The organism is Aquimarina sp. I32.4 (assembly GCF_002924285.1).
Taxonomy (GTDB): domain Bacteria; phylum Bacteroidota; class Bacteroidia; order Flavobacteriales; family Flavobacteriaceae; genus Aquimarina.
This window is the reverse complement of the sequence record NZ_PGUB01000030.1, coordinates 1-48,028: the sequence shown is the minus strand read 5'-3', so window position 1 is coordinate 48,028 and position 48,028 is coordinate 1. Positions and strand designations below refer to the sequence as shown.

Here is a 48,028-nt window from a genome sequence, read left to right as displayed (position 1 = left end):
TCTAGGTAATTCCCTGTTTCCTTTGCCAGATTCAAGAAAGAAAATATCATCACTCTCTACAATACCTTCAAAACCATTAGGAACAGCCCCTTCAAAGGCACTTAATATCTTATGACGCCAGTTAAATGAAGTTTGAATACAGATACCTGTCTGTTCAGCACATTTCTTTATCGAATTGCCTGATAGCATATGGTACAAATAAACGCTAAGCAAGTTCCTCTTTTTTAAACCAAAAGTAACTTTACCTGTAGTTTCCCTAAAATACTTCTTGCACGATTTACAAAAGTAGCGTTGTACACCATTAGCCTTGCCATTTGCACGGATATCGATGCCTTGACAATTAGGGCAATGTAGTGACTGGCTTTGTTGTACCTCGGAATGAACAGTATACAAGTCAGGCTCTGAAGGATCGACCATAGACAATAGCTCCTTAATTACGGTCTCACGACCCGATTCATCTAGGCTTTTGAAAAATTGTGTGAAAGATTCTGGCACCATTTGTATTTGTTTTTAAACAAAGATAACTAATTAAGTCGTATTATAGAATATAGCCAATATTTTTGACGAGTCATTTGACAAATGGTAATTTCAAAAAATCATATTAGTTTTTGTCGACTTAGATTTTTGAAATATTAGGCTAATCGAATTTCGGTTAGCCTTTTTTTTATTTGCATAAATACTAAAAAAAGCACTTTAATATAATTATTATAAAACATTTAGTTAACATTAAGTTAATATTAATACAAGTTATTTGCACCTGACAAAAACTAGTATTGATAATGAAATTAAAGGTTATAATTACGGCATTAGTATTATCTATATCTTATGGTATAAATGCTCAAGAAATCACTGAAACTAAATTTGGTAAAGGCATTCTAAATGTGGTTGCCAAAGATAGCTCTTGGAGTATGAAGTTTGCAGCCAGAATGCAATTTCTCTCTACTACAGGATGGGATATCAATGATGATGATTTTAGCAGTCCAGAAACTAATTTCTTGGTTAGAAGAGCTAGATTAAAATTTGGTGGTTTTGCCTATAGCCCAAAACTACAATACAAAATAGAATTAGGATTATCTAATCGTGATCTATCAGGTGGATCAGAATTTACAAGCAATACCCCAAGATATATTCTTGACGCAGTTATAAAATGGAACTTCTATAAAAACTTTACCTTATGGGCAGGACAGACAAAATTGCCTGGTAATGTAGAGCGTGTTATTTCTTCTGCCAATATGCAACTGGTAGATCGGTCAAGATTAAACAGTAGATTTAATATCGATCGTGATCTTGGTGTACAATTACGACATCATTTTAACCTTTCTAATAAGTTTCTTGTACGAGAAATAGTTGCTGTTTCTCAAGGAGAAGGGCGAAATATAACTACTGGAAACTTAGGTGGACATCAATATACAGGAAGGCTTGAATTATTACCTTTTGGTACGTTTAAAAGTAAAGGAGAATATAAAGGTGCTGACCTAAAAAGAGAGCAGACACCCAAATTAATGCTTGCCGCTACCTATGATTTTAATGCTAATGCAGTTAAAAACAGAAGTAACCAAGGAGACTATATGATAACAAATACAGGGTTTTATGAAACCAATATTACTACCCTATTTGTTGATGCGGTATTAAAATACAAAGGATTTTCCTTTATGGGTGAATTTGCAGACAGAGATGCTGGTGATGCAATTGCTGTTGAAGAAGATGGTACCCCAACAGGAGCTATTGTTCAAGTAGGTAACGCACTCAATCTACAAGCTGGATATTTGTTTAAAAACAATTGGGAGGTTGCAGGAAGATATACAAACCTTAACTATGATGCTGTTGTTGGAAAAGCCCTCGAAGAGCAATATACCTTAGGAATCTCAAAATATGTTGCTGGACACAATCTAAAAGTACAATCAGATATAAGCTATACTACAGAAAATGGTAATGGTAGTGGGTTAATGTACAGACTACAATTTGACATACATTTATAACCAACAAGACAATACATAACAATTTCTTAACATTGGGCTGGGAATTGATTATAATATTTGCACTTTAAATAAAAAAGAATGGATAACATTTACTTATTGATGGTTGTGGCACTTGCAATTCTTGCAATTGCAGACCTTATTGTAGGAGTTAGTAATGACGCAGTCAACTTCCTAAACTCGGCTATAGGCTCTAAAGCAGTATCTTTTAGAACAATTATGATTGTTGCCAGTGTGGGTATTGCCGCAGGAGCTATTTTTTCTAGTGGACTTATGGAGGTTGCTCGAAAAGGAATATTCAACCCTGGAGAATTCTATTTTGATGAGATCATGATCATCTTTATGGCAGTTATGATTACCGATATACTCCTGCTCGACTTTTTCAATACCCTAGGAATGCCTACCTCAACCACAGTTTCTATTGTGTTTAACCTTTTAGGAGCAGCGGTATGTGTAGCCTTAATCAAAATTGCAGATCAAGGTCAAAGCTTTGCTGATTTAGATAATTATATCAATACAAAAACAGCAACCAAAATTATAAAAGGTATTTTACAATCTGTTGTCATTGCCTTTTCTGTTGGTGCCCTAGTTCAATTTATTACACGTTTATTACTTTCTTACAATTTTGAAAAGAAAGCAAAATGGGTAGGTGCTCTCTTTGGTGGAGTTGCCCTTACTGCATTATTGTATTTCATTTTTATGAAAGGGATCAAAGGAACAGCCTATGCAAAAGCAGTAGTAGATATTGTATATAATGGTGGAACCGAAGGGTTATTAGATTGGGCCAATAATTATTTTGGAAGCACCTATGAAAGCATCAAAGAACTTGCAAAAGCAAAAAAAGATTTATTTAAAATAGATGCTGGAGCAGGTACTATCAAAATGACCTTACGAGGACTCTTGGAAACTTTTGTTTTACAAATTGTAGCCATCGGTTTTGTCTTCTGGTCTATATTATCATTTATTCTTATTAAATTCTTTAAGATAAATATTTATAAGCTTATCATCATTGTTGGTACATTTGGATTGGCACTTGCTTTCTCTGGTAATGATCTAGTAAACTTTATTGGTGTGCCTATCGCAGGTTGGGAAGGATACCAATTATGGCTACAATCTGACAAATCAGCAGATGAATTCTTGATGACAGGACTGGCAAGTAAACAAGAAACAGAATTTTTCCTTTTGCTTGCAGCAGGGCTAATTATGGTACTCACGCTATGGTTCTCTAAAAAGGCACGATACGTTGCAGAAACAGAAATCAACCTTTCTAGAGAAGGAGAATCTAAAGAACGTTTTAAACCTAACTTCTTATCCAGAGGTATTGTAAGAACTACTGTATTAATTTCTCAAGGTTTAACTGCAATAACACCAAAACCTGCCAAAGATTTTATAGAAAAACAACTTGCAAAACCCGTTATTGATTTACCAAAAGACAAGACGTATCAATTACCTGCTTTTGATATGGTAAGAGCAGCTGTAAACCTTGTTGTAGCTGGAGTTTTGATTTCTATTGCAACTTCTATGGGATTACCTCTTTCTACCACTTATGTAACATTTATGGTAGCTATGGGAACCTCTTTATCAGATAGAGCATGGGGAACAGAGAGTGCTGTATATCGTGTAGCTGGAGTGCTAAATGTAATAGGAGGATGGTTTTTTACTGCCATAAGCGCATTTATTGCTGCTGCCATAGTAGCATTTCTTATTAACCTTGGTGGTTCTGTAATGATTGCTGTACTTCTACTTGTAGCCGTATTATTGCTCGCAAGAAACACTATCAATTACAGAAAAAGAGTAAAAGCAGAAAAAGCAGAAGACAGCCTTAAAAGCTCAGAAAGTAGTTCTGTACAAGGAGTAATAGAAGAAAGTGCTGATAACATCAAATCCTTTGTAAATAGAGGTAATAAGATCTACATGAGCACAATCGATAGCCTTGTAAAATATGATCTAATTGCCCTAAAGAAAAGTAAAAAAGGAATTGCTAAATTAGATGAAGAAGTCGAAGAGCTAAGAGATAATATTTTCTATTTTATCAAAAATTTAGATGAATCTAGTGTAGGAGCCAGTAATTTTTACATCAATATTCTAGGATACTTACAAGATATGTCTCAATCTTTGGAGTATATCACCAAAGCAAGTCATAAACATGTAAATAATAACCACAAAAAACTGAGATTTAATCAGATCAAAGATCTAAAAGAAATCGAAGAACAATTGAAAGAGTTTTTTGGGCAAATAAAAAAAGCATTTAGCGATAGAGAATTTGAGAGCATTGATAAAATTATTAACGAAAAACAAGAGCTTTTTAATAAGGTAAATAAAAAAATTGACAAACAGGTTGCCAGAACCAGAACTGAAGAAAGCAGTCCTAAAAACACAACCTTATACTTTGGATTATTATTAGAGACCAAAGACCTTATTACAGCTACAATGAATCTATTAGAAACCTATAGAGATCATAAATAATAATTTAGCCCAACAATAGGTAATAAAAAAGCTAAATAGTGAAGTACTATTTAGCTTTTTTATTTTTGAAGTGGTTTACACTTTTTTACTCCCAATATCATTTCAAATACACACACTCCAAGTAAAAAAACACACCTATTTAACTTTGAAATTGTTGCTACATTAAGAAAATGTTATCTACTCACTATTCGAATGTTAGCTTATTGTTACCAAGCATATATAAATATGCATACTATATATTAAGTAGTATATTTATCCTATGTAATGTCATATAATAATGAATAAAAAAGAAATTACGATACTATTAGTAGATGATGAGCCTGATATTTTAGAAATAGTCGGGTACAACCTTAATGCAGAAGGTTATAGTGTGATTACTGCAGAAAACGGGATCGAAGCTGTAAAACTTGCCAAAAAGAAAAAACCACATTTGATTATTCTGGATGTTATGATGCCAGAGATGGATGGTATAGAAGCTTGTGAGCATATTCGTAAAATTCCTGATTTAAAAAATACAATCATTACATTTCTTACCGCTCGCGGGGAAGACTATTCTCAAGTTGCTGGTTTTGATGCTGGTGCTGATGATTATATCACAAAACCTATTCGCCCCAAAGTTCTGGTAAGCAAAGTAAAAGCATTACTACGACGACTCAAAGAAGAAGAAAACTCTGACAATGTTGTCAAAATAGGTGATTTGGTAATCAATCGTGATGAATACAAGATCATCAAAGACAAAAAAGAGATTGTATTACCAAGAAAAGAGTTTGAATTATTATCTTTATTGGCATCCAAACCAGGCAAAGTATTTAAACGAGAAGATATTCTTGATAAAGTTTGGGGTAATGAAGTCATCGTAGGAGGCAGAACTATAGATGTACATATTAGAAAACTGAGAGAAAAAATTGGTGATGATAGTTTCAAAACCATCAAAGGAGTAGGATATAAGTTTGTTGTTTAATGGCAGAAAATTTCAAAAAGTCATATAAGTTCGCATACCTTTCGTCCTTATATATAACCATATTATTAACGCTCGTACTGAGCGTTTTTTTTTATACCCAATCACTATTCAATCCATTCATTATAACAGGACTTATAATCGCCTGCTATCTGATTTCCTTTTTTGTTATTCAATATAGGGTCGAAAAATTTATCTATCGTAGAGTGCGCAAAATATATGATGATATAGAAATGCTTGAAGCAGATGCTATAGAAGATAGCCCTGTTACTACAGATATGAAAACCCTAATCAAAGAGGTTGAAAAATTTGCCAAGCAACGAAAAACAGAAATCGAAAGCTTAAAAATCAAAGAAGCTTATCGTAAAGAGTTTATGGGTAATGTTTCTCATGAGCTAAAAACCCCTCTATTTACGGTACAAGGATATGTTCTTACCTTACTAGACGGCGCAATGAATGACCCTGTCATTCTTGATAAATACTTAAACCGTGCCAACAAAGGAGTAGAACGCTTAATCTATATTGTAAATGATCTGGATATGATCACCAAATTAGAAGTTGGTGATCTTAATCTCAATTATAGTAATTTTGACATTGTAGAATTGGTACAAAGTGTATTTGACTTGTATGAAATGAAAGCTTCAAAAAAGAACATTGCGCTTACCTTTGATATGAATTATGAAGAACCTATCCTAGTACATGCTGATAAAGAACGAATACAACAAGTTATATCTAATCTTATTGTAAATTCTATTAAATACGGTAAAGAAGATGGTACAACAGAAGTGAGTATCGAAGATTTGATCCGTAATAAAACAATCATAAGAATAACTGATAACGGAGAAGGGATTGCGCAAGCTCATATACCTCGTTTGTTTGAACGTTTTTATCGAGTAGACAAAAGTGGTTCTCGCAAAGAAGGCGGATCAGGGCTTGGATTGGCTATCGTAAAACATATTATCGAGGCACACCATGAGCGTATCTATGTAGAGAGTGATTATCGGGTAGGAAGCGAATTTTCATTTACCCTGGAAAAAGTGAAAAAGTTCCCTATAGTCGATGTCGGTACTAAAACTACTTAACCCCCTATACATATTCATATCTCTTAGTTTTTTTAACGTAAATTCATTCTGATTACAACTAGGTACTAGTTTGTTTACAGTCAGACGATTGGCTAGATACTCCTGCTCAAACTGCCCTGGAGTAGGAATAAAGAATGCCTTCTTCTTTAATTTGGCAAGATCCATAACCGTCGTATATCCAGACCTTGAAATGATCAGATTACTACTATTGATTGTATCCTCTAGGTCTTTGCCTGTAAGATAATTATGAATGATAATATTATTTTTTACATATGTCTGCTGCGTCTCTTCAATAAGACCCCGTACAAAGACAATTCTTTTATCACTTTGTTCAAATTCCTGAAACAGCTTTTCTTCTAATAAAGTTCGTTGGGGTTCTGGCCCAGAGAGGAGTACCATAATATCATATTTTTTGGGCATAATCTGATGCTCAAATCTACTTAATGGCCCTAAATATGTAACAGGAATACTATTTCTTTTAGGATGCCCCAATGCTCCACTCAAATTAGGATCATCTGCCATATCAGGCACCCAACAAACATCAAATTTCTTGATATATTTATTATGCAATTTGGTACTGATAGAAGTAGTTTTACCGCTAAGTACTGTAAGTTGATGTGTAATAAACACAGAGGGAACACTCTTATGGTGTACCCCCATTCTATTATCAGAGATAATACCACAAAAATTATCTCCCTCCATCACCTTTTTAATCACCCTTTTTTCTGCACGTATCGCATGAGCAATCTTTGGGCTATTCAAAAGCATTTTTAATTTAAAATTACTGGCTTTTTTAGAATACTCAATATTATAAGAAGGCAGAGACCTCGTTTGCAATGCAGGAAACTCCTTTTTTAATAATGATAAAGCAACACCATCAGAAGCAATAACTGGTTCAATCCCTTCTTTTATTAATGCATTGATAATAGGTATACATCGCGTTGCATGACCTAATCCCCAATTAAGAGGAGCTACAAGTACTTTCTTACTCAAAACATTCTAGTTTTTAAATGATTACAACGATTATAAAATTGACTATCAATAATAAAAGTAATCCTATTTCCTTATGCAGATATTTCCTTAATTTTACCAAAAAATTATCTTTAGTGAAACTCAATACCCTTTTTATATCATACGCGTTTATATGCATGTGCCAGATATTCAAAAAGTATACGGTAAGTTATGGGCGTACCCCCACTGCTTAGGCAGTGTGGTCGGGCTATACACGCTACATGGTAGCTTGTTCCTATCCCTTACGCAATTGGTGTTACATTAAAAAAAATAAAAGAAATAAGAAAATCAGTGGGAAGTAAGAATAAATTAAAACGGTTCAACGAGAACAAAACCTTTCATAACGTAGTAGAACCTACGAGAGAAGAGGTTCTTAACAACACGTTGGGGTATAAAGGAAAATGGAATGAGAATTTTTTTAAAAACCAAAACCCAATTGTTCTTGAATTAGGATGCGGAAAAGGAGAATACACTGTTGGATTAGCAGAACAATACCCAGATAAAAATTTTATTGGGATCGATATAAAAGGAGCTCGTTTTTGGCGTGGAGCCAAAACTGCTATCGAAAACGAAATGGGCAATGTTGGTTTTATCAGAACTCAAATTGAACTTATAGATCATATTTTTGAAAAAGAAGAAATTGATGAAATTTGGATTACATTTCCTGATCCACAGATAAAATACAAACGCACCAAACACAGATTAACTAATCCCGATTTTTTACAGCGATATAAGGCAGTATTAAAACCCGATGGAATTGTACATCTAAAAACAGATAGTGAATTCATGCATGGATACACTCTAGGTCTATTACAAGGTGAGGGACATGACATCCTCTATGCAAATCACAATGTGTATCATAATGAGGGAGCTCCCGCAATTGTAACAGCAATTCAAACTTTTTATGAAAAACAATATCTAGAAGAAAATAAACCTATAACTTACATCCAGTTTAGGATCATGTAATTTGCTGTAATTTTGGAAGTTACCAAACTATTTTTAATCACATTTTTTGCATCACTAATCGGGGTAATCCCTCCTGGATTGGTAAATATGACTGTTGCCAGAACATGTCTTGAAAAAGGAAAAAAAAATGGAGTTCTAGTAGCCATAGGCGCATCAATAGTAGTGCTATTTCAAGCGCTTGTAGCCATCTTACTCGCTAAGTATATATTTTTCAACCCTTATATCAGAAACATTTTGCTTCGCACAGGAGCTGTGATTTTTTTCTTTATGGCCATCTATTTTTTTGCAAAAGCAAAACAAAAAAATGCCAAAATCAAGGTTCATAAACACAACAGCACCAGAAGTTTTTTTAAAGGTGTTATGGTTTCTGTAATCAACGTATTACCCATCCCCTATTTTTGTGCTATTGCTGCAGGAATGAGTGTAAGTGGCAAGATAGAATACGATGCCATAAAAATCATTGTATTTATCATCGCAGCAGGAACAGGAACCTTTGTTACGCTTTATTTTTATGTATTTTCTTTTCTCAAAATCGAGAAGAAAACAGCATCTATTACCAAATATTCCAATTATTTTATGGCTATATTAATGTTGATTTTAGTCATTATAACACTCATAAGAATCATATACGTATGACGATCAAAAAAGATGATACTACCAATTCACCAGAATCTGATAATTTTTTTGATCGGGTATACCAAGTTGCCAAGCTTATCCCTTACGGAAGAGTAACCTCTTACGGAGCAATTGCAAAATATCTCGGGGCAGCTCGCAGTGCAAGAATGGTAGGATGGGCAATGAATTCAAGCGGAAAACAAGAAGATGTGCCTGCACACCGAGTAGTAAATAGAAAAGGAATACTAACTGGTAAGCATCATTTTCAAGGAACAAACCTCATGCAACAATTGCTAGAAAATGAAGGAATTAAGGTAATCGATAATCAAATTATAGATTTCAAAAAAATATTCTGGGATCCTATGCAAGAATTATAAGAAACTAGCATACACTATCTTCTCTTTACAAATACATGTCCCTAGTTATTTCTTGATTTTTCAAGAATTTACAAAAATCATTATATCAGAAACAACAATAACATTATAGATCATTTCAATTTACAAGCTTTATAATCTTAACTTTTCGAGTTATCTTTGCATCCAGATTGGTGGATTAGTCAGAAAAAGAAATACTACCCTATGAAGTTAGAGAAATCAGATATTCTAAAAGCACTAGAAACAATTACTGTAGCCGGTGAAGGCAAAAATATGGTAGAAAGTGGTGCTGTCAAAAATATAATCACTTTTGGTGATGAAGTTGTTGTTGATTTGGTATTAGCAACCCCTGCTTTACATATTCGCAAACGTGCAGAAGTAGATGTAATGAAGGTGATACATGAAAAAGTATATGAAAAAGCTAAAATAACTGTCAATATCAAAGTTGAAGCTCCAGCTGCAACACCTGAAAAAGTTGAGATCAAAGGAAAACCCATTCCTGGGATAACCAATATCATAGCAGTAGCATCTGGTAAAGGAGGTGTAGGTAAATCTACCGTAACCTCTAACCTAGCCGTAACCCTAGCCAAAATGGGATTCAAGGTAGGAATATTAGATGCAGATGTCTATGGGCCATCAACACCTATTATGTTTGATGTAGAAAGAGAACGCCCTCTTTCTATCAAAGAAGATGGTAAATCAAAAATGAAGCCTATAGAAAACTATGGCGTAAAGATTTTATCTATTGGTTTTTTTACACAACCTAATCAAGCTGTAGTTTGGAGAGGGCCAATGGCTGCAAAAGCATTAAATCAATTGATATTTGATGCCGCATGGGGAGAGATAGACTTTATGTTGATCGACTTACCTCCTGGTACAGGAGATATTCACCTATCCATTATGCAATCGCTACCAATCACGGGAGCAGTAGTAGTAAGTACCCCTCAAAATGTTGCTCTTGCAGATGCCAGAAAAGGAGTAGCCATGTTCCAACAGGAGAGTATTAACGTTCCTGTATTAGGAATTATAGAAAATATGGCATATTTTACACCAGAAGAGCTTCCTAACAATAAATATTATATCTTTGGTAAAGAGGGTGCTAAATATCTAGCTGAAGATCTTGATGTTCCGTTTTTAGGAGAAATTCCTCTAGTACAAAGTATACGTGAGGCTGGAGATGCAGGAAGACCCGCAGCATTACAAACGGGAACCCCAATAGAAAAAGCTTTTGACCAATTAACAAAAAACGTGGTTCAGGAAGTAGTAAATAGAAATACAAGCTTACCACCAACTGAAGCAATAAAAATAACAACCATGGCAGGATGTTCTGTCGTAAAAAAATAGAAAATGACTTCTGAAGAATTAAGAATTAATGTTGAAAAGGCACTAGATGAAATTAGACCTTTTTTGGAAAGTGATGGAGGAAATATTTCTTTAATTTCTATTGAGGATGGCAAAAAAGTTAACGTACAGCTAGAAGGCGCTTGCGTAGGGTGTAGTGTAAACCAAATGACCCTTAAATCCGGAGTAGAAATGACGATCAAGAAATATGCCCCGCAAATAGAAGAAGTAGTTAATATAGAATAACACTACTCTGTAATAAAATCACTAAGGTTTTGAGGTCCTTCTAGAGGAACTCTAATAATTTTAAGAATACCATCATCGGTAGTAGCAATCTGCCATTTGATAAGAGTAATACTGCCATTTTCTATTTCTATTCCTGTAATAGATCGAGGATGCACGCAACTCCCGTCATTAAATAGTGCTAGTTCTCCTGCCTCAGGAAACCTAGGTCTATGGGTATGACCTATAATAGTCAAAAGGTTGTTGTTATTTGCAATCCATTTCTTAATCCTGCGCTCTATACGTATCGTTTCTTTATAATTCTTTGCAGGACTAGTGGGATCAGAAATCCCAATCACCTGCAACGGTTTCCATAAAACCCGAACCAGAAATCTGTTTATCTTCCACCCTGTATAATTCATGAAATCTGCCTGATGACCATGCAACATAAAGACTTCTTGTTCTGTATTTTTATGTTGTAACACAATAGCCTCATTATACTTTATCCCTGGAAACAACGGCACTTCCTGATCTGTCTTATGATCAAAATAAGAACTTAGGTTTTTTTTCACATGCTTTGGATCACGATACACCATATCATGATTTCCCCAAATCATTTCTAACCTATTATCAGCATAAAACATCTGCAATAACTCATATACATTTTTATGAGTACGTAAAATAGTTTCAAATTTCAAGTTTTCCCAAAGTTCATCCCCATCTCCCAATTCGCAATATGTAAACCCCTCATTGAGATAATAACGCATCGCATGAAAATATATATTCCTATTATTTGCAAACTCATCTGCAAAACTATTATCTCCTCTATGACAATCACTAAATAAGATAAACTTCGAATCATCATCAAACGGAATTACTTTTGCTTTCTTATAAGCACGATCCAAACGAAATTGAGAAGACAACATATAACTTAGTTTTTAGTAAATATAAATATTCTTACTTAAGCAGTATCTCTTTATAATTACAGATATTACCATATAACAAACCCACTTTATACATTAAAACCTCCTTATGAGGGTTGAAAATGCGATAAAACATAATGTTTCACTGAATTCAATGTAGCACCACTATAGCTATATCATTTTAACTTTGAAATCGTGCCTATGAAATTAAATTGATTGGGTATCAAGCATACCCCTGTTATGGTTATTTTGAAATAATTTTAAACTATAATAGATTTAACGAGATAAAACAACTCTTCCTTTTCAAAAGCAAAAAACATGTCCTGAATCATCAACAAGTTAAAGATTCAGAACTTTTCTTTTTTTTGATGAACTTACTTTTACCGTGATTTAGCTACTGTCATTTTCATATGATTGAATTAATTACAGATAACTAAACAAAAAAAAATGCATTATTAAAAAGGGAAAATGAAATTAAACACTAACTATCAATTTATTACAACTCAGAAAGACTATAAAATCTATTTTCTTAGCAAAGAATAAAAATGTAATACAATAAGATATGAATAAGGGAACATATTGCATTGTAATTCATCATAAAGTACTTTTTATCAGCAATACACACCTTGTTGCAATTGCCAATATATAAAAAAGATAATTAACTATTTCTTGAAAATCATTCCAAAAAACAAATAAAATCTTGTTTACCAAGATCTTAAATTACACCTGTGATTTTATAGTGTAGCCCTACACACTGTCTTTGCAGTAAAACTAAGTTATCAATTTTAAACCAATTAACCTATGAAGAGAATAATACTATGCTTACTAATAACCATAAGTACATTTAATAGTTATGGTCAGAATAAAACAACTGATGCAGTCTATAGAAGGAGCTCTTTGTTTACACTAATGGTAACAGATGAGGAAAGAAAATATGGAGATGTCATTCAAGAAGCATTTACAACCGCTCCAATTCCAGAAAAATTTAATAATCACAATATTGATTTCAGAGCAATTGCCAAAGTATATGATGAATCATTATCAAAAGAAGAAATAATAGAAGCTCAAAAAACTGCTATCGAAACGTATTTCTCTACCAATAAGATTGCCAAGGCAGTAGTTGCAAAATGGTTCAACAGAAGTCAACTAGGCGGCTTTAACATGAATCTAATTTCAGAAAGAGGTTCCTATAATGCTACCGAATTAGATGTAAAAATAGCAAATAACAGTGAACGTGGATTAGCACTATTAGCTGATGCAGGAGAAGAACTTATAAAAAACACTTTTGTAATTGTCAATGACTTCAAATACATCAGTAAAGAGGAAGTTGCTCAAAAAGCAAAAAAAGGTCTGGCATTTGCCTCGAGCTTAACAGGAAAAGCAGGTTTAGGAGGATCATTAGCCAACAAAGCTCTTGATGTTGCTGGAAAAGGTTATGTAATCAAAACAACCTCATACCTATACAAATTAGTCTGGAACGAAGAAATGGCAGCGATCTTTTATAATGACTATTGGATCGACGATGCTAATCTTGATGACACTAAAAAGAAAGCATTTGAAGGATCTGACATTTTCAAAGTAGAATTGGTAGGAACAGAAGTAGCATGGGCTGATTTACAAGCCACATCCTTTACCAAAAAAAGTGAAGAAGAATTGGTTGCCGTAGCAACAGTAAAAGCTGTAGATGCTGTCATTGCAAAATTGCAAAGAAAATATGAAGTATTCAGAACCAAAACTCCGCTATTGAGCGGAGATCCTCTATCTGCAAAAATTGGATTAAAAGAAGGACTAGAGGGAGGAGATAAATACGAAGTGCTCGAGCAAACAATTGACAAAAACGGAAAAACTTTTTATAAAAGAAAAGGAGTTATTAAAGTAACCAAAAAACAAATCTGGGATAACCGATTTATGGCTGGAGAAGAACAAGAACCTTCTGAAGAAGTTAAAGAATATACACTATTCAAAGGAGGTAAAAACTTCTACGCTGGAATGCTAATCCGACAAATAAACTAACTAAAAAAATCAAATTTTAAAACATGAATAAAGTCATCATAAAAACAAGCCTGATTCTAATATTACTATTAGGCTTTAGTATCAATGCTACCGCACAGAGAAGAAAAAAACAAGCCAATAAGGATACAAAAGCGTGGCGATATGATATCGAATGCAAAGGCATTGCAAAACAAGGCTCTAAACTTGTAAAAGTATGGTCCTATTCAAAAAGTCCAAAATTCGCTATCGCACAGGCAATGAAAAATGCAGTACATGGTATCGTTTTTAAGGGATATGCAGGAGGAGAAAGTGGCTGTACTTCTTTTAAACCTTTGGCAAACAGACCAGGAATAGAAAATGAACATGTAGCTTTTTTTGAAACTTTTTTTAGTGACAAAGGAGAATTTATGAAATATGTTACAACAGCAACAGACGGCAATATTGCTCCTGGGGATAGGCTAAAAGTAAGTAAAAAAGAATACAAAATAGGAGTGGTTGTCAATGTAGCAACCGATCAATTAAGAAAAAAGCTGGAATCGGAAGGGATTGTCAAAGCATTAAACGCAGGGTTTTAAACGTAAAAACAAAAAAACTAATGAAAAAAAATATAACACTACTTATCGGAGTCTTTTTACTGACCATCTCATTTGGTTTTGGTCAAGCAAAAAAACCAACACTTATGGTTGTTCCCAGCGATGTCTGGTGTAACCAGAACGGATATATGTTAGCTTATAATAACCAAGGAACCATTGTAAAAGTTCCTGATTACAAAAGAGCTTTTCAAGAAAACGCAGAAGTACTTCAGGTAATCAGTCAAATAAACGGAATAATGGCAGATAGAGGCTTCCCTTTAAAGAATATGGAATCTGCTATAAAAACTCTAGAGTCTAATGCCGCCGAAGATAATATGCGTGCTTCAAAAGATACAGGAAGTGGAGTAAGCGAAAGTCCAATTGATGCCCTTAAAAAAGTTGCTAAAGCAGATATAATCATGCAACTTACTTGGACAATTAACAGAACTGGTCCAAAAAAATCAATCACATTTAACCTCCAGGGACTGGATGCATATACCGATAAACAAGTTGCAACTGCAACTGGAACAGGAGCACCTTCTTTTTCTGCAGAGGTACCCGTACTATTATCAGAAGCAGTATTATCTCATATGGATAACTTTACTGGTTCGCTACAAACTCATTTTGATGATATGTTTCAAAATGGCCGTGAAATCATTGTAAGAATCCAAAAATGGGATGATTGGGATGGTGATCTTGAAACAGAATACGGAGATGAAGAACTAGGAGTTGTTATCGAGGACTGGTTAGCAGAAAACACTGTTAAAGGAAGGTTTAACACTACCGATATGACAGAAGATATGGCTCTATTCGAACAAGTAAGAATCCCTCTATTCAATGATAAAGGAAGAGCAATAGACGCTAGAAGATTTGTAAAAGGACTTAGCAAAAAACTAAAAAGTGAACCCTATTCCATACCCAACAAACTTGTTATGAAAGGACTGGGTAGAGCAACTATAATATTAGGAGGAAAATAAAACCATATTCATCATGAAAAAATTACTATATATAGCATTGCTTTTGGTTGGAACTACTTTGGTAGCTCAACAAAAAAAGACCAATGACGGAATCTCACTAGCTGCTTATGTTCCCAGACAAGTAGAAGGCATACCTTCTTCCGCAAGAAATATGCTAGTCAATAGATTAACACAAGTTATTACCAAAAACGGAATAAGTGATAATGTTTATAATGCTAGATTTATTCTAGCTCCAAACATTAGTGTTTTGAGTAAGGACATTACAGCAACTGCCCCTCCAAAAACAGCATTAAATCTTAATGTTACTTTGTATATTGGAGATGGGATTTCAGGAAATTTATTTGCCAGTCAATCTATAGAATTAAAAGGAGTAGGCACCAATGAAAACAAGGCATACATATCTGCTATAAAAAGATTGAACCCTAAAAACCCTGAAATTATAGAATTCGTTGAGAAAGGAAAACAAAAAATTATAGAATACTACAACAAGAACTGTAATCAGGTACTCAAAAAAGCAACTGCACTCGAAGCGCAAAATCAATTTAAACAAGCTCTTGCTGTACTAACAAATGTTCCTGAATCTAGTACTTGTTTTAATAAAATAAAATCAAAAATAGCATCACTTTATAAAAAGAGTATTGATAGAGATTGTAAACAAAAACTAGCAGAAGCATCTGCTATATGGACAGCTAACCAAGACATAAATGCTGCAAATGAAGCAGGAGCTATTTTATCAACTGTAGAGCCTCAAGGAGCTTGCTACGGACAGGTGAAATCATTATATACAAAAATAGCTACTCGTGTAAAAAACCTAAGTGATAGAGACTGGAATTACCAGTTAAAAGTACTTGATCTTAACAAAACAGCCATACGAGCTGCCAGAGATGTAGGGGTAGCATATGGTAAAAACCAACCCAATAACGTAAAATACAACGTGAAAGATTGGTACTAAAGAGTAACACAATACACTCATAACAAAAAGACTGTCTAAATAATTATTTAGACAGTCTTTTGCTTTTCATTCATACCTATATTAGCTCCTAAAATATTTGATATTGTTTTCTGCAAAAAAACTAGTTCTCAATATGATATTTATCATATGCAAAATCCTCTATAGCTCTTATTTTTGATATAGAAATCAAACCAGATAATTACATCAATAAGACGCTTTATAATAGCGTATACTTACATTTCTGGAATAAAAAAATAAGCATATGAAAATCAATATTCAATTTGTACAAATGCCAACCAGTGAGACTATGGAAGAGTACGTGCAAGAAAAACTTGACAAATTATACAAAAAATACGACTGGATTATCAAATCAGATGTGTTCTTCAAAAAAGAAAATGACCCTACAGGAAAAGGAAAGATTTGCAACATAGAACTAAGTTTACCAGGTCCAAAAATACATGCTACCTCAAACGAAAAGAACTTTGAAATGGCTGTCAAAGAAACATTAAGTGATCTTGAAGTACAGCTAAAAAAGCGTAAACAAGAAATGAAACCTTACATATAGCAATATAATGAGTATATCCTCTCTTCTTTTACAGAGGAGAGGAGCTATTATTCTTTAAGCAATTCTAGTTCTGCAATATCATCTTTACTGAACATATTCTTTATTTTTGAGAATACTCCCTTGTTTAATTGCTCCCCAAAAGTTTCTTTTTCTCGTATTTCTACACCCAAAACCTGTGCGATATCATCAATATATTTATGATATGATCTATTAAACAGCAACGCTACATCTCCTGATTCGTTTGTAAGAAGTATACTCAATCCATTCTGCAATAAAAAGCTATTCTCAACATTGATTTCCTCTTCTACTTTCGTCATAAGAAATCTATTCTTTACAAGAAAGATTTTATCATCTCGTTCCTCTAATCGAACAATTTTTCCTTTTTTGAATTTCTTCGTTTTTACTTTAGTGTAGACTAATACCGATAACACACCATCTCCATTTGTTATTATCTTCTCTTTTTTTCTAAAAAGATTAAGTATTGGGTATACAAATAAATATTTTGTTCTGGTTACCAATCGAACAGACCTACGGTATAACAAAAGGGCAATCAAAAACATAATACCCGATATAACAACCGATACCGTTGGACTCACAATACTAATAATTACAAACAATATCGTGACCCCCATTTTTGCAATTTCTAAAAAAGAATCAACCAAAGGTATTGGCGATAAGAATATCAATATGTCTAAAAAGAATCGCACTGTCATCACAATAACAAGAAAGTACATTGACACAACCAGTACCAACATAGTCTTAAAGCTTACAGACAAAAAACCTGCTTGATATACAATCTCACTATGTGCGGGATCATTTGATAAAAATGTAGGTACAAGTATAATTATGGCATTTATAAGCAATGCCGCATGATTAGACAGGTAATCATCAACCAGCCCAATGGTCGCTGTAGCTTTGTTTGTTTTTACCACCGTTCCTACCAGTGCCGTAAACAAAAAGAGAACTCCAAATAACACGATAACAAACCAATTATCAAAAAAAGGATTGGTGGCTACATACTCGTTATGAATTCCAAATTTGGATAAAACAGAAGTCAAAAAAACAGTGATATAAGGATTAATCCCCATAGGTGCTAATTGTGCAAATTGAGAAACCAACGTACTATTTTGGCCTATTGCACTTATTGCATCCTCATTCGTTTCTTGAGCCAGCATCATAAAAGGTAATACCAGTAATATCAAAAGTAATATTCGTGATCTCATAATCTCTTTATAGTTGTTTAATCTTTCGAGTAACAAACACTATTCCATTTGCTTTCGATTAGACTAAAGATAGTAGTATCAAAACTATACATACTTAATTTATTTTACAAAATCACACACTAAAAACGTATTATTCTCAAAAACAACACTTTACACTGTGCTTTTCAGAACCTTTTTTTAGCACTCAACTATACGTATTTGCAGTAGTTATCCTCAAACTACTCTGATCACAAAATAATTTTTCTTACCTCGTTGCAATAAAACAAACTTACCATTAATCAAATCATTTTCTGATATAGAATACCCATCGGTAACTTTCTCTTTATTTACAGAAATAGAATTTTCTTTTAGCGCTCGTCTGGCTTCTCCATTAGATTTTAGAAAGCCTGTTTTTTCTGCTAATGCACCAATAATATCAAGCCCTTCTACAATTGTACTTTTTTCTATTTCAGCTTGTGGCACTCCATCAAATACATCCAAAAATGTAGCTTCGTCTAAATCTTTAAGATCTGCAGAAGTAGATTTACCAAATAAAATTGCAGATGCTTTAATTGCATTATCCAAATCTTCTTGAGAATGTACAATTACAGTCACCTCATCTGCTAGTTTTTTCTGTAGTGCTCGTTGGTGTGGAGCCTCTTTATGAGTCGCTACCAAAGTCTCTATTTCTTGTTCAGTCAAAAAAGTAAAAATCTTAATATACTTTTCTGCATCCTCATCACTTGTATTTAACCAATATTGATAGAATTTATAAGGCGAAGTTCTCTTTGCATCCAACCATACATTTCCACCTTCAGACTTACCAAACTTTGATCCATCTGATTTAGTAATCAATGGGCAAGTAAGCGCATATCCTTTTCCTCCAGAAACCCTCCTTATCAACTCAGTACCAGTCGTAATATTACCCCACTGGTCGCTACCACCCATTTGCAAAGTACATGTATGCTCTCTGTATAAATGTAAAAAGTCATACCCTTGCACCAATTGATAAGTAAACTCTGTAAACGACATTCCTTCTGATGATTCAGACGATATTCTGTTTTTTACAGAATCTTTGGCCATCATATAATTTACGGTAATATGCTTACCTACATCTCTGATAAATCCTAGAAATGAAAACTCCTTCATCCAATCATAGTTATTCACCAATACTGCCGAATTTGGAGCATCGCTATCAAAATCCAAAAATCTACTTAGTTGCCCTTTTATAGACTCTTGATTATGACGCAATGTTTTCTCATCAAGCAGATTACGTTCTGCTGATTTTCCAGAAGGGTCTCCAATCATACCTGTAGCACCTCCTACCAATGCAAAAGGCTTATGCCCTGCTCTTTGATAGTGTGCCAATAACATAATAGGCACAAGATTACCTATATGCAATGAATCTGCAGTAGGATCAAAACCTACATAAGCCGATCGCATTTGCTCCATTAGATATTCTTCGGTTCCAGGCATTGCATCATGCAACATACCTCTCCAGCGTAACTCGTCTATAAAATTCTTGGTCATGGTACTATAATTCTATTAAGAGTAGCAAAGATAAAAATATGAACAATATCCTGCTATGAATCTGATAGAAATACGTGCAAATGATAAAGTCACAAAAGTTTTGAATATCGAACACCCAATACCGAACACTGAATGTTTAAGTTTCTCATTATTCATTACTCAATTCTCACTACTGATTTATTAAATGTAAAACCGCAAAATTATAAATGTAAAATTATAAAGTGTCTTCTCCTGAAATAGCGATTAGATTAAAAACACGCTCTGATGGACCAAAAAGACGTTCCGTTAGACTCAGGAGTCCCAAAATTGGACGTTGAGGTCTCAAAATTAGAGAAGAACCACCCAATTTTGGACTTTAGACACCCATCGTTGGACTATATAGACCCAAAATTGGGACTCCTGAGTCTAAATTTTCATCAAATAGACCCAACGGAAGGTAAAATCGGCCCATCACATTATATAGACCTCCCAAATTTGAGACATGTTGACTCAAAATTGGACATAAATAATAGTTTTTTGTTGAGAAACTGCATGTTCTGTCCTCCCAGCGTAGGCTCACTACCAAGGAGTACTCATTGCGTCGTGATGGATTCCCGATCAAGTCGGGAATGACAAATGAAGATTACTCAATTCTCATTACTACCTGCTATACACTATATACCCTAATTTTATACTCCTTTCATTGACAAAAAGGTAACATTTTTACGTTCTTTGCTATTAACTATTGGGATAACAATATTATTTATGGGAGAAATACGATTGGTTTTATCAAAACTTACTTTAGGAATCTTTTTTTTCTTTTTACAATATGCTATTCATGCACAAGCTACAAATGACACTCTACAAGCCTCGCAATATTTTGCAAAAGCAGACTCCCTGTTAACAGCAAAGAAATATTCAGGTGCAATTACCTATTTTGAAAAAGCACTCCCCATCTACCAGAAAAAAAGAATATGGACTAAAGTAGCGAGCTGTTATAATAAAATTTCTGAAAGCAAGCGACGAAACAAAGAGTATCCAAAATCCTTAGGTAATGCAAAAAAAGCCCTACAAATCTGCACTCAATATTTACCTACAAACAATAAAGAAGAGGCAGATGCTTATCATAATATAGGACACTTTTATTACTATGGAGATACAAAAGATTACAAAAAAGCATTAATCAAGCATCAAAAAGCATTGGTTATTAGGCAACAACTTTTTGCCAAAGATCATTTGAGTATTGCAGAATCTTTTGAAAGGATTGGAGATGCAATCCATATGCAACGAAAATATAATAAGGCTTTAATTTATTACCAGAAAGCATTACTGATTAGAAAGCAACATTTAGAACAAGATAATCTGGGAATTGGCAATTTGTATTTTAACATAGGATTGACATATAAAAAGCAAGAAAAATATGATACGGCGTTAACATATATAAATACAGCTTTATCTATTAGAGAAAAAGAATTAGACAAAAATCATTATGATATTGCATTGTGTAATCGATTGTTGGGAGTTATTTATAGAAAAAAAGGAGAATATGATAGAGCCCTCCCCTACTTAGAAAAGTATTTATCTATTTCAATGAATTTGTATGGCAAGGAGCATCATACGATGATTAATGCATTAAATTCAATTGGTCTATGTTATAACAATAAAGGAGAATATGATAAAGCATTAGTGTATCACCAAAAAGCATCTGATGTACATAGTAATATATATAAAGAATGGAAGCCAAGAGTGTTAAATAATATCGGCGTTATTTATAAATACAAAGGAGAATATGATAAAGCACTAGCTTATTATAAAAAAGCTCTAGATGGTAATTTAAAAAAGAGAGGGGAATATCATTATAGCACGGCTATTAATTATAATAATATTGGAAACATCTACCGATTAAAAGGAGCATATAAGCAATCCTTATTTTATTATAAAAAAGGATTAGCCATACGAGTAAAAATATCAGATTATAATCCTTCTGGTATTGCAGATTCTTATAATGATATTGGGGAGTTATATACCCTGCAAAAAGAATATGATACTGCACAATCCTATATCAATAAAGCGCTGCAAAAGCGTATCTCTATTTATGGGGATACCCACCCTGATGTTGCAAATTCATATCATGCTTTGGCAACTATGTATAGAAACAAAGGGGCGTATAGAATAGCTTTACAACATTATCAAAAAGCACTTGCCATTCGGTTGCAGGTGTTTAAAGCGAATCATCCTAAGATAGCTGAGACCTATACTCATATAGCAAGAGTATATACACTACAAAAAGAAGATGCAAATGCCTTGCTGTATTATCAAAAAGCACTAACTGCCAATAGAACTCCTAACAGCACAGAAGGCTCAACCTTTGATACAGGGCAGTATTCAAACCAAAGCATTGCACTAACCTCCCTACAAGGTCTGGCTAAATCGTATACCCAACACTACCAGAAGCATCACAACCCCAAGGATCTCAATAAAGCTATAGGTACCTATCAAAAAGCAACTACTATTATCAATACTATTCGGCAAGGTTTAACCAATTATCAAGATAAGGTGGCTTTTGCCAAAATAGCCAAAGATATCTATAAAGAGGCCATTGCTGCACAGCTATTGCTATATGCCAAAAACAAAGATCAGGCATCTCTAGAAAAAGCTTTTTACTATGCAGAAATAAGTAAAGCCAATACCCTCAAAGAATTACTTGCAGATGCCAATGCTAAAAACTTTACAGGATTACCCAATGATCTTTTAGAGTTAGAAAAAGAGTTAAGAATCAATCGTTCTTTTTATATATCAAAAATTACAGAAGAACAGGTAAAGGAGGAAAGTGATACGGCAAAAATTACCAGATATGAGAATCACCTTTTTGAGGTAAATAGACGGCAGGATTCTTTGACACAAATACTAGAAAAAAAGCATCCTAAATATTATCAGCTCAAATACAAGAAGAACATTGTTACTGCATCAGATATTCAGCGGCAACTAGATGACACCACTACTTTGCTAGAGTTTTTTACAGCAGATAGTATTACCTATGTTTTTGCAATCACAAAAAACAGTATCGCAGTACAGGAACTCACCACCCCTAAACTAACCCAGCAGATCGAAAATTTTAGAGCAAGTATCACCGAAAAAAACACCCTTACTTTTAAGCAACAGGCCCATGAATTGTATCTGCAATTAATAGCCCCAATAATAGATCAGTGTATAGGAGATCAACTTATAATCATCCCTGATGGTTCATTATGGCATCTTAATTTTGAGTTATTACTGTCTAAAGCAGCTACTTCTAACAATCCAGCATTGTTACCATACCTGCTCAGAGATTACGCCATTACCTATGCCAATGCTGCCAACTTGTTATTTGCCTCCTTTAGAGATAAGCAAGAGAAAGCACCTCTACAGGAGTGTCTTGCTTTTTCTTTTTCAGACAGTACACAAACTATAGAAAATACAACTATGCGGTTAGCTTCTTTGAGAGATGCTAGTGGAGACTTGCCAGGTACTCGCAAAGAGATCAGAGCTATTTCTGATATTATAGACGGACAGTATTATTTTGGATCACAGGCAATAGAAGCTAATTTTAAAAACAATGCAAATAAGTATAATATACTACACCTGGCATTGCATGGAGAGGTAGATAATGAACGTCCTGAATATTCTAAGCTCTATTTTACCAAAAATAAAGATACGATAGAGGATAATCTGTTGTATGGGCATGAGTTATTTGCATTAGATATTCCCGCAGAGCTTACCGTGCTTAGTGCTTGTAATACGGGTACGGGTAAGATTGCCAAAGGAGAAGGGATTATGAGTTTGGGCAATGCGTTTCAATATGCAGGAACCAAAAGTTTACTACTCACCAGTTGGGAGGTTTCTGATCAGACTACCCCAGAATTGATGAAGTATTTTTACACGCATCTCAAATCAGGAATGAATAAAGGCAAGGCTCTACAGCAAGCTAAGCTGCAATATCTGGCAACTGCCAACATCAATAGAACAGCGCCTTTTTATTGGGCAGGGTTTTATCTGGTAGGCGATACTGCACCTATGCATTTTGAGCAGACTACTGTATGGTATTGGGTACTTACAATGCTGGTATTGATCCTAATATCAACATGGTTTTGGTATCAGAAGAAATATAAAATATAAAAGTGAAAAATTATAAATGTAAAACCCCATATTCTGTCCTCCCAGCGCAGGCTGGGAACCAAGGGGTACTTATTGCGTCGTGATGGATTTCAGTCTACACTGGAATGACTAAGGAACACCGAATAAAGATTTATAAATGTAAAATTATAAAGTAAAAAAGAGGTTTTGAATATCGAACACCCACTACCGAACACCGAATATGAAGTTTCTAGTTGTGTCGTGAGGATTCCTGATCAAGTCGAGAATGACAAACTTTCTGTCCTCCCAGCGTAGGCTGGGAACCAAGGAGTACTTATTGCGTCGTGATGGATTCCCGATCAAGTCGAGAATGACAAACTTTCTGTCCTCCCAGCGAAGGCTGGGAACCAAGGGGTACTTATTACGTCGTGATGGATTTCAGTCTACACTGGAATGACTAAGGAACACTGAATATTTAAGTTTTCTCAATACTAATTACTCAATTCTCACTACTAATGTATAATGTAAAATGATACAATGAAAAAGAGTTTTTGAATATCGAACACCCAATATCAAAAAATGTCATTAATTGTTTACTTTAGTATCGTAGAATATATACCATGATATTAGTTACAGGAGCAACAGGATTAGTAGGCACACATTTATTAGTTAAACTTGTTCAGGAAAAAAAACAGGTTCGTGCACTTTATAGAACCGAAACCAAAAAGGAACACGCCAAAAAAGTATTTTCTTCTTACTTTGCCAAAGAAGCGCAACATCTATTTGATACTATTGAGTGGGTTCATACTAATATTAACGATGTACCCTCTTTAACCGAAGCTTTTGAAGGAATAACACATGTGTATCATTGTGCGGCTGTCATTAGTTTTAACCCTTCTGATTACAAAAAATTACGAAAAGTAAATATTGAAGGTACTGCCAATGTTGTCAATATGTGTTTATCTAACAATGTAGAAAAGTTATGCTACGTAAGTTCTATTGCTACCTTGGGAGACAATCTGACAAATGCAGCTATTAACGAAAAATCAGAATGGAACCCTGAAGTATTTAACTCTGTGTATGCAATTACAAAATACGGTGCAGAAATGGAGGTTTGGAGAGGTGTACAAGAAGGATTAAACGCTGTAATTGTAAATCCTGGGATTATTATTGGCCCAGGTTTTTTTGACGGGGGTAGTGGATACCTTTTTAAAAGAATTTATAACGGAATGAACTACTATACCACTGGAACTACAGGGTATATAGCAATACAAGATGTTATCGATATTATGCATAGGCTAATGCAAGGTTCACAAACTCATCAACGTTATATTCTGGTAGGACAAAACCTAAGCTACAAAAGTGCATTTACTATGATTGCCAAGGCTCTAAACAAACCAGCACCAAAAAAGAAAGCATCTCCGCTATTAATGAAGATTGCTTACTATCTGCAACGTATTGGACACCTACTTTTTAGAACAAACCAGTCCATATTTAAATCATCAATACGAAGTGCTTTTTCTACAAAACATTATAACAGTGATAAGATAACCAAAGAGTTATCTTACAATTTCACCTCAATAGAAAAAAGTATCAACGAAACTGCTTCTTATTTTCTAAAGGAGAATTAATTATTTTTTTCCCTTTTTGATAATAAAACAGGTTTCTCTTTAAGCTTTAATGAATCTTTTATTTTAGCAATAGAATCTTGTCTTTTTTTTATAGAATCCTCTTCTTTTTTAAGCTTTTCATACAATGTTACTCCTTCTTCCAAATTAACTTTTACACGTGCAAAAATCGCCTTATACTCATCAAATTGAGAGGAGTACCATGCATTATTTTGTGCAAAAACTACACTATCAACCCCATGTTTTTGTAATATATAAGCTTGGGGGTTGATATTTTTTTCTTCAAACTTTTTTCTATGTGAACTTTTGGCAGCTTTGACAAAAGCAATATCTGTAAAAATATCAACCATACAATCTTCTCCCACCAATGTTTCTGGCATAGGAGGTCTATCTACACTCTGACAGGATATAATTATCAAAAAGATACTAATATAGGTTACATATTTGCTCATCTATCAAAGGTTAATCGTTGTGCATGTCTTGTCGCATCATAAAACTTAAAGTTTTTATATACTAAATTTCCATTTACAAAAGTATGGGTAATTCTTGATCTAAACGTAGTCCCTTCAAAAGGAGACCATCCACATTTATAAGCAATATTCTCTTTATTTACACTCCAAGGTGCATTGATATCAACTAGTACTGCATCTGCATAATACCCTTCTTTTATATATCCTCTTTTTTCTACTTGAAATAATATAGCAGGATTGTGACACATTTTTTCTACAATTTTTTCCATACTTATTTTTCCCTGATGATAAAGTTCGAGCATTGCAGGAAGTGCATGTTGTACCAAAGGCCCACCAGAAGGTGCTTTGGTATATGCATTGTCTTTTTCTTCTATGGTATGAGGAGCATGATCTGTAGCTACCACATCTATTTTGTCATTGAGCAATGCAGCAAGTAGTGCGTCTCTGTCTTTTGCAGTTTTTACAGCAGGATTCCATTTGATTAATGTTCCTTTCTCAGCGTAATCAGCATCAGAAAACCATAAATGATGAATACATACTTCAGCAGTTATTTTCTTATCTTTCAGTGGTATTTTGTTTGTAAACAGCTTTAATTCTTTGGCTGTCGAAAGGTGAAAAACATGTAATCGTGCTCCTGTCTTTTTTGCCAATGCTACTGCTTGCGATGATGATAAATAACAAGCTTCTTCACTTCTGATAATAGGGTGAAATTCTAACGGGATATCATCTCCATATTTTGCTTTATATATCGCTGTGTTATCCTTGATTGTCTGCTCATCCTCACAATGTACAGCTATCAATAAATCTGTAGATGAGAATATTTTTTCTAACACCTCAGGGTTATCAACCAACATATTTCCTGTTGATGATCCCAGAAAAAGCTTAAGTGCTGCTACTTTTTTTGGATCTACTTTTAGAATCTCTTCCAAATTATCATTGGTACCTCCAAACATGAATGAGTAGTTTGCATAACTAGTTTTTGCAGCGATATCAAATTTTTCTTCCAGCTTTTCTACTGTGGTCGTTTGCGGCACTGTATTCGGCATTTCTATAAAAGAAGTAATTCCTCCTGCTATAGCGGCTCTTGATTCTGTTTCTATAGTAGCTTTATGAGTTAATCCTGGTTCTCTAAAATGAACCTGATCATCTATCACTCCTGGCAACAAATATTTTCCTTCGGCATCAAAAATATGTACATCTGGTGACTTTGCACTTATTTGCGGTGCTATTTCTTTAAAAACACCGTGCTCTATATACACATCTCCATTAAAAATCTTTCCTTCATTGACAATATTGGCATTTTTAATCAACACACTATCCATAATCATATTTCGTAACTATTAAACAAACTATTAATTTTCATTTTTACAACTCCAAAAACAGCTTCAGAAATAATTCCTTTGCTCATTTTTGAAGTTCCCCTTGTTCTATCTGTAAAGATGACGGGAATTTCTTTTATTTTAAATTTAAGTAAATACGCTTTAAATTTCATTTCTATCTGAAAAGCATATCCTACAAATTTTATTTTATTCAGGTTTATTTTCTCTAATACCTCTCTTTTATAACAGATAAATCCAGCAGTTGTGTCATGAATATCCATTCCTGTAATAAAACGAACATATTTTGATGCTCCCCATGACAATAATACTCTAGTCATTGGCCAATTTACCACATTTACTCCAGTAACATATCTTGACCCAATAGCTACATCAGCAGGTCCTTTGGCACACGCATTATACAACCTAATAAGGTCATTAGGGTTATGAGAAAAATCGGCATCCATCTCAAAAACATATGTATAGGGCCTTTCTAATGCCCACTTAAAACCAGCTATATATGCAGTTCCTAACCCTGATTTACCTTCTCTCTCCATTAAAAAAAGAGCATCTTTATACTCTAATTGTAACTCTTTTACCTTATCAGCAGTTTTATCTGGTGAATTATCATCTACAATAAGAATATGAAAATTACGCTGTAACGAAAACACATTTTTTACAATACGTTCCACATTTTCAATCTCGTTATATGTAGGGATTATGACTACGGCATCAACCATCTAGGCTATTTTTCAGGCAAATATAACTAAATAATTACTAGATATTTTCTTGTTTTTATCAGTTAATTGATTGTAATTTTACCCCTGAAATAGCTTATGAATTTTATTACCAGAGAAATAGCGCATATCAATTGGCTTACGATCCTTATCGTAATATGCCTTTTATTGTTGGCAATAGCCAAGAGGGTCAATTCGCTTCGGTTTTCCGATTTCACGATGCTTTTGAGTAATAACAAGTATATTATCTCTCATCAAAAACCAAATAAACTCTCTTCTTTGTTCAATGCAATTCTCTTATTATTTCAAATTGCATCTGTTTCTCTATTCATCTTTTTATGCTTTGACACCTTTGAATGGCAAGTCATCCCAAGTCAAATTACCCTATATTTTAAGATCACTATCATCTATACTGTCGTTGTTATTTGCAAATTACTTATAGAAAAAATTATCGCTACAATTTTCTCTATTGATTCTATAATTGACGAATATTTGTTTTACAAAGTATCTTATCGTAACTTTATGGGGGTCATTTTATTACCTACAAACATCTTATTTATTTATGCGCTACAACCCTCAAAAATCGCATTTATAATATTGTTAATTTTATTGGTTATTTTAAATACAATTGTACTGTTTTCCTTTTACAAGAAAAACGAAAGTATTATTTTAAACCATATGTTTTATTTTATTTTGTATCTTTGCGCACTTGAAATCGCACCTTATTTCATACTATATAAGCTTATTAGTTAATAGTAGGACCTTTACAAAAAAGAAAGAAAATTTATGAAAGTGAAAACAATTTTGGTCTCACAGCCGGAGCCTAAAGTGGAGAATTCACCTTATTTTGATTTAGAAGAAAAGGAAAAAGTAAAAATTGACTTTATCCCCTTCATTCATGTAGAGGGAGTTGATGCAAAAGAGGTAAGATTGCAGAAAGTGGATTTATCTAACTATTCTGCCATTATTCTTACCAGTCGAAATTCTGTTGATCATTTCTTTAGAATTGCTGACGAGATGCGCTTCAAAGTGCCAGATACGCTCAAATATTTTTGTCAAAGTGAAGCTGTAGCATATTATCTACAGAAATATGTTGTTTACCGAAAAAGAAAAATCTACGTTGGTAAACGTACATTTCAGGAGTTATCTCCATTGATTAAAAAGTATAAAAACGAAAAATTCTTATTACCGTCTTCTGACAAGTTAAAACCCCTGATCCCTGAAACACTGGATAGTTTGAAAGTGAATTGGAAACAAGCGGTGTTTTACAAAACAGTGGTAAGTGATCTTTCTGACCTAAGAGATGTATTTTATGATATCTTGGTATTTTTTAGCCCATCGGGAATACAATCTTTATTCGAAAACTTCCCTGATTTTAAACAAAAAAATACAAAAATTGCTGTTTTCGGGAACTCAACTGTAAAAGCTGCCGAAGAGCATAACTTGGTTGTAAATATTCAGGCACCAACCCCCGAGACTCCATCAATGACTATGGCGCTCCAAAAGTATATCAAAGAAGTAAACAAAAAATAAATTCACACTATCTAGTACTAATTTATTAAAACATACATAAAAAAAAGAGAGTCCCGAATATCGTATTCGGGACTCTCTTTTTGGTATACTATTTACACTCTTAGAAGGAATATCTCTGAGGGCCTCCTCTTCGAATTTCTTCACTAGCATATGATTCGAATTTTTTGAAATTCTCTCTAAATGCGTTCGTCAACTTAAATGCAGTTGTATAATATGCTTCATCATCATTCCAAGTTGCTCTTGGACTAAGAACCTTTGTAGGTACCCCTGGACACTCTCTTGGCTGTGCTACTCCAAAAACAGAATGAATATGATAATTATCATAAGAATATGATCCTAAATCACCGTTAAGTACAGCCTGAATCATAGCTCTTGTATATTTTAATTTAATTCGTGTTCCTACACCATAGGGACCGCCTGTCCAACCAGTATTCACCAACCAAACATTCACCCCTGTATCATTCATTTTATTAATCAACATCTCTGCATATTTAGCAGGATGTAATGGCATAAATGGTGCTCCAAAACAAGCAGAAAACGACGGGGTAGGTTCTACTACTCCTGCTTCTGTTCCTGCTACTTTTGCTGTATATCCTGAAATAAAATGATAGGCAGCTTGACTTGGTGTCAACTTAGAGATCGGTGGTATTACCCCAAACGCATCAGCTGTTAAAAAGAATATATTCTTTGGATTCTCACCAATAGAAGGCTCCTGTATATTCTCTATATGGTGAATCGGGTAACTTACTCTTGTATTCTGAGTGATCGAAGTATCTGCATAATCTACTTCTCCTTTATCATCGATAATTACATTTTCGAGGATCGCTCCTTTTTTGATGGCTCTATATATTTCAGGCTCTTTCTCAGAGGATAAGTCTATCACTTTGGCATAGCAACCACCTTCAAAATTGAATATGGTATTTTCTTTAGTCCACCCATGCTCATCATCACCAATCAATTTACGATTAGGATCTGTAGACAAAGTTGTTTTACCTGTTCCTGAAAGCCCAAAAAAGATAGCAGTATCTCCTTCCTCTCCTACATTGGCAGAGCAATGCATAGGAAGCGAATCTTTATATACTGGAAGTATAAAATTAAGTGCAGAAAAAATTCCTTTCTTAATCTCTCCAGTATAACCAGTACCTCCGATAAGTGCTATTTTTTTTGTGAAATTTAAAATCGCAAAATTATGCTGGCGAGTTCCATCTACAGATGGATCTGCCATAAACCCTGGTGCATTAACGATAGTCCACTCTGGGTCAAAATCTTTCAATTCTTCCTGTGTTGGTCTCAAAAACATGTTAGATGCAAACATATTAGACCATGCATATTCGTTTATCACTCTTATATTAAGACGATACTTAAGATCGGAACACGCATAACTGTCACGAACGAATATTTCTTTCCCAGAAAGATATTTGGTTACTTTATCATATAATGCATCAAATGCATTTGATGCAAAAGGGATATTGATATCCCCCCACCATATCTTATCTTTTGTAATATCATCTTTAACAATAAATCGATCCATTGGAGAACGCCCAGTAAATTCGCCGGTGTTTATTGCCAACGCGCCTGATGCGGTAATTTTTCCCTGATCTTTTTGCACTACTTCATCCTGAAGTTCATCAGGAGATAGTTGGTAGCGCATGGTAGCATTTTCAATACCGTAATGCTTTAACGAAAACGTTTTCGTAGTTGGATACAGTCGTTCCATAGAAATATGTGGTGTTTGTTATGTATGGCAAAATTATAAATAATAATTACACTATCCGACAAAAAAATCACTTAATCTTCATCAATGAAATTATAAGAAAAATCCATCCAGAAATTAATAACAACCCTCCCAAAGGTGTAATAAATCCAATACTTGACAATGATATGCCAAAAATCTCATCGATCACCAAAAGATATATTGATCCCGAAAAAAGAATAATTCCCCCAATAAAAAAGTAAAAAATTCGTTTTCTTCTAATCTCCTGCAAGACAGTCATATTTCCTAAAATGACACATACAATTGCATGATACATTTGATATCGCACTCCTGTTGTAAAAGAATCAATACTAGCTGCATCTACATGTTTTTCTAATCCGTGAGCCCCAAAAGCTCCTAAAAGCACTGCTATTAACCCTGTAATAGCTCCTGTAATCAAAATTGTTTTGTTTTCTGATATTTTGTTCATAATTGATTATATCAAATATTATTTTTAAAGGATTAAACACATTATTCAAAAAAATATAAGCAATACCTCATAATTGACATCCAACTTTTTACGGTATTTACTACATTCGTATCAAAGTTATCAAAATATCAGAAGGTATGCGAAAGATATTAGTCATTGGTGCAGGTAAATCTACTGCTGTTTTAATCAAATATTTTCAAGACAAGTCTATTTCAGAAAATTTACAGATTACCATAGGGGATATTTCTGTTGAAAATGCTAAAAAATTAGCGGGTACTCACTCAAATACCCACGCTATACCTTTGGATATTTTTGATCACAACTCAAGAGAAAAAGCAATTCAAGAGGCTGATATTGTTGTATCAATGCTTCCTGCTCGTTTTCATATTGAAGTTGCCAAAGACTGTTTAAAGTTTGATAAATGCATGGTTACAGCTTCATATGTAAGCGCTGAAATGCAAAAACTTGATCCAGAAGTTCGCAAAAAAGGACTCATTTTTATGAATGAAATTGGTGTCGACCCTGGTATTGATCATATGAGTGCCATGCAGGTTATTGATCGTATAAGAAATCAAGGGGGTAAGATTGTTTTATTTGAATCCTTTACAGGAGGCTTGGTTGCTCCTGAAAGTGACACCAATTTATGGAACTATAAGTTTACATGGAACCCTCGAAATGTAGTAGTAGCTGGGCAAGGAGGGGCTGCAGAATTTCTGCAGGAAGGAACTTATAAATATATTCCATATCACAAATTATTTAGACGAACAGAATTTCTAGAAGTTGATGGTTATGGGCGTTTTGAAGCTTATGCCAATAGGAACTCTTTAAAGTATCAAAACATATACGGACTAGATAATATCTTGACTTTATATCGGGGAACTATTAGAAGAATAGGGTTCTCTAGAGCCTGGAATACTTTTGTACAGCTTGGTATGACCGCTGATGATTATAAGATGATTAATTCTGAGCATATGAGTTATCGGGATTTTACGAATTCTTTTCTGGCATATTCTCCTTCTGACTCAGTAGAACTGAAACTTCGTCATTATCTCAAAATTGATCAGGATGATATTATGTGGGATAAACTTTTAGAACTTGATCTTTTTAATCCAAATAAAAAAATTGGTATTCCTAATGCCACTCCTGCTCAAGCACTTCAAAAGGTATTAATGGATAGCTGGTCTCTTGACAAAGGAGATAAGGATATGATTGTAATGTACCATAAATTTGGTTATGAGCTTAATGGTAAACATAAACAAATAGATGCCACCATGGTAAGCATAGGAGAGAACCAAATGTATACTGCAATGGCAAAAACAGTAGGTTTACCTGTTGCAATGGCCACTTTGCGCATTCTTAACAAACAGATTACAGGTATTGGAGTACAAATCCCTATCCAAGAAGAGGTATACACCCCAATTCTTAAAGAACTTGAAGAGTATGGTATTGTTTTTAATGAAAAAGAATGTGACTATCTAGGATATAACCCTGATGGCGTAAAAGGGTAAACAACAAATTGAGTGTAGTTTTTATATCATTATTTCATAATACTCTTAAATCATCTATTCAGTTACTATATTCAAACCATTTATTAATCTTATATTTCAATTTTAAACATTAAACCTCATTTTTAATTGTCAAATGTAACTTTATACAAACATGAAAAATCAAAATAGCGGCTTAAAAATTGACGGTATTGATAAAGAAATTTTACGTAATCTCATGGAGGATGCGAGAAGGCCTATTTTGGAAATTGCCAGAAAAGTTGGTATATCAGGTGCCGCGATTCATCAAAGACTCCGCAAACTAGAAGCTTCTGGTCTTATTGCTGGGTCAAAATTTATTATAGACCCCAAAGTATTAGGATATAAAACGATGGCTTTTGTAGGTGTATATCTTGACAAAGCGGTAAGCAACCCTAAAGCGGTAAAGCAGTTACGAGAAATCCCAGAGGTAATCGAATGTCATTATACTACAGGAAATTGGTCAATTTTTATTAAAATATTATGTAGAGATAATGAGCATCTAATGAACGTACTGAATAAAAATATTCAAGCTATAGAAGGGATATCCCGCACAGAAACTTTTATCTCTCTAGATCAACAAATTGATCGACAAATAAAGATTTAATACAAAAAAACAGGCTTATATATTTTGTTATACAAGCCTGTTTTTTTATCTATTCTTTTTTAGTTTCTTCTACCCATGAAGATAGAGATAAAATATAATAATGTTGCCAAAGAGCCTAATGCTGCAACTACATATGTTCTTGCCGCCCATTTTAGTGCATCTTTAGCACCAGCATGTTCTTGAGTAGTCAACATATTGTTGTTTTCTAACCATGCCAACGCTCTGTTACTAGCATCATATTCTACTGGCAATGTAATGAATGCAAATAGCGTGGTTACCCCAAACAATAGTATCCCTATTAAGAAAATAGTATTTCCAAATATCATTCCTGAAGCAGAAAGCACAAGTCCTCCCATAATTACCATATTAGACAACTTACTAGCTATACCTACAGCAGGTACAATTTTAGACCTCATTGTCAACCAACTATATGCAGTAGCATGTTGTACGGCGTGGCCACATTCATGCGCTGCAACAGCCGCTGCTGCGGCATTGCGTTGACTATATACTCCTTCACTTAAATTCACTGTCTTATTTGCAGGGTTGTAATGATCTGTTAACATTCCTGGGGTAGAAACCACCTGTACATCTCTGATTCCATTATCCTGTAACATTTTTGTGGCAATCTCTGCACCACTCATGCCGTTTTGCAAACTGATCTTTGAGTATTTCTTGAATTTACTTTTGAGCTTGTTACTTACAAATGTGCTCACCAGAAATATGACTCCCGCAATGATATAATATCCCATCATAATAATATTCTTTTTTTAGCTGATATCATTTACAAAATAAAATTACTGTAATAAAAACGTCTTTCTTTTTCAATAATTTCAAATCATAATTGATATGATTTACAATTTTATGTCATAAAATACAAAAACCTCGCCATTTTGCGAGGTTTTTGATTAAATAAACTTGAGTTAGCCAATAAATCGAGTTTAATTCAAATATATTTCTACATCTTTTAAAGGAAGGTCAAAAGCTTCTGATATTGCAGGATATACAATATCTCCGTTTATAACATTCAATCCTTTTTTAAGAGGTTCATTTTCTTTACATGCTTTTTTCCAGCCTTTATTTGCTAGTTGTACTGCATATGGCAAAGTGACATTAGTTAATGCCAAAGTTGACGTATACGGTACTGCTCCTGGCATATTTGCTACAGAATAATGTACTACATCATCAATAATATACACAGGATCTTCATGAGTAGTTGGTTTTGTAGTTTCAAAACAACCTCCCTGATCTACTGCTACATCAACCATCACAGTTCCTGAGCGCATATCTTTAAGCATATCTCTTGTAATTAATTTTGGTGCTTTTGCTCCAGGAATTAGAACTCCACCAATAATTAAATCAGAATCTTTTATATGCTTACGAATATTATACTCATTTGAGAATTCAGTTTTTACATTTGCAGCCATCACATCATCCAAGTAACGCAATCTCTTCATACTGATATCAAGAATTGTAACATCAGCTCCCATTCCTGCAGCCATTTTTGCTGCTTGCGTACCTACTACTCCTCCACCTAATACAAGTACTTTGGCAGGGGGAACACCTGGTACACCACCAAGAAGAACTCCTCTTCCTTTTAGTGGCTTTTCTAGAAATTTAGCACCTTGCAAAGTAGACATACGTCCTGCAACTTCACTCATTGGGGTTAATAATGGTAAGCTACGATCAAAATCTTCAACAGTTTCATAAGAAACACAAACAGACCCACTTGCCATCATCGCTTTTGTTAATGCTTCTTCTGATGCAAAATGAAAGTATGTAAATACAAGTTGATCTTTTTTGATCAATGCATATTCTGGTTCAATAGGTTCTTTTACCTTAATAATCATTTCAGCAGTACTATATACTTCTTCGATTGTAGGTAAAATTTTTGCTCCAGCATTGATATATTCTTCATCTTCAAAACCACTTTGAAGACCGGCATTATGCTGTATGAAAACAGTATGACCATGCTTAACGAGTTCCATCGTTCCAGCAGGAGTTACACCTACTCTATTCTCGTTATTTTTGATTTCTTTGGGTACACCAATTACCATATTCTTAATTTTTGGCCGAAAATAAATGTTTTTGCCAAAAAAAGCAATAAAAGAAGGCTAAAAAATACCTTATTAACAATTACCACAACATACTGATAACGAAACTGCAAGAAGAAAACTCATTTTATTACTGTGAGTCAGTATACCTATACTTAAAAAACAGTAGTAGAAAAATCGAAATAATTGTTATTACATTTGCAGAAATAATTGGCCAACTGTCAATCATAAAGCCATAGATCAACCAGCATAACACTCCTGAACCAAAAATAAATAACATAGAAAGAGATAGACCTTCTGCCGATTTTGTTTTCCAAGTTTTATATACTTGTGGTAAAAATGAAGCTGTCGTTAATATAGCGGCTATATACCCTACAAGTTCTATTGGGTTGACCATGCTCTGTTTTTTTTATACGCTGTTAGAATTCAATCTTAGAAGGTAATTTCAATTGAGAATTGGTATAATCAAAAAAACACGACATACGATTACTCTACTCGATAGTACTTATAATGATCATCCTTATTTATAATAAAAGTATTCTTACCGTCTGGGCTTACAAAAGCTTCTAATCTAGCACGACTTACTCCATTTGCAAATAGTTTAAATTGAGTTTTATCTCCCTTATTCTCTAATTCATAATATTGATACCCTTTTGGATAAAAACCGAATACAAAATGATTACCTGTACTACCATTTCCAGTAACAGCAGTATCAAACATTTTAAAATCATTACTTCTTACTGGAGTATATAACTCTTGTTTATCACATTCTTTAAAATTGCTTATAATCTCCTTAGGGCTTTTTATATCCTTATCTCTTATATAATATTTACCAATCAAATTTTTTATCACTAATTCTTTATCGGGGTATTGCAAAATAAAACAACCTTTAGCAATGGGTCGAACACATTGCAATTCTGGCATAACTGCTTTATCAAACTCCTTAAAAGTCTTGCGCTCTACTTTCTCTAATCTTTTAAACCGTTCTACCATCTGTAAACTATCAGAAAGCTCTTTTTCACCAATCGCTTCATCTTCTAGTTGCTCCATATAAGCATCATAATACGCCTGTGCATCAAAAGTATGGTATGCAATTCTTGTCTTTTTTTGCTTTTTGTAATACTGTTTTACGACTTCATCATTTTCATATTCTTTAGAGTACACATACCCTTTATCATCTATACTATTAAAATCTCCTACATGCAAAGAATCTATAATTTCAAAATTATTATTTAAAAACATGAGATATTCCTCTTCCCTATAATCTGTATGTTTTCCTCTTGTGACCATAAAGGTCAATAGCTGATCATCGATACGATAGAGTAAGCCAGAATTACATCTTACTTTTACTAATTTTAAAACATTACTTGTATGCTCTGGAAATATGGGCATATCAGGATGTTTATCTTCTTCTGTTTTTGTATAACCACAACTTACAGCTACTATAAATAACAGTACCAAACACCCTAAAACACACTTACTCATATATCAAATATTTAAGTTTATATCGATCGCTACAAATCCACTTCATTTTACAAACTAACAATATAACTCTTTCTTCTCCAATATACAGTAAGCCCGACAAAACAAACACATTACCCTACAATATTGATAATTTTACCAGGCACTACAATTACTTTTTTGGGTTCACGACCAGCAAGTTGTTGTTTTGTTTTTTCATGTGCCATTACTGCTGCTTCTATTTCATCCTTGCTCAAATCCAATGAAAGCTCCATAGTAAATCGTGTTTTTCCATTAAACGAAATCGGATATTTTTTAGCACTTTCTACTAGGTGTTTCTCTTCAAATACAGGGAATGTTGCCGTAGCTATTGACCCATTATGCCCTAATCTTTGCCAGAATTCTTCTGCAATATGTGGTGCATATGGTGATATTAATATTGCCAAAGGCTCTAGTATTGCTCGTGCGGTACATTTTTGAGCTGTTAATTCATTTACAGCAATCATAAAGGTACTTACAGATGTATTGAACGAGAAGTTCTCGATATCTTCTTCTACCTTCTTAATGGTCTTATGTAGCGTTTTTAAATCTTCTTTTGTAGGTTCTGTATCGGTTACTGCAAAATCATCTCCGTTATGATACAACTTCCATATTTTTTTCAGAAAAGAAGAAACTCCTGTGATCCCAGCGGTATTCCATGGTTTTGCCTGCTCTAATGGCCCTAGGAACATTTCATATAAACGCAAGGTATCTGCTCCATAATCATTACAAATATCATCTGGATTAACTACATTAAACCAACGTTTTGACATTTTTTCTACTTCTCTACCTACAATATACTTCCCTTCTTCAAGTTCAAAATCGGCATCTTTAAACTGCGGTTGCCACTTTTTTAATCCTTCTATATCAAGTTCATCAGAGCTATTAATCAAACTTACATCAATACGAAGTTCTTCTGTATCATGCTGATCTTTTAATCCTTCTGTTACATATGTATTGGTACCGCTTATCCTATATACTATAGCACTTGTACCCAAAATCATTCCTTGATTAATCAACTTCTTAAAAGGCTCATCTACTCCAATGTACGATCTATCTTTCAAGAACTTTGTCCAAAATCTTGAATATAGCAAGTGACCTGTTGCATGCTCACTACCCCCAATATATAAATCAACATTCTCCCAATATTGCAACGCTTCTGCAGAAGCGAATTCTTTATCATTACCAGCATCCATATATCTAAATAGATACCATGAGCTCCCTGCCCATCCTGGCATTGTATTGAGTTCTAACGGAAAAATACTGGTGTTATTTATCTGATCATTGGATACAACCTTGTTATTTTCTGTATCCCAAGCCCAAACATCGGCACGACCTAATGGTGGCTCTCCTGTTTCTGTAGGCAAATATTTTTCGACTTCTGGTAATTGTATAGGTAGGTGTGCTACCTCTATCATCTGTGGCATTCCATCTACATAATATACTGGAAATGGCTCTCCCCAATAGCGTTGACGACTAAATACTGCATCACGAAGTCTATAATTGGTTTTTCCTGTTCCTTGCCCTAGTTTCTCTAATTCATAGATAGCTGTTTTAGTTGCTTTTTTATAGGACAATCCGTTTAAGAAATCAGAATTTGCAATAATTGTTTTTTCCTTATCAGCAAAAGCTTCTTGAGAAATATCTATTCCTTCAAAAATATTGGTAATAGGAATATCAAAGTGCTTTGCAAAATCATAATCACGCTGATCTCCACATGGCACTGCCATTACCGCACCAGTACCATATCCAGCTAATACATAATCCCCTATCCAGATTGGCACAGGCTCTTTGGTAAATGGGTGTTCTGCATAGGAACCAGTAAAGACGCCACTTATCGTTTTTACATCTGCCATACGCTCACGCTCACTACGTTTGGCTGTAGCTTCTATATAGGCTTCAATTTCAGGTTTCTGCTCTGGGGTAGTAATTTTTTGTACCAAATCATGCTCTGGAGCTAATGTCATAAATGTAACTCCAAAAATGGTGTCTGGTCTTGTTGTAAATACTTCTATTACCTCATCATGTCCTTTGACATTGAATGTGACACCAGCACCTACAGATTTTCCGATCCAGTTGCGTTGTGATTCTTTGAGGGCATCTGTCCAGTCTATCCTATCTAATCCTTGTAGCAATCGCTCTGCATAGGCAGAGATTCTCATGCTCCACTGTGTCATTTTTTTACGAATCACAGGGTATCCTCCTCGCTCAGAAACACCGTTTACAATCTCATCATTGGCCAATACTGTTCCCAATTTAGGACACCAGTTTACTTCTGTTTCTGCCAGATATGTCAATCTATATTTTAAAAGGATCTGCTGCTTTTCTTTGGCAGTATATCTGTTCCAATCCTCGGCAGTAAATACAGGAGTCTCCTCATCACATACCGCATTTACTTTTGTATTTCCTTCTGTAACAAAAAGAGATTCTAACTCATTAATGTCTCTTGCTTTATCTTCATTAGTATCATACCATGAATTAAAAAGCTCCACAAAAATCCATTGTGTCCATTTGAAATATTCTGGATTACTGGTACGTACCTCGCGATCCCAATCAAACGAGAATCCTATTTTATCTAGTTGCTCACGATAGCGAGCTATATTTTCTTTGGTGGTTATAGATGGGTGTTGCCCTGTCTGAATAGCGTATTGCTCTGCTGGCAATCCAAAAGAATCATATCCTTGAGGGTGTAATACATTGAATCCTTTATGGCGTTTATATCGTGCATAGATATCACTGGCAATATACCCCAGCGGATGCCCAACATGCAATCCTGCACCTGATGGATATGGAAACATATCTAATACATAGTACTTTTCTTTATCACTGTTGTCCTCTGCTCTAAAGGTTTTATTCTCTGCCCAGTATTTTTGCCATTTGGCTTCAATAGTATTAAAATCGTAACTCATCTATCTGAAATTAAGACCGCAAATTTACTAAAACCTTCAAGATAGCACAGTAACATCTTCTAATTAATTATTTGTCTGGCACTAAAAAGTTATTTATACCATTTTTGATACAAAAAGGTGTTTTAAAGAAGCAAAAAGTATCTTCGAAGTACCTTTTTGGTTAACATTTTAAGCTTTTAGCTTCTTTCTAAAAGCTATAAGGTGTTTTTATGAAACTATTTTATTCTATTTTCGTGCTTTGACCTCCATAGGCAACAAACAACTGTAGATAAAAGTATTGGTAGGTGTAGCAACTTCTAATCGTTTTCCTTCTTTTACTATATATCCATTAAAATTTTCTAACTCAGAAGGTCTTCCTTCTAAAATATCTCGTTGTGTAGAAGCTGTAGCTTCGTAAGGTTGCTTACTTATAAAAGCAAGAACTTTATCTATGATATCTTTTGGTAAAGAAATCCTTTTGGCAACCCCAATATCATATATTTCTCTTGCTGTTTGTTGTAAAATGTGACGTGTTTCTATAGCCTCATACATTTCTCCAATAGTAGCGCGAGTAAGTGCTCCTAAACCACTCACTGTAGCTATAAACATAAATTTGTTCCAGATATCTACTTTGATATCTTGTGATATGGTGTTATCGAATCCTGCGGTATCAAATACTTTTTTTATTGTTTGCAGGCGATTTGTTTTTCTTGCATCTAATTCTCCAAAAACAACCTCTGGTGGGTGCCCAAAATGAGATATAACTCCAGGTGCTTCTATCTTACTATATATTCTACACAATCCTCCTAATACATGTTTTGCCCCTAGTACAGCACCTACTCTTTCTGCATTATCAGCTCCGTTTTGTAGTGGAATCACTACTGTATCTTCTTTGAGTATAGGTTTGATCATTGTTGCTGCCTCTGTAACTTGCCATGATTTTGTACAGATTAATACCAAATCTGCTTTATCTACACCAGCTATAGTATGGGTTGCCAAATGAGGGTGTGTTATAAAATCTCCTTCTATACTCTTAACTTGTAATCCATTTTTTTGGATTGCTTCTAGGTGTTTTCCTCTGGCAATCAAAGTAACTTTCTGTCCAGAACTGGCTATTTTTCCTCCAAAATATCCTCCTACTCCTCCTATTCCTATAATGACTGTATGCATAAGATCTATGTATTTACTCACTAAGTGAGATTTTAAACCTTCGAAGCAAGCTTCGAAATTAAAAGTTTGTTTCAAACGAATACTTCCTGGGCTTACCCCCGAAGTAGTTTATTCAATTTTTTCGCTATTTAAAAACAAAAATCACTTATTTATTAAGTCAAATCTAATGAATCCAAATTGAATTCATCCAAAGGAAAATAAGAACTGATACGAACCATTTATCAGCATTAAAATTCTGACTACAAATATAACTTATATTCCCTTCTCAACCATTCATCACAAAGCTCTTGAGTCTAATTCCACAACTGATTCTAACACTTTGTAAACCGAAGTAAAATGCATTCCAAAAACTTAAAAACAATACTATCAATAACTTAATAGTTCGAAAACATTTGTATTGTTTCCGCTTTAGGGTTTAACCACAATAAAGTGATTTGAAAATTGCTTAAAAAAACATGAAATTTAACACCAAAATGTTAAATATTGTGAATTTTGATACATCTACAATAGACCTATTATCAAACCTGTATTAGACCACTTGCTTACTCTCTAAATAAATCTAAACACGATTACTTCTAAGTATTCGTTATTCTATATATTAAACCCACTTTATGCATTAGAAAGTCTATTACTAGGTAAAAGAAAAGGCTCACCTTGTTGGACTGATCTTGTTTTGACTCCTCTTATTTCAGAGTACATTTGTATTTTGAAAAGTAGGAGTCTCGCTAAACTTTATTATTTTTACCACAAAATCAGATTATTTATGAGTTCTTCTTTTGAAAAATACCAAAAACGACGACTAATCTCTTCTTATTTTTCTGTAGTTATTAGTATCTCTCTGGTATTATTCTTACTAGGCTTATTGGGTTTACTAGTTCTAAACACTAAAAAAGTAGCGGATCATTTCAAAGAAAAAATCGCACTCACTATCTATCTGAAAGATACTGCCAAAGATGTTGAGATTAAACAATTAGAAAAAACACTGGCTCTGGCAGAATATACTAAATCAACTACTTTTATTTCTAAGGAAAAGGCTGCTGAGGAACACAGTAAAGATATTGGTGAAAATTTTATGGATTTTCTGGGGTATAATCCTCTACAAAATTCAATCGATGTGTATCTAAAAGCTGATTTTGTAGATCAGGTCAAAATCGAAGAAATAAATGCTACTATCATAAAAAAAGATTTTGTAGATGAAGTCATCTATGATAAACCTTTGATTTCATTACTCAATGATAATATCAAACGCATTAGTTTTTGGGTATTATTGATTAGTGGAGTTTTTACATTTATTGCAGTTCTACTGATTAATAGTTCTATTCGCTTATCGGTATACTCAAAGAGATTTATCATTAAAACCATGCAAATGGTGGGTGCCACAAAAAAGTTTATTCGCAGGCCTTTTGTATGGAAAAGTGTACGACTAGGAATGATAGGAGCTATTGTAGCTTTGATAGGGGTTGGTATTGTATTATTCTATTTAGATAAAACTTTTCCTGAATTGGCATTATTAAACGATAAAATTTTACTTATCATTCTATTTGCTGGAGTTTTTGGGATTGGTATACTTATTACTTGGATTAGCACTTTTTTTGCTACACAACGCTTCCTGAATCTAAGAACAGACGAATTATACTATTAATCTATGGGATCATTTGAATGGAATCTTGACCCAGAAATCACACAACTATTCGGGGTTTTTCCTATAAAATACTATGGCCTTTTTTTTGTGACTGGTATCTTGTTGGCTTATCAAATTGCAAAACACATCTTTAGTGCCGAAAAAAAATCTTTGGAACAATTAGAAAAATTGTCTTCTTACCTTATTGTAGGAATATTGGTTGGTATGAGATTAGGGCATTGTTTGTTTTATGATTTTGAGTATTATTCTGAGCATATTCTGGAAATTTTTGTTCCTTTTCAAATTATTAATGGAACCTGGCATTTTACAGGGTTTACGGGATTAGCAAGTCATGGAGGTAGTCTTGGCGCAATTATAGCTATTTTTTTATTTTCTAGAAAATACAAAACTTCTATTCTTTGGGTACTAGACCATATTGCTATTGTAACTCCAATTGTTGGAGCATGGATACGATTAGGGAATTTTATGAATTCTGAAATTTACGGAAAACCAACCCACGGTAATTACGGTGTTATATTCATGCGTGATGACATGATCCCCAGACATCCTACACAACTATACGAAGCTTTTTCTTATCTACTTATTTTTGGCTTATTATGGTATTTGTATAAAAAGACACAACTAGCAAAACAACAAGGGTTTTTATTTGGAGTATTACTATCTGTCTTATTTTTGGCTCGCCTTATCATTGAATTTTTTAAAGAGAATCAAGTTTCTTTTGAAGATAGTATGACGCTTAATATGGGACAACTATTAAGTATTCCTTTTATACTTGCTGGTATCCTATTTATTATATACAGTAAAAGAAAACCAAAAACCAACGTTTTATAATTATGGGTAAAATTGGTAAAATATATCTCTCGTTTATTTTTGTACTCTTTGTCATATTTATGACAGCTGTTGTACAAACTTTTCGCCCTGTACGAGATGTGCAGCCAGAAGATGTGATGAAAATTGAAGGAGTCGTAGCAGATATACAAGAAGGTTCTGGACTTGATATTCTAATTACCTTAAAAAATGATGCACATTATTACTATATCAACAGAGGAATACAGTATGGTCTCACACTTGATCAACTACGCTCTGATATCCTTAACAAAACAGTTACGTTGTATGGTATAAAAAGATGGACTATATTTACCCGAGATAAAAACATGGGGCACATATCCAAGTTGACGATAGATGATGTCGTATTATTTAATGAAATTAACAACGATACACATGAAAAAACAATCAAATAATAATATACTTCCTAAACCAGATTTTGTTTTCAGAAAGAAAAATTATGTGGTCATGGCAATTGGACTGGCTGTAATTGCTCTAGGATTTATTCTTATGGCTGGAGGAGGAAGCGATGACCCTAATGTTTTTAATCCTGAGATCTACAATTTCAGAAGAATTAGATTGGCTCCTACCATCGTTTTAATTGGTTTTGGCATCGAGGTGTATGCTATTTTACTCAATCCCAACAAGAAGAAAAAACAGTAATTCGACATTTTATTTTGAGGTAGTTATATATTTGCACCAAAATTAAAAACATTATATCCTACTATGGAAACTATTGATGCGATCATCCTTGGGATAATACAAGGGCTTACTGAGTTTTTACCTGTTTCTTCCAGCGGTCATTTAGAGCTTGGTAAAGCTATTTTGGGAGACAACAGTATCCCTGAAGAATCTCTTCTTTTTACTGTTATCCTTCATTTTGCTACTGCGCTTAGTACCATAGTCGTTTTTAGAAAAGATATATTGATACTCATTAAGGGATTACTACAATTCAAAAAAAACGAAGAATCTATATTTTCTCTTAAAATTATCATCTCTATGATTCCTGCTGTTCTGGTAGGCTTGTTTTTTGAAGAACAATTAGAAAGGCTTTTTGGAAGCAATGTAATGTTTGTTGGTTTTATGTTACTCATTACGGCAGCATTACTTTGGTTTGCCGATAAAGCAAAAAGTACCAGAAAACCAGTAAGTATCTCGAACGCATTTGTAATTGGTATTGCACAAGCTATCGCCATGTTACCTGGGATTTCTAGAAGTGGTGCCACTATATCCACTTCTGTTCTATTAGGAAATGACAAAACAAAAGCGGCTCGTTTTTCTTTCTTAATGGTAATTCCTCTAATTTTTGGTAAAATCGCAAAAGACCTGCTAAGTGGTGATCTTATTTTTTCATCAGAAAACAGTATTCCTATGACAGTAGGCTTTATCGCTGCATTTGTATCAGGTCTCTTTGCATGTACATGGATGATTTCTCTTGTAAAAAAGAGTAAGTTAACTTATTTTGCCGTATATTGTATCATTGTTGGCTTATTAGCCATCAGCTTTGGTTTTATCAAATAGCCCCTCTATAATGCTAACCGAAAAAGAGTATAAAGACGGTCAAATTCTTTTGATCGATAAGCCGTTGCAATGGACTTCTTTCCAAGTTGTAAACAAATTACGTTGGCTTATTCGAAAACAATTTTCTATCAAAAAATTAAAAGTTGGTCATGCTGGAACACTCGATCCACTTGCATCAGGCTTATTGGTTATATGTACTGGAAAATTCACTAAACGTATTCATGAATTTCAAGGACAAATCAAAGAATATACTGGTACCATAAAACTTGGAGCCACTACTCCCTCATATGATCTAGAAACAGAAATCGATCATACGTTTCCTATTGATCACATTACCAAAGAAATGATATTGAATGCTACTGCTCCTTTTATTGGAGAAATAGACCAATATCCTCCTATTTTTTCTGCCTTAAAAAAAGAAGGAAAACGATTATATGAATATGCACGAGAAGGAGAAAATGTAGAAATTAATGCAAGAAAAATTACCATAAACGAATTTGAAATCACCAGAGTAGAACTACCTGAGGTAGATTTTAAGGTTGTATGCGGTAAAGGAACCTATATCAGATCATTGGCTCATGATTTTGGAAAAAGCTTACAGAGTGGTGCTCACTTAACAGCTCTGAGAAGAACCAAAATTGGATCATTTTCTGTTGAAGATGCTACTATTATTCAGTTTTTTGAAGATCAGTTGCAGCCAAAAATAGAGACTACACAAAATAATGTAGCCCAAAATTAGTTATAGATACTTATGGAATTTATAGAAAAACATAAAGCTCTTATCATCACATCAATGCTAATGGGAATTGTTGTTCTAAGTCTTTATAATATCAATATGATACATAAGCAAAAGGAACAATCAGAAATTTTGATGGAAATCCCTGAAGAGTTTCTTGCTCAAGAAGAAGAGCTTGAAGAAGAACCTATTGCAGAAGAGGACAGACAATTAATTGCTTCTAAGAGAACACATTCTGCCTATAATGAAGATTTTGAGGATCATGATGAGTTTGAAGAGCGAATGAAATCTTTGACAGAGATTGAAGAAGCTGCTGCTGAAGAAGCTCAGGAATCCAAAACTACAGAAGGAGAGGTTCCTCTAGATGAAATTGATTCTACAGAAAATAAGAAAAAAGAAAGCAAAAAAGCAGAAGGCGAAGAGACAAATAATAGAAATAGTTCTCTTACGTATAGCCTAGAGAATCGTAAAGCAGTTGATTTACCAAACCCCGTTTACACCTGTAATGGTAGCGGAAGAGTAGTGGTAAAGATCGAGGTAAATAAAAATGGGTATGTAGTAAATACTAAAGTCGACAAAAAAAAGTCTACTACCAGAAACGAATGTCTCTTTGATAATGCTATGGATTATGCTCGACAGGCTTTATTTTCTAGATCAGATATAGAGGAACAAGAAGGATCTATCACGTACTATTTTAATTACTCTAATTAAAGTCTCTAGAAGTAACTTTCTCAATCTATAAAAACTGGGACATAATAAAAGTTATCCTAAAATAATAAGAACCAAGATTCTTTTATCATAAATCTTGGCTCTAAAAATATTGATTTTTGCGCTATAGTAGATTCAACAAATCTTCTGCTATGCTTGCTCCTTTGTCTTTATTATACCATGTTTGGAGATCTTCTTTAAATTCTGCATCCAAGCCACCATGTTTTTCTTTGTAATTATTTACCATTTCTGTAGCTGTAGATGGCCTTGGGCCCCAAGAATTTAGCACTTGCTTATTCTGAGCATCATATGCAATTAATTTAGGAATTGATTTTCCTCCATTGGTAAGAAAATTATTCATCAATTCATCATGCTCATCCCTTAATACAATTTTTAAATCAATCCCTTCATTAAGTGATGCTAATTTATTCATAACTGGTAGTATATGAGCTGCATCACCACACCAACCCTCTGTCAACACTACCCATGTAACATCTATCTCTGTATTAGAAAATGTACCCGCAACAGATTCATTAATCTTTAATGTTTTATCCCATCGCTTCATTCTACGGTCATTAAGAGTACTATAATTAGTTAACGCTTCTGACTGCTCATTACCTGTAGATTTGCCTTCTGCGAGTAAATCACTTACCAGATTTCGATATTGCTGATAGCTATATGCATTTTTCACACCTTCTTCTATGTATTCTGATACTGTTTTAAGAGTTGAATTTTTCATAAATAATTTGTTAGTTTATCTTATTGATAAAGTATTAGAAGGTTACATTGCTTAAACCTTACAAAACCACTATTTTTTTATTGCACTATTTTATTTTTTTTGGAATTACCAAAATGTTTTTATTGTAAATGTTTTGACCCCTATAAAACAAGAGTAATCTTTTAAATTTGGATTATTAATTATGCTACTCTATTTTTCATTAAAATTAAGTGTTTGTCTTTGTTCCATTTTTCCATAGGAGTTATTCTTCCCAATAGTCCATGATGCCTTACGTTGTTATAGAAAACCACATATCTTTTTAGTATTTGTTGAATCTCTCCAAATGTTCTATACTCAAATCGTTGAAAGACTTCTTTTTTAAGTATTCCATGATAAGCTTCTACATGTGCATTTTCCTCTGGTGTAGCAACATGAGTAAACTCTTGACTTACCCCT

Annotated in this window: 44 protein-coding genes and 1 pseudogene; 27 read left to right on the top strand and 18 right to left on the bottom strand. The window is 33.9% G+C overall.

Annotation, left to right across the window (positions count from 1 at the left end; all coding sequences use genetic code 11):
• Window positions 1–498: pseudogene (locus tag CVD18_RS08915) on the bottom strand (hypothetical protein); the annotation flags it as partial.
• A 281-nt stretch (window positions 499–779) separates the two neighbouring features.
• Between CVD18_RS08915 and CVD18_RS08910 the strand changes: the two are divergent.
• The 4 genes from CVD18_RS08910 to CVD18_RS08895 all read left to right on the top strand — a co-directional run bounded on the left by CVD18_RS08910 (window position 780) and on the right by CVD18_RS08895 (window position 6,482).
• Entirely contained in the window at window positions 780–1,979 is a 1,200-nt protein-coding gene (locus tag CVD18_RS08910) for a porin (protein ID WP_103865093.1), read from the top strand.
• A 78-nt stretch (window positions 1,980–2,057) separates the two neighbouring features.
• Window positions 2,058–4,442 (top strand): inorganic phosphate transporter, encoded by a 2,385-nt coding sequence (locus CVD18_RS08905; protein ID WP_103865092.1) that lies wholly within the window; start codon window positions 2,058–2,060, stop codon window positions 4,440–4,442.
• 277 nt (window positions 4,443–4,719) lie between these two features.
• Entirely contained in the window at window positions 4,720–5,403 is a 684-nt protein-coding gene (locus CVD18_RS08900) for a response regulator transcription factor (protein ID WP_103865091.1), read from the top strand.
• On the top strand, window positions 5,403–6,482 hold the full coding sequence (locus CVD18_RS08895) for a cell wall metabolism sensor histidine kinase WalK (protein WP_103865090.1): 1,080 nt from the start codon (window positions 5,403–5,405) through the stop codon (window positions 6,480–6,482). The genes CVD18_RS08900 and CVD18_RS08895 overlap by 1 nt, the downstream gene beginning before the upstream one ends.
• Here CVD18_RS08895 and CVD18_RS08890 read toward each other — a convergent pair.
• Window positions 6,420–7,475, bottom strand: a complete 1,056-nt coding sequence (locus CVD18_RS08890; protein WP_103865089.1) for a glycosyltransferase — start codon at window positions 7,473–7,475, stop codon at window positions 6,420–6,422. The genes CVD18_RS08895 and CVD18_RS08890 overlap by 63 nt on opposite strands.
• Before the next feature lie 309 nt (window positions 7,476–7,784).
• Between CVD18_RS08890 and trmB the strand changes: the two genes are divergently transcribed.
• The 5 genes from trmB to CVD18_RS08865 all read left to right on the top strand — a co-directional run bounded on the left by trmB (window position 7,785) and on the right by CVD18_RS08865 (window position 11,035).
• A complete protein-coding gene (trmB, locus tag CVD18_RS08885) occupies window positions 7,785–8,459 on the top strand; it encodes a tRNA (guanosine(46)-N7)-methyltransferase TrmB (protein WP_103865088.1) in 675 nt (224 codons plus the stop codon).
• Window positions 8,460–8,471: 12 nt separating this feature from the next.
• Window positions 8,472–9,095 (top strand): LysE family translocator, encoded by a 624-nt coding sequence (locus tag CVD18_RS08880; protein WP_103865087.1) that lies wholly within the window; start codon window positions 8,472–8,474, stop codon window positions 9,093–9,095.
• Window positions 9,092–9,451: an MGMT family protein gene (locus tag CVD18_RS08875; RefSeq protein ID WP_103865086.1), complete on the top strand. Its 360-nt coding sequence runs from the start codon at window positions 9,092–9,094 to the stop codon at window positions 9,449–9,451. Before CVD18_RS08880 ends, CVD18_RS08875 begins: the two co-directional genes overlap by 4 nt.
• Window positions 9,452–9,652: 201 nt before the next feature.
• Complete coding sequence (locus tag CVD18_RS08870) at window positions 9,653–10,792, top strand: Mrp/NBP35 family ATP-binding protein (protein ID WP_103865096.1); 1,140 nt, start codon at window positions 9,653–9,655, stop codon at window positions 10,790–10,792.
• A gap of 3 nt (window positions 10,793–10,795) precedes the next feature.
• The gene (locus tag CVD18_RS08865) at window positions 10,796–11,035 is read left to right on the top strand and encodes a NifU family protein (RefSeq protein ID WP_103865085.1); all 240 of its coding nucleotides are present in this window, start codon (window positions 10,796–10,798) and stop codon (window positions 11,033–11,035) included.
• Between the two features lie 2 nt (window positions 11,036–11,037).
• Here the strand turns inward: CVD18_RS08865 and CVD18_RS08860 are convergent, their stop codons facing one another.
• Window positions 11,038–11,934: a metallophosphoesterase family protein gene (locus tag CVD18_RS08860; RefSeq protein ID WP_103865095.1), complete on the bottom strand. Its 897-nt coding sequence runs from the start codon at window positions 11,932–11,934 to the stop codon at window positions 11,038–11,040.
• A gap of 801 nt (window positions 11,935–12,735) precedes the next feature.
• Between CVD18_RS08860 and CVD18_RS08855 the strand changes: the two genes are divergently transcribed.
• The 5 genes from CVD18_RS08855 to hpf all read left to right on the top strand — a co-directional run bounded on the left by CVD18_RS08855 (window position 12,736) and on the right by hpf (window position 16,992).
• Window positions 12,736–13,947, top strand: a complete 1,212-nt coding sequence (locus CVD18_RS08855) for a hypothetical protein (protein ID WP_146052743.1) — start codon at window positions 12,736–12,738, stop codon at window positions 13,945–13,947.
• 23 nt (window positions 13,948–13,970) lie between these two features.
• Window positions 13,971–14,501 carry a hypothetical protein gene (locus tag CVD18_RS08850; protein ID WP_103865083.1) on the top strand — a complete coding sequence of 177 codons (531 nt, stop codon included), beginning with the start codon at window positions 13,971–13,973 and terminating at the stop codon, window positions 14,499–14,501.
• A 20-nt stretch (window positions 14,502–14,521) separates the two neighbouring features.
• A complete protein-coding gene (locus tag CVD18_RS08845; protein WP_103865082.1) occupies window positions 14,522–15,475 on the top strand; it encodes a DUF6175 family protein in 954 nt (317 codons plus the stop codon).
• Window positions 15,476–15,488: 13 nt separating this feature from the next.
• Window positions 15,489–16,427 (top strand): hypothetical protein, encoded by a 939-nt coding sequence (locus CVD18_RS08840; RefSeq protein ID WP_103865081.1) that lies wholly within the window; start codon window positions 15,489–15,491, stop codon window positions 16,425–16,427.
• A 262-nt stretch (window positions 16,428–16,689) separates the two neighbouring features.
• Window positions 16,690–16,992 carry a ribosome hibernation-promoting factor, HPF/YfiA family gene (hpf, locus tag CVD18_RS08835; RefSeq protein ID WP_103865080.1) on the top strand — a complete coding sequence of 101 codons (303 nt, stop codon included), beginning with the start codon at window positions 16,690–16,692 and terminating at the stop codon, window positions 16,990–16,992.
• Between the two features lie 47 nt (window positions 16,993–17,039).
• On the opposite strand, the gene CVD18_RS08830 is transcribed toward hpf, so the two are convergent.
• Entirely contained in the window at window positions 17,040–18,215 is a 1,176-nt protein-coding gene (locus CVD18_RS08830) for a hypothetical protein (protein WP_103865079.1), read from the bottom strand.
• Between the two features lie 213 nt (window positions 18,216–18,428).
• On the bottom strand, window positions 18,429–19,724 hold the full coding sequence (tyrS, locus tag CVD18_RS08825) for a tyrosine--tRNA ligase (RefSeq protein WP_103865078.1): 1,296 nt from the start codon (window positions 19,722–19,724) through the stop codon (window positions 18,429–18,431).
• Window positions 19,725–20,468: 744 nt separating this feature from the next.
• Here tyrS and CVD18_RS08820 point away from each other — a divergent pair.
• Window positions 20,469–23,858 (top strand): tetratricopeptide repeat protein, encoded by a 3,390-nt coding sequence (locus tag CVD18_RS08820; protein ID WP_103865077.1) that lies wholly within the window; start codon window positions 20,469–20,471, stop codon window positions 23,856–23,858.
• Between the two features lie 578 nt (window positions 23,859–24,436).
• A complete protein-coding gene (locus CVD18_RS08815) occupies window positions 24,437–25,447 on the top strand; it encodes an NAD-dependent epimerase/dehydratase family protein (RefSeq protein ID WP_103865076.1) in 1,011 nt (336 codons plus the stop codon).
• On the opposite strand, the gene CVD18_RS08810 is transcribed toward CVD18_RS08815, so the two are convergent.
• From CVD18_RS08810 to CVD18_RS08800, 3 genes are read right to left on the bottom strand one after another with little or no spacing between them, the layout of a single operon-like run.
• Window positions 25,444–25,896 (bottom strand): DUF4296 domain-containing protein, encoded by a 453-nt coding sequence (locus CVD18_RS08810; RefSeq protein WP_103865075.1) that lies wholly within the window; start codon window positions 25,894–25,896, stop codon window positions 25,444–25,446. The genes CVD18_RS08815 and CVD18_RS08810 overlap by 4 nt on opposite strands.
• Window positions 25,893–27,236 (bottom strand): dihydroorotase, encoded by a 1,344-nt coding sequence (locus CVD18_RS08805; protein ID WP_103865074.1) that lies wholly within the window; start codon window positions 27,234–27,236, stop codon window positions 25,893–25,895. Before CVD18_RS08805 ends, CVD18_RS08810 begins: the two co-directional genes overlap by 4 nt.
• A 2-nt stretch (window positions 27,237–27,238) precedes the next feature.
• Window positions 27,239–27,970, bottom strand: coding sequence for a polyprenol monophosphomannose synthase (locus tag CVD18_RS08800; protein WP_103865073.1), 732 nt, complete (start codon window positions 27,968–27,970; stop codon window positions 27,239–27,241).
• A 96-nt stretch (window positions 27,971–28,066) separates the two neighbouring features.
• On the opposite strand from CVD18_RS08800, the gene CVD18_RS23495 reads away from it, so the two are divergent.
• Both CVD18_RS23495 and CVD18_RS08790 read left to right on the top strand, forming a co-directional pair.
• Window positions 28,067–28,720 carry a DUF4271 domain-containing protein gene (locus CVD18_RS23495; RefSeq protein WP_103865072.1) on the top strand — a complete coding sequence of 218 codons (654 nt, stop codon included), beginning with the start codon at window positions 28,067–28,069 and terminating at the stop codon, window positions 28,718–28,720.
• Window positions 28,721–28,753: 33 nt separating this feature from the next.
• Window positions 28,754–29,500, top strand: a complete 747-nt coding sequence (locus CVD18_RS08790; protein WP_103865071.1) for a uroporphyrinogen-III synthase — start codon at window positions 28,754–28,756, stop codon at window positions 29,498–29,500.
• A 100-nt stretch (window positions 29,501–29,600) separates the two neighbouring features.
• Here the strand turns inward: CVD18_RS08790 and pckA are convergent, their stop codons facing one another.
• On the bottom strand, window positions 29,601–31,217 hold the full coding sequence (pckA, locus tag CVD18_RS08785) for a phosphoenolpyruvate carboxykinase (ATP) (RefSeq protein WP_103865070.1): 1,617 nt from the start codon (window positions 31,215–31,217) through the stop codon (window positions 29,601–29,603).
• 67 nt (window positions 31,218–31,284) lie between these two features.
• Window positions 31,285–31,683: a DUF423 domain-containing protein gene (locus CVD18_RS08780; protein ID WP_103865069.1), complete on the bottom strand. Its 399-nt coding sequence runs from the start codon at window positions 31,681–31,683 to the stop codon at window positions 31,285–31,287.
• 137 nt (window positions 31,684–31,820) lie between these two features.
• On the opposite strand from CVD18_RS08780, the gene CVD18_RS08775 reads away from it, so the two are divergent.
• A complete protein-coding gene (locus tag CVD18_RS08775; RefSeq protein WP_103865068.1) occupies window positions 31,821–33,191 on the top strand; it encodes a saccharopine dehydrogenase family protein in 1,371 nt (456 codons plus the stop codon).
• 151 nt (window positions 33,192–33,342) lie between these two features.
• Window positions 33,343–33,813, top strand: a complete 471-nt coding sequence (locus tag CVD18_RS08770; RefSeq protein WP_103865067.1) for an Lrp/AsnC ligand binding domain-containing protein — start codon at window positions 33,343–33,345, stop codon at window positions 33,811–33,813.
• A gap of 59 nt (window positions 33,814–33,872) precedes the next feature.
• Here CVD18_RS08770 and CVD18_RS08765 read toward each other — a convergent pair whose 3' ends face one another.
• The 6 genes from CVD18_RS08765 to CVD18_RS08740 form a co-directional block, all read right to left on the bottom strand.
• On the bottom strand, window positions 33,873–34,565 hold the full coding sequence (locus CVD18_RS08765) for a zinc metallopeptidase (RefSeq protein ID WP_103865066.1): 693 nt from the start codon (window positions 34,563–34,565) through the stop codon (window positions 33,873–33,875).
• A 186-nt stretch (window positions 34,566–34,751) separates the two neighbouring features.
• Window positions 34,752–35,867: an alanine dehydrogenase gene (gene ald, locus CVD18_RS08760; RefSeq protein ID WP_103865065.1), complete on the bottom strand. Its 1,116-nt coding sequence runs from the start codon at window positions 35,865–35,867 to the stop codon at window positions 34,752–34,754.
• Window positions 35,868–35,994: 127 nt separating this feature from the next.
• Window positions 35,995–36,261: a SemiSWEET family sugar transporter gene (locus tag CVD18_RS08755; protein ID WP_103865064.1), complete on the bottom strand. Its 267-nt coding sequence runs from the start codon at window positions 36,259–36,261 to the stop codon at window positions 35,995–35,997.
• An 89-nt stretch (window positions 36,262–36,350) separates the two neighbouring features.
• The gene (locus CVD18_RS08750) at window positions 36,351–37,349 is read right to left on the bottom strand and encodes a hypothetical protein (RefSeq protein WP_103865063.1); all 999 of its coding nucleotides are present in this window, start codon (window positions 37,347–37,349) and stop codon (window positions 36,351–36,353) included.
• 110 nt (window positions 37,350–37,459) lie between these two features.
• The gene (leuS, locus tag CVD18_RS08745; protein ID WP_103865062.1) at window positions 37,460–40,273 is read right to left on the bottom strand and encodes a leucine--tRNA ligase; all 2,814 of its coding nucleotides are present in this window, start codon (window positions 40,271–40,273) and stop codon (window positions 37,460–37,462) included.
• A gap of 225 nt (window positions 40,274–40,498) precedes the next feature.
• Window positions 40,499–41,443 carry a ketopantoate reductase family protein gene (locus CVD18_RS08740; protein WP_233194511.1) on the bottom strand — a complete coding sequence of 315 codons (945 nt, stop codon included), beginning with the start codon at window positions 41,441–41,443 and terminating at the stop codon, window positions 40,499–40,501.
• Between the two features lie 742 nt (window positions 41,444–42,185).
• Between CVD18_RS08740 and CVD18_RS08735 the strand changes: the two genes are divergently transcribed.
• The 7 genes from CVD18_RS08735 (at window position 42,186) to CVD18_RS08705 (ending at window position 46,857) form a co-directional block, all read left to right on the top strand.
• A complete protein-coding gene (locus tag CVD18_RS08735) occupies window positions 42,186–43,064 on the top strand; it encodes an ABC transporter permease (RefSeq protein WP_103865060.1) in 879 nt (292 codons plus the stop codon).
• A gap of 3 nt (window positions 43,065–43,067) precedes the next feature.
• Entirely contained in the window at window positions 43,068–43,895 is an 828-nt protein-coding gene (gene lgt, locus CVD18_RS08730) for a prolipoprotein diacylglyceryl transferase (RefSeq protein WP_103865059.1), read from the top strand.
• A gap of 2 nt (window positions 43,896–43,897) precedes the next feature.
• Window positions 43,898–44,305 (top strand): hypothetical protein, encoded by a 408-nt coding sequence (locus CVD18_RS08725; RefSeq protein WP_103865058.1) that lies wholly within the window; start codon window positions 43,898–43,900, stop codon window positions 44,303–44,305.
• Window positions 44,286–44,552 carry a DUF3098 domain-containing protein gene (locus tag CVD18_RS08720; protein ID WP_103865057.1) on the top strand — a complete coding sequence of 89 codons (267 nt, stop codon included), beginning with the start codon at window positions 44,286–44,288 and terminating at the stop codon, window positions 44,550–44,552. The genes CVD18_RS08725 and CVD18_RS08720 overlap by 20 nt, the downstream gene beginning before the upstream one ends.
• Window positions 44,553–44,615: 63 nt before the next feature.
• A complete protein-coding gene (locus CVD18_RS08715) occupies window positions 44,616–45,410 on the top strand; it encodes an undecaprenyl-diphosphate phosphatase (protein WP_103865056.1) in 795 nt (264 codons plus the stop codon).
• A gap of 10 nt (window positions 45,411–45,420) precedes the next feature.
• Entirely contained in the window at window positions 45,421–46,149 is a 729-nt protein-coding gene (truB, locus tag CVD18_RS08710; protein WP_103865094.1) for a tRNA pseudouridine(55) synthase TruB, read from the top strand.
• Window positions 46,150–46,161: 12 nt separating this feature from the next.
• Window positions 46,162–46,857 (top strand): hypothetical protein, encoded by a 696-nt coding sequence (locus CVD18_RS08705; protein WP_103865055.1) that lies wholly within the window; start codon window positions 46,162–46,164, stop codon window positions 46,855–46,857.
• A gap of 121 nt (window positions 46,858–46,978) precedes the next feature.
• On the opposite strand, the gene CVD18_RS08700 is transcribed toward CVD18_RS08705, so the two are convergent.
• Window positions 46,979–47,593 (bottom strand): thioredoxin family protein, encoded by a 615-nt coding sequence (locus CVD18_RS08700; protein ID WP_103865054.1) that lies wholly within the window; start codon window positions 47,591–47,593, stop codon window positions 46,979–46,981.
• A 179-nt stretch (window positions 47,594–47,772) separates the two neighbouring features.
• Window positions 47,773–48,028, bottom strand: a 256-nt coding sequence (locus CVD18_RS08695) for an integrase core domain-containing protein (protein WP_146052742.1), incomplete at its 5' end; no start/stop codon positions are given.

Excerpts from the sequence above, each read along its gene's own strand:
- CVD18_RS08905 (WP_103865092.1), top strand. The coding sequence starts at position 2,058 with ATGGATAACATTTACTTATTGATGGTTGTGGCACTTGCAATTCTTGCA.
- ald (WP_103865065.1), bottom strand. The coding sequence starts at position 35,867 with ATGGTAATTGGTGTACCCAAAGAAATCAAAAATAACGAGAATAGAGTA.
- tyrS (WP_103865078.1), bottom strand. The coding sequence starts at position 19,724 with ATGACCAAGAATTTTATAGACGAGTTACGCTGGAGAGGTATGTTGCAT.
- CVD18_RS08720 (WP_103865057.1), top strand. The coding sequence starts at position 44,286 with ATGAAAAAACAATCAAATAATAATATACTTCCTAAACCAGATTTTGTT.
- CVD18_RS08750 (WP_103865063.1), bottom strand. The coding sequence starts at position 37,349 with ATGAGTAAGTGTGTTTTAGGGTGTTTGGTACTGTTATTTATAGTAGCT.
- CVD18_RS23495 (WP_103865072.1), top strand. The coding sequence starts at position 28,067 with ATGAATTTTATTACCAGAGAAATAGCGCATATCAATTGGCTTACGATC.
- CVD18_RS08705 (WP_103865055.1), top strand. The coding sequence starts at position 46,162 with ATGGAATTTATAGAAAAACATAAAGCTCTTATCATCACATCAATGCTA.
- CVD18_RS08870 (WP_103865096.1), top strand. The coding sequence starts at position 9,653 with ATGAAGTTAGAGAAATCAGATATTCTAAAAGCACTAGAAACAATTACT.
- CVD18_RS08700 (WP_103865054.1), bottom strand. The coding sequence starts at position 47,593 with ATGAAAAATTCAACTCTTAAAACAGTATCAGAATACATAGAAGAAGGT.
- CVD18_RS08865 (WP_103865085.1), top strand. The coding sequence starts at position 10,796 with ATGACTTCTGAAGAATTAAGAATTAATGTTGAAAAGGCACTAGATGAA.
- CVD18_RS08810 (WP_103865075.1), bottom strand. The coding sequence starts at position 25,896 with ATGAGCAAATATGTAACCTATATTAGTATCTTTTTGATAATTATATCC.
- CVD18_RS08725 (WP_103865058.1), top strand. The coding sequence starts at position 43,898 with ATGGGTAAAATTGGTAAAATATATCTCTCGTTTATTTTTGTACTCTTT.
- CVD18_RS08840 (WP_103865081.1), top strand. The coding sequence starts at position 15,489 with ATGAAAAAATTACTATATATAGCATTGCTTTTGGTTGGAACTACTTTG.
- leuS (WP_103865062.1), bottom strand. The coding sequence starts at position 40,273 with ATGAGTTACGATTTTAATACTATTGAAGCCAAATGGCAAAAATACTGG.
- CVD18_RS08735 (WP_103865060.1), top strand. The coding sequence starts at position 42,186 with ATGAGTTCTTCTTTTGAAAAATACCAAAAACGACGACTAATCTCTTCT.
- CVD18_RS08770 (WP_103865067.1), top strand. The coding sequence starts at position 33,343 with ATGAAAAATCAAAATAGCGGCTTAAAAATTGACGGTATTGATAAAGAA.
- CVD18_RS08800 (WP_103865073.1), bottom strand. The coding sequence starts at position 27,970 with ATGGTTGATGCCGTAGTCATAATCCCTACATATAACGAGATTGAAAAT.
- CVD18_RS08805 (WP_103865074.1), bottom strand. The coding sequence starts at position 27,236 with ATGGATAGTGTGTTGATTAAAAATGCCAATATTGTCAATGAAGGAAAG.
- CVD18_RS08900 (WP_103865091.1), top strand. The coding sequence starts at position 4,720 with ATGAATAAAAAAGAAATTACGATACTATTAGTAGATGATGAGCCTGAT.
- pckA (WP_103865070.1), bottom strand. The coding sequence starts at position 31,217 with ATGGAACGACTGTATCCAACTACGAAAACGTTTTCGTTAAAGCATTAC.
- CVD18_RS08815 (WP_103865076.1), top strand. The coding sequence starts at position 24,437 with ATGATATTAGTTACAGGAGCAACAGGATTAGTAGGCACACATTTATTA.
- CVD18_RS08895 (WP_103865090.1), top strand. The coding sequence starts at position 5,403 with ATGGCAGAAAATTTCAAAAAGTCATATAAGTTCGCATACCTTTCGTCC.
- truB (WP_103865094.1), top strand. The coding sequence starts at position 45,421 with ATGCTAACCGAAAAAGAGTATAAAGACGGTCAAATTCTTTTGATCGAT.
- CVD18_RS08775 (WP_103865068.1), top strand. The coding sequence starts at position 31,821 with ATGCGAAAGATATTAGTCATTGGTGCAGGTAAATCTACTGCTGTTTTA.
- CVD18_RS08845 (WP_103865082.1), top strand. The coding sequence starts at position 14,522 with ATGAAAAAAAATATAACACTACTTATCGGAGTCTTTTTACTGACCATC.
- CVD18_RS08790 (WP_103865071.1), top strand. The coding sequence starts at position 28,754 with ATGAAAGTGAAAACAATTTTGGTCTCACAGCCGGAGCCTAAAGTGGAG.
- lgt (WP_103865059.1), top strand. The coding sequence starts at position 43,068 with ATGGGATCATTTGAATGGAATCTTGACCCAGAAATCACACAACTATTC.
- CVD18_RS08765 (WP_103865066.1), bottom strand. The coding sequence starts at position 34,565 with ATGATGGGATATTATATCATTGCGGGAGTCATATTTCTGGTGAGCACA.
- CVD18_RS08910 (WP_103865093.1), top strand. The coding sequence starts at position 780 with ATGAAATTAAAGGTTATAATTACGGCATTAGTATTATCTATATCTTAT.
- CVD18_RS08715 (WP_103865056.1), top strand. The coding sequence starts at position 44,616 with ATGGAAACTATTGATGCGATCATCCTTGGGATAATACAAGGGCTTACT.
- CVD18_RS08855 (WP_146052743.1), top strand. The coding sequence starts at position 12,736 with ATGAAGAGAATAATACTATGCTTACTAATAACCATAAGTACATTTAAT.
- CVD18_RS08820 (WP_103865077.1), top strand. The coding sequence starts at position 20,469 with ATGGGAGAAATACGATTGGTTTTATCAAAACTTACTTTAGGAATCTTT.
- CVD18_RS08830 (WP_103865079.1), bottom strand. The coding sequence starts at position 18,215 with ATGAGATCACGAATATTACTTTTGATATTACTGGTATTACCTTTTATG.
- hpf (WP_103865080.1), top strand. The coding sequence starts at position 16,690 with ATGAAAATCAATATTCAATTTGTACAAATGCCAACCAGTGAGACTATG.
- CVD18_RS08875 (WP_103865086.1), top strand. The coding sequence starts at position 9,092 with ATGACGATCAAAAAAGATGATACTACCAATTCACCAGAATCTGATAAT.
- CVD18_RS08780 (WP_103865069.1), bottom strand. The coding sequence starts at position 31,683 with ATGAACAAAATATCAGAAAACAAAACAATTTTGATTACAGGAGCTATT.
- CVD18_RS08755 (WP_103865064.1), bottom strand. The coding sequence starts at position 36,261 with ATGGTCAACCCAATAGAACTTGTAGGGTATATAGCCGCTATATTAACG.
- CVD18_RS08850 (WP_103865083.1), top strand. The coding sequence starts at position 13,971 with ATGAATAAAGTCATCATAAAAACAAGCCTGATTCTAATATTACTATTA.